This is a genomic window from Streptomyces sp. NPDC059255 (genome assembly GCF_042752355.1).
In the GTDB taxonomy this organism is placed as follows: Bacteria; Actinomycetota; Actinomycetes; order Streptomycetales; family Streptomycetaceae; genus Streptomyces.
Genome location: NZ_JBHYZP010000005.1, coordinates 113939 through 171609 on the forward strand (window position 1 = coordinate 113939; position 57671 = coordinate 171609).

Sequence of the window (57671 nt, forward strand, 5' to 3'; positions counted from 1 at the left end):
TTCTTCCAACTGTTCCTTACTGCGGAGCGTCCGGCCGACACGCAGCACCGCCCGTGCGTACGGCGGTCTGCAACAGACCCGGCACCAGATGTCCCGCGTACTCACGAATGACGACCGCCCGCTCCGAGTACTCCATGAACTTCCGCGACCAGTCCGGAAACGCCTCCCGGTACACGTACGGCCACAGTTCCACCAGCAGCTCGTCCGCGCCGAGCGCCCCGTCCAGCGCCCGCGCCAGCTCCCGGGTGGGCTTCGCCCCGGACGCCCGCTCGATCTGGGTGATCCGGGTGCTCACCACATGCGTTCTGTCGCCCAGTTCGGCCTGGGTCAGTCCGGCCGCCGTACGGAGCCTGCGGACCCGCGCACCGAACAGCGCGGCCATCGATGTACTGGGATCAATTGCGTTGGCCAAAGCGTCACTTCCGTTCCTTACGGGGTGAAAAGTAAGGCCGAGTCACCTGTTGATCGTAGGCCGACCGGACGACTCTTGAGTGCGGAAAGTGATGAATTGTGCACACCGTGCGACATCTCCCCGCTCGACAGAGAAGGACGGAACACCCCCGTGCTGACAGAAACGACCGTCCCGGCGGATGAGCCCGGGCGCGATGCCGCGCCCCCAGTGGCGGAGGCACTTGCCCTCGCCGACGGACAGGGCGCACCGCCGCCGCTTGTCGCGCAGTTCGCCTCCTCGCCGCAGAGCGCGCGACTGGCCCGGCGGCTCGCCGTACGGCACCTGGGCGAGTGGGGGTATCCGCCGGCGTCGGACGTGTCGTGCGCGGTCGCCCTCGTCGTCGCCGAACTCGCCGCGAACGCCGTGCGGCACGGCCGCGTGCCCGGACGCGACTTCGGCCTCCGGCTCGCCCTCGACACGGCGGCGGGCCTGGTGCGCGTCGAGGTCGCGGACGCGGCGTCGGCGAAACGGATTCCCCCGACCGCGCCTTCGTCGGCTCCCGAGGGCGAGTCGGGCCGAGGGCTGCTCCTGGTGGACGTCCTGGCCGTGCGCTGGGGTTCGGCGCCACGTCACCCGCTGGGCAAGACGGTCTGGGCGGAGCTGGCCATCACCTCGCCAACTACCGTATGAAATAGCTGAGTCGGAGGGGGCAGCGCAGTGAGTCGTCTCGCTGCCTGAGGCCCGTATGTAGGCAGGTTCTGCCTGACCACGGACATGGCAGTGGAGACGAGCCGCTGCCCCGCTCACAGGTCGAACAGGGCGTCACCCGTGTCCGATGTCGCTTTCAGCGCCTTGGTCGCCTCTGCGGGCACAGGAAGGATGCCCGCTGTGGCCGGCTCCGTCACCGTGATCAGTGGACCCGGGCACACCTCATCGAAGAGGGCAGGCTGCGCCGGCTCCTCCCGCACGAGCAGGCCGAGGACATTCAGCAGTTCCAGCTGTTCCGTGGTCCATGCGGGAAGCCGGCGCGGAGCTACCACGTGGTCCAGTTCGAGGCGTCGCTTGCCGGCGGGTTTTCTCCGGCGGTAGCCGAACCACTTGTTGAGAATGTTCATTCCGGACACTTCGTACTTCCGGACCGCGAGGGGCACCGGACTGATCCGTCCAGCGCCGACCCACAGGTCCGGTGCCACAGGGTCGTACGCCGGCTTCTCCGGCATGGTTTCCGCGTCGTCCGGGATCTCCTCCACGCACCGGGGGCGGTCGTATGGCAGCAACACCCTGCCGTACGGCCTCCCGGCGCTCTCGTCGGCGTACCGCTCGCCGTAGGTGTGCAGCCACAGGACAAGCTGACCGATGGCAACGCTCCGCTCCCACAGACGGGGGTCCCCGGCGAGGGGGATCCGCGTACCCGGGACTTCGAGGTCTTCCCGGAACCGGGTCGTGTACTCCGGGTGGGACGCGACCGCGGCGATGTTGGCGAGCAGATCTTCGGCGACGACCGGCACGTCGAGCCGCCTGGAGAGCAGGGGGAGCAGACCGGGCGTGACGCTGGGCATCGTGCCGGCGGCGTTGCGGTAGAGGGGGCGGGCACAACCGCTGCGGTTGTTGAAGTAGTCCATGTCAGTAAGGGGGAATCTCATCTTCGGCAGAGAATCTGGCCCTATGGATCTTCGACCTCTGGGCCGGTCGATTTCCGGAGCTGACCGCAGTCAGAGTCTCCGAGACGCCCAAGACGTGGGCCGAGTACCGGCCGGAGTGATGGCGACCGGCGGTTGACGTCCTGGGGCGGTCCGGCTGGCCCTCCGTGACGGATCCATCACGAACAGCGTCCCGCGCAGGCGAATCCACCCGATCAGACCATACGCGCGCAGCGGCTGCCCACCGCCCGCCGCACTCGGGAGGGAAGCCCCGTGCGGTCCCGCTGTCGTAGCTTCCCGGTAGACCCGCGGCAGCACCCCCACCACCGCACCCGCCGAGAACTCCGTGACCTGCGGACTCCCACCCCGGACCTTCGCCTCACCGGTCACCGTCGGAGCCACCACCACAATGCGGTCGGTCCGGGGAGCCCGGATCATAGCTACGAGCGAATCGAATGGACGACTACCCGTTCGGGCGCCGGCACGGGCCCGATCCGCAACGGATGAGGGGTCTGCGATGAAAGATTTCGCTGGGGCCAAGTGGGGCTATGTGACGCGCAGAATCGACGACCGGGACGCGACCGTGCCCGGTGGGTCGGTTCGCGAACCGCAGCTCGGGGATCTTGTGGTTGCCACCGTGGCCCACTTGGGCGAGCTTGACCATCTGGAGGATGTCCACGGTCGGCGCGTCCGTCTCTACTGGGGCGACATTGTGGTGGGTGCGTACGGCAACCGGTATGCCACGGACTTCTACGAGGGTTACCTGCCGACCGGGCCCAATGTTCATCTGCTGACGGCGGGCGGCCTTGTGGGAACGGTCGCCTCGGCGCATACGCGACGGCTGCCACCGACCGAGTTGAAGGTGATCGGCACGCTGAACGACCGGTCCGGGACGCCACTGTCGCTGGAACACTATGCGCGGACGCCTTCGCCGCACACGGCGCCGGAGTGGGGCACTCTGGTCGTGCTCGGCTCGTCGATGAACGCGGGCAAGACCACGACGGCGTCGGCCATGGTGAGTGGCTGGACGCGAGCCGGACTGGCTGCCGGTGCGGGCAAGGTCACCGGTTCCGGCAGTGGCAAGGACCGCTGGACGTACATCGACGCGGGCGCCAGCACCGTGGCCGAATTCCTCGACTTCGGTATGTCTTCCACGTTCGGCTATCCGGTCGAGCGGCTGCGGACCACGATGATCGCCATCCGCGATGCCCTGGTCGACGACGGTGCGGACGCAGTCGTCCTGGAGATCGCCGACGGGCTGCTGCAGTCCGAGACACGGGCGCTTGTCGAGGGCCTGCCCGGATTCGCCCACGGTGTCGTACTGGCGGCGGCCAACGCGCTGGACGCAGTCGCCGGGGTGACGATCCTGCAGGGACTGGGGGTCCCGGTCCGCATGGTGAGTGGCCTGGTCACCGCCAGCCCCCTCGCCTCGCAGGAAGCACACGCGGCCACCGGACTGCCGGTCCTGTCCCCGCCACAGCTGGCCAACGGCGCGGCCGTGGACCTGGTGCGCGCACCGGTCCGGCAGACCGTCGCCCCGGCGGGACCCATTGCCGACGCTGTTGTCCGGGGATGATGCCCCGTGATCCCGGCGATCGTCTACATACCTGACGGACGTCCCTGGCCCGGGCAGTTGCGTGAAGCCGCCCTGGACGTCATCGAGCTGCGGCCGGCCGAAGTGGTGCTGCCCGAGGCCACGGTCCGTGACGAGCGCGGCGGGCGGCTGTTCGACGGCTCCACGTTGATGTTCGACCCCGCGGCCGGTGGCGGCCCCCTGGCTGACGCCGTCGCAGACCGGCAGGCCCGAGCTTTCGGCGTGACCAATACGGCCTTCCACGTCCAGCGTGCCCTGCGGTTCGCTTCAGCCCTGCTCGGTCACCCTCTCCCTCGCCTGCTGGTCAGAATCGGGATGCACAACCAGCCCCGCCGCTGGCACGGAGGGCATTACCGGCTTCCCAGATCGTCACTTACGGACGAGCCCGCCACTCTCAGCTGTGCCGGTGAGGTCCATCTGGGGGGCGGCGCCGGATTCCTTCCGACACCAGATGGCAGCCGGTATTTCCACGCCCCCGCACACAACACCGCGATCATCTGTCACGAGGTCGGCCATCATCTGTGCCGGCACACCGCGGACTTCCGGCTCAACCGACTGCGTCCCCCGGCGCAGCAGACCAACCGGAAGATCGCTCTGGACGAGGGCACCGCAGATGTCCTCACGGCCATTCTGCTGGGCACCTCGGACATCTACGGCTGGCACCGCGGGACCATCGCCGAGTGGGACCCGCGGCGCCGCAAACTGCAGCCCCGGTGGACAATGGCGCACTTCTTGGGCGGGCGGGACCAGGACCCGCACGCCGACGGCACCGTGTGGGCATCGGCATGCTGGTCCGCGCGTGAGCGGGTTGTCGCCACGGGTGCCGACGCGGCACGCTTCGATGCGGCGCTGCTGCGCGGCATGGACTCGGCCGGAGCCGATGCCGCCCGGCTGACCAAGGAGGCCCTGAGCCAACGCCGCCAGTTCTCCCGGCTGCTGTCCGCGATCACGCGTGCCGACCCCGGACTCGCGCCGGTGGTGCTGACCGCCATGGCCGAGCACGGCATACGCCCCGGCGCGAGCAACGCAGCTCTCGAAGGCGCCGCCCGCGCGGACCTGACCGGGGAGGTGAGCAGATGAAGGCCCGCCGAGCCGATGTGGGAATGATGCGATACCTGTGGCGATTCCGTTCCTACGGCCGCCCGCACCTGGGCACGCTCGTGCTCGGCGTAGGACTGCGCATCGGAGAGCTGATCGCCGACCTGGCGGCACCCTGGCCACTGGCGCTGGTCATCGACAACGTACTCAAGGGCCGGACCAGCGGCCCACTGTCCTGGCTCACGGGCATCGTGGGCTCGTCACCGCTGGCCATGCTCAGCGTAGCCGCCGCCGCACTGCTGCTGATCACTCTCGCCTCGGGGACGTTCGACTACCTCGGTGACCGTGTGATGAACAGCGCCGGAGAGCGGATCACCGCGGAGATCCGCACGGACGTCTTCGCCCACATGCAACGGCTCCCCATGAGCTACCACGACCGGCAGGCCGTCGGGGAACTGACCAGCCGCATCGCGATCGACACCAGCCGGATCCAGGACGCTCTGGTCGACCTGTTCTCCAAACTTCTGCCCGGACTGCTGGCCTTCGCGGGCTACGCCACCGTCATCCTCTCCGTCGACTGGCGCCTGGGGTTGATCGCGATCGGGGGCGCCCCGCTGATATTCTTCACGGCCGCGCGCTACACCCGGTTGACCCGCCAGACGGAACGGCGGCAGCGCGCCGCCGAAGGACACCTCGCCACCTTTGTCACCGAATCCCTTCAAGGCATCCGTACCATCCACGCCTTCGGCCGCCAGGACCTGCACGACGCACATTTCGCCAGCAGCAACAGCACCACCCTCGACGCCGGCCTGCGCAGCGTCGAACTGCGGGCCCGATTCACCCCACTGCTCGAAGCCGCCGCCGCGGTGGCCACCGCGACACTGCTGTGGGCGGGCGGCCTCGGTGTCGTGAACCACTGGTGGAGCGTCGGGCTGCTGGTCGTGGTGACCAGCTACCTCAAGGACATGATCAAACCCATGCGATCGATGTCCCGCCTTTCGATCACCTTCCCCCAGGGCGCGGCCTCAGCGGAACGCGTTGCCGCCATCCTCGACCAGCCACCCCCGCCCCCGACACCACACCGGCGCCTGCCCGACCGCGCCACCGGCCGGATCGACCTGCGCGACATCACCCTCGACTACGGCCGCGGCCCCGTCCTGAACCACTTCGACCTCACCGTCCACCCCGGCGAACACCTCGCGCTGCTCGGACCCAACGGCTCCGGCAAATCCACCGTGCTCTCCCTCATCGCCGGGCTCTACCCGCCCACCCGCGGCCGCCTGCTCCTCGACGGACTCCCCCTCGCCGACATCCCCGCCATCTGGCGGCACCGCCAGATCGCAGTCGTGCTGCAGGACACGTTCCTGTTCTCCGGCACCATCGCCGACAACATCCGCTACGCCCGACCCGACGCCGGCCCGCACGAGGTCGCCTGGGCGGCGGAGGCAGCCCTGGTCACCGAGTTCACCGAACGCCTGCCTGATGGCCTGGGCACCCGGCTCGCCGACCGAGGCGCCGGACTCTCCGGCGGCCAGCGCCAACGCGTCGGCATCGCCCGCGCCCTGCTTGCCGACGCCCCCGTTGTGCTGCTCGACGAACCCACCACGGGACTGGACAACGCCGCCGAAGAAATCGTCGTCCGCGCGCTCGGCCGCCTGGTCGAGAGCCGAACAGCGGTCATGACCACCCACCGACCGGCCCTCACCCGCCTCGCCACCCGCACCATCCATCTCGACGACGGCACCCTGCGCACGTGCCCCGGTCCGGCCTCGGTGTCGGCCCGGCGGGAGGCTGCGCGGGCGCCCCGGCGAGCCGCCTGACGCGTCCAGTCCCTGAGGGACACTGCGATTGCTGTACGCTTTCTGCCGGCAAACGCGTCAGAGGGCCTATCGGATCTCTCCGATAGGCCCTCTGGCCAGCGTCGGGGTGGCGGGATTTGAACCCACGACCTCTTCGTCCCGAATGAGGTTCGGGTGGGAGTGGCACCGGCTGTGTTGCTGTTTTGCCTGTTCAGGACCTTGGCGTGCGGTGGTCTCGGACAGTCTGGGAAGGTTCTCGGGAGGGATCCGGCTCCCAGTTGGCTCCCAAGGGGAGTCATCACTCGGACGCGTCGCTTAGATGCCAAGGCTATGCCGGTGGTGTGGTCGACGGCGGTGCCCCGAACCGTGTGGCATGAGATCAGTCTTGGCACTCGCCTCGCCTGTAAGCCGGACCGCCGGAGCGAGTGTCACGTAAAGTTCGGAGCTGTCGCACGCTGGCCTATCCGTGAATCAGGGAACACTGATGACCCAGCAGCTCTGGACCAGTCAGAGACATAACACCGTCATCGGTCGTGTCGGCCTGTCGCTCCTCGCTCGTCGTGCCGTTGGCGACCTTCAGCTGGAGCCAGGCACGGGGGCACTCGATTACGGGTGTGGACGTGGCGGCGATGTACGAGCATTGCTGCACCTCGGCCTCGATGCTGTGGGCTGGGACCCGGTGCACTTTCCTAACGGGCGGCGTGAGCCGGCCGAGGTGGTCCCTCTCACCTATGTCCTGAAAGTGATTGAGAATCCCGCCGAACGGCGCGAGACGCTCCTTCGGGTCTGGGACCTCGCCAAGTCGGGCTAGTGGTGTCCCGCGAGGTTGAGGTGGGAGCGCAACCAGATCAAAGGCACCGAGTACGGCGACGGCATCCTCACCCAACGCCGTACCTTCCAGCACCTCTACGCCGCCGGCGAGCTTCGCGACTACGTCGAGGAAGCCACCGGTGTCCACTGCGTGTCGGCTGCGCCTGGCATCGTTTACGCGTTCAAGGACGATGCGGCGCAACTGAGTTATCTCGCCCGACAGGTCGCTCCTGACGGGGAGTGGCTGGCGTCCGAGGACACCGCCTCGGCGATCACCTCGGTCGTCGATCATCTCGAACAGCGCGGCAGGATGCCTCAGCTGGAGGAAATGCCGCAGCCCATCATCAGCCTCCTTGGCCATCTGCGCCCCGCTGAACTCAAGCGCCTTGCCGAGCAGGAAGCCGACCCCGCGAAGGTAGAACGAAGCGCCGAGCGCGGAGCCCTCGACACACTGCAGTTCCTCGCGCTGGAGCTGTTTCACGGCCGAGGCCCGGTTAGCAGTCTGCCCCTGCCGGTTCAACTGGACATCCGTGCCTTCTTCCCGTCGTATACCGAGGCGTGCCACCGAGCGGATCGGCTGCTGTTCAAACTGCGCGACGACACCTACGTCCGCCGGGCGATGAACGGATCAATCGCCGGCAAATTCACCGCGACCGCCCTGTACGTTCACCGCCGCGCACTCCATCGGATCCCAGCCGTGCTGCGCCTGTACGAGCAGTGCGCGAGCATTGCTGCCGGCCGTCCTGGCGAGTGGTCTGTCGTCAAGCTCCGCCATCAGGGCCGCGGGGTCAGCTGGCTCGACTATCCCGAGTTCGACGCGGATCCCCACCCGCGAATCGCGGCCTCGTATGCCGTCGACCTGAAGACCCTCAAGTCCTCCTTCACCTCGTACGCGGACTCCAACAACCGTCCCCTGCTGCACCGCAAGCACGAGTTCCTTGCCGAGGATGATCCCGACGCACCCAAGTACCGGAGGCTCACGGACGCCGAGGTCCGCGCCGGTCTTTACGAGAACCCGCACCTGATTGGCACGGAAGAGGGATGGGGGCGCGAACTCGGCCGCAACGAGCGGGAGTTGCGAGGCCATAGGCTCGTACGGCGCACCACCAGCACCTGAGCCTCGCTCCGGTTCTCGGCGCCGCAGTGATTGTCAGTGCCGTGTGCCACGCTCCACCCATGACCACCACCTGGATGGAGGGCTCCTGCCTGCCCTCATACCGAACGCTGTCCACCCTCGCGCTGTCCGAGCCCGAGGACCATGTCCGCGAACTCACAGACTGGGTGGAGCATGCCTCCGCCGTCACAGGAGTCCCCGGGGCGCAGAACGGCTGGGACACGGCCTACAAGTGGCTGCGTCTCGCCCAGGGCCTGCGTACGGTGACGTTCGACATGTCCTACGACGACGGCGGCATGTGTTCAGCGGGCCTCGACTTCGACGCCGTCTGGACCGAGATGATGGAGGAGTGGCAGCAGCACCAGGTCCGTCTCGGCTACCTGCGCGCAGCACTCGAAGGATTCGTCCGGCTGCTGCACTCGGACACCACGGAGCCTGGGCTCGCCGTCGAGGCCGCTGAGCAGCGGCTGCAACAACACCCCGACACATGGCCTGTGCACTCGCATGCGGTCGCCAACCATCTGCGGACGCATGCCCGGGACGGCGTGCCGGGCGCTGGCACGCCGGTGGCGGCAGCGGTGACTCAGGCGATTGCCCAGCACGAGATGGCGGTCCGGGGCCATGCGCCCATCCCCGAGCCGGGCAGCGACGTGGACGGGAAGGTCTTTCCCACGGGGCACACCGAGGTCTGCACGGTCAAGGAAGCCTCCACGGTCCTGCTGTTGGGGATGCAGCTGCTGATGGCGGCAGCGGTGAAGGAAGACCGTGTCGCCGTCTTCGACGACAAGTACCTTCTCGACGGCATGTGGATTCCCGACTCCGCAGGCGGCAGCCGATGGGTGGACGAAGAAATGCCCTACGGCGAATACCTCGCCGTCCTCCACCTTCAGCCCGGCGAGCCGCCCGAACTCTGATTCCGGCACCTGCAGTGCCCTGTGGCGGCCATGTCGGCATCCCAGGGGCAAACGATGGGTGGGGCCCGAAGCCATGGCTTCGGGCCCCACCCATCGTGGCTTGCTCGGTACGTATCAGGTCATGCACCAGCCGGAGTCACACGCTCCCTCATCTTCATCGCCGTCACCTTCCCCCGGGCTCTCGTCGGGGATGGCCTGTGTGAGCGGGACGCCGTACCTCGTGAGGTAGACGTCATCCCGGCCGAGCGCGGCCCGTCGGCGGTTGATTGTCTCCTCGAGCCGGACCGACCGAGCGAACAGCTCGGGCTCGTGCCTGCGCTGGTGACGCCAGGCGTCGACGGTTCGGAAGGGGCAGAAGAAGCAGGAGCTCTTGGGCGGTACCGGCAGGCCAGCCTCGGTGATGATGCGCTCGCAGTCGTCTCGGCGCAGCCCGAGGTCGAGGAGAGGGTACTCGATGACCTCGTGGGCTTCCCTCCGCCGACGGTTGGCGCGATGGATTTCGTCGAGCGAAATGCCGATGCCGACCGCCGCCGGTGCCTTCGTAGTGGCGCCATGCTGCCGGAGCCACCGGCCGACCACCTTGATCTTGAAGTCGGCGGTGCAGTTGCGGCGGCCAGGAGCGCCGTTGGCCATGCGGACCGGAATGGGGATAGACCGAGTGTCCGGCCGGTTCAGCCGCTGCATGAGCGTTTCCGTGGCTCCGTCGCGTCGGTGTCGCTTGAGCTCGTGGACATCCAGTCCTGCGCGCGCGGCGTACGGGATGGCGATCTCACGCACATACGCGAGGGTCGCCGGATGCTCGCTGTCGTCCCCGACGTTGGCGAACAGGAAGGTGCGGAAGTCGATCTCTCGCTGAGCGGCCAGCACGAGCAGGGCTGTGCTCTGGACACCGCCTCCGTAGGAAACAACCTTCATGGGGCGGCGGTTCGGCTTGCTGGCAGTAGTTCGAGGGACGGAGGCAGTGGGATCGGCGTGATGGGCTCCGGTGGTCTGCTGCGAGATCGACATATGAGAGACAGTATGGATATAGCCCGACGGCATCAAGTGTTCCTCTCACAGCTGGTAGCGAACAACTGCAATGGCCGTCCGTGAGTGTTGGTGATCGCGTGTTATGAACGGCGCTCTAGCGCTGCCGTTTCGCCTCGGGTGGCTGGGCTGGACTGATCGCGTTGGAGCGGTGATACCGGTTGCTGGCCTGCCAGTGTGCATGGCCGGGCTCGGCGGTGGGCGGGGTCCTCCGGGGCCTTCGAGTCGTGGCCGGACTCTCGTGATGGCGCCTCGGCCCGCCCTCAACCGAATCGGCGGGAGGCGCCTTCAGCGCAGCAACGGGTTGGGGCTGCGGTGCTGCTCCGGAATTCCGGAGCAGCACCGTGATTGAGCGGCCCTCGCGGCAACGCGGCCAGCTCGTTGCTCCCGAATCCATAGGTGGAGTCCGCAGTGACCCGGGTATCCATGAGCGCTCGATGAGCTACTCCTGGTGATAGGGCCATCGTTCGACGAGGTCGAAGCCACGGTCAACTGTTTCTGGGACAAAACTGAGATGATCGCTCCGTCGTACGCACGCTGACCTGCGGTGGAGCCCTCCAGGTTTTTTGTCCCCAGATCGGGACGTCGGTGCAACAAAACGGGCTGGGTGAGGCCAGCGATTGGCCTCCGCGCTTGGGTGCCTGTCACTATCGATCTCTGCGTACGGGTGGCGTCGGCAACCGCTGCCGAGACGCGTGCAGTTGGAGTCCGCAGCAGACAATGAGAAGGGATATCCCTTGAGTCGCAAGCCGCAGCGCGCACACTGCGCCGAGCCCCAGATTCGCCCACTGACGTTCCCAGAAGTGACCCTCATCATCGTGGTCATCGTCGTGGCGGTAGCTCTTTCGCTGTCCGGGATGCCTACGTTGGGGGTGCTCGTTCTACTGGGAGAGGCGTGTTCCTTGGGTGTCCGTCTCGTGCGTCGCATGAGGAGTACCTCACTGCTTCTTCCGGGTATCGCCCGTAACTAGCGATGGGGCGTCGAGAGAACCCGATCGACACGCCCAACAAGCCCCTGGCACTTCTGGCGTCGTGGCTTCGGGCTACGCGCCGGGAGGCTGGCGTCACCTACGGGCAGTTGGCCCGACGCACCCTATTTAGCGCGGCAACGCTGGCTCGGGCTGCCTCCGGACAATCTGTGCCGAAACTAGAGGTAGTGGTTGCCTTTGCTGAGGGGTGTGGGGGTGATGTCCGTGCAGCCAAGTACATGTGGAAACGGGCTTTCCGCGATCGGGTTCAGGCGAATGGTGGTCGTCGTCGAGCCCGTACCGTACACATATCTTTCGTACGGGACTTTTCAGAGCTTCACGAGGCAATGCTTGACCTGTATCGAGGGGAAGGTGCGCCTTCTTATAGGGAATTGGATAGTCGTGCACGCGGCCGCGGTGATCGTATTCCTCGTTCAACACTTGGCAGGTTCTTGAACCGTACCAATGTTCCGAGTCGGGGGTTCGTTATCGCGTTCTCCCGAGCGTGCGGCGTTCCGGACTTTGAGGTCGAGATGTGGGGGCAGGCATGGGATCGTGCCAAACTTCCACGGCGAGCGAGAAGACCCCTCGACGTGGACGGCGGTGGGTAATCATGTTCTGTCGTCCAGTATGCTGTCGCCCGCTCTGATAGGTGTTCCCCGTCGACGGTCAGCCAATACTTGACCGCTGACACTCCCGGGCCTGTAGCGTTTAGCCCGGTTTTTTGAAGGTCTGCCAGACGCTTGACGAACCGTTTGATGGAACCCCGCCGGTCGGAGGTCACTGGCCTGAACATGGCCAGCTCCGCTCGCAGCATGTCCACGTCCGCCAGGCGGTTCCTGCGCAGCGCGCCAGCGAGGATGACCATTTCCCGCGCCTGGGGACGGCCTGCGGCTTGCGCACCGGGCGAATGCGGCGTACATCGCCTTATCAGGCTGGTCTTGCGGATCGCCTCCACCAACAGCGTGGGCTCGGCTTAGAAAGTCACCTCGCGCCCGCCTACCTCGTCACGGAAATGTGGGTGCGACCCGATAAGCTTCTTCGCCTGGAAAGTGCTTCTTTCCTCGCAGCCAACAGGGCCCCTCAGCGAGTCCTATAGTGACAGGTCAAGAGCGCCTCCCGATTTTCTGATCAAGCCTCGGGCAGCCCACCTTATGAAAGCCCAAGGCTAGCGTTGAGGCTTAATAACGACAGAGTAACCCTGGGCCAGCGCGGATGAGAGGAATTCAGCGGCGGCGGCCTGGTTGGCAACGGTGAACGTCTGGGCTGCGGGCAGCGGTTCGTGATGCGGGGGCACGGCGGGGGTGCCACGTCTGCGTCCGCGAGGTTTCTGAGGGGCACGCTGTCCTGCGCGGAGCTTGGCAACCTCGGCGGGGAGGATGGCCCGCTGCCGTTCATGTGCGTCGGCCAGGATGGTTTCCAGCAGCCAGAGCGGGGAGCCGGAGAGGATCAGGTCGGCCTCGACGATCTGCCGCCGGTTGCGCCATCGGGAGATCGCCTGCGCGTCTCGCGCGAGGACGTGGGCGACCTCCTGGATGCCGAGGATGACGGGCAAGTCCTGCTTGTTCTGGACGTCGTAGCCACGGGGGATGCTGGCCTTGTAGGACGTCAGCCGGTCCTGCGCCACGTGGCGGTTACCGACGCCGTGGAGCCGCATTACCGTCGCCAGCAGCCAGTACGGGTTGCCGGACGCGACCAGGTCAGGTGGGGCGAGGGCGCCCTCTGTCCGCCATTTCTGCGATGTCTGGCGCTCCACTTGATAGAGGGAGGCGATTTCGGCATGGCCCAGCAGGAACGGGACCCGCACCTGTGCCATGAGGGGGCCTTCCCATCACCTTCGTCTCCGTGGGGTGGCGATGAGCGGGGGAGTTACTCCGCCGCTCTACGCCGTGCACGCAGATCTTAGGTGTGCTCCCGTCCTGGCCGCAGCTCCCACGAGCCCACCTCGGTGTAATAGCGGCCGAAGTGCTGCAGCCAGGCCGCGAGGGTCTCCGTCGTCCTCCGCGCCTGGTCTTCCGGGTCCCCTGTCCGTTCCACGATGGCCTTCTGGAGCTCGATGTTGCTGAGGCGCTCGCCGACGAGCAGCTTGTGGAGTTCTGGGATGGCGTGCAGCTGAGCCTCGACCGCCGTGTTGAAGTCGTGCTCCGCCAAACCTGCCGGGACGTCGAGCATGGCAAGGTCCTGGATGATGCCGGCCTCAACGGGGGAGGTGAATCGTGTTCGCCCGCTGTAGAGCGCGAACACGTTCTCCGGGCGTCTCGTTTCCGGGTACCAGAGAGAGGCGGGTTCGCCCTCGGCCGGGGGCGTGATGCGTTCTTCCTTCAGTAGTTCTGCCTGCTGCCGAACAAGGGCGGCCACCAAGGGCGTGGCCGCTGTCGAGCGGGCGTCGATCTGACTGAGGACGCGCTGCACTTCAGGATGCGTGACGGGTGCATCCAGCAAGAGCTCCACGTTGGCGTTGGGGACTCGGCCGGTGGCCTTGCCGGTCAGGTTTGCGGATCCGACCAGGCATCGGTCGTCGGCGACGTAGATCTTGGCATGCAGCGACGGGCAGAGAGAGATCTGCACGCGTTCGTCCCGCTCCGCCGCCTCGATGATCTCGGGATCGGAGACTCCGGCGGCTACCTCCGCGGGAGTCCAGCGTGTGGTGCATTCGATCTTCTCCACCGAGGCCGGCACCGAGGCGAGGGTCTCCTCGAAGACGGCCTTCTTGATGAAGGGCGCAACGAGGAGCACTTGCGTGGTGGCGCCCTTCATCAGGTCGGCTATCTGCTGCCAGACGTGGTCCGGCTGCGTCACTCGTCATCGCTCCCGTCTTCGATGAAGTCACGGGCGTACCGGCCCCAGTCGCGCCGCGCGTCCGAGATCCTGGTGCGGTCCCGCTTGTTGGGGATCTCGTCCTCCATACGGGCCCAGGAGAAGACGAGCAGTTTGAAGGTGTCGGAGGCGCGGGCCAGGCGTTGGCGGAGTTCGGCCTCGCTCGCGCCTTCGGGCACGTCTTCAAGGACGGTCATCAGCTCGCTGTAAAGGGGGTGTTCGGTGTTGAAGATCACCTGCAGCATGCCGGCCATGAGGTCGATGTTGAAGAACGCCGTGGAGTCCTGTGGGCTGGAGATCCAGCGGACACGCCAGTCTTTCTCCATCGCCTCGTCGACCATGGACTGGGCGGTGTCCTCGTCGAGGTGATGCCGCTCGGTGAGCGCCGCGAACTGCTCCTGGCGCTTGTCCTTCTCGGTGGCCTCCTCTGCCAGGCGGTCGGTCGTTCCCGTGTGACCGTCCTCCTGCCGGCGCTTCACCGCGTCGGTCGCCTTTGACGTGACGACGTCGTCGTGGCGCTTCTTGCCTCCCCGGTTACCCAGCGTTTGCTGCCTCAGCTTCCGCCGCATTGCGGGCAGGAGGTTCTTCTCCAGGTAGACCGCGAGATCGATCAGAGGAAGGCGCGGGTCGCCGAACTCGGCGATGCGGTCCTTGAACGCTTTGGGCGTTTCGTCCCCCTCGGCCTCGGCCGTCCAGTCGAAGTGAGCGAGAGACGAGAAGACCGTTGCGGTCTGCTTGTTGTTCGTGACGCCGAAGATGTCGTCGAGCTCCGGAGGGAATTCCACCTCGATGCCCCACCAGCGCTCGACGGGGTCGTACCCGATGGCCCACTTGGAATCGAGGTCAAGCTCGCGCCCCTGCCGGACCAGGGAAATCCCGATGTTCCGACGAGCGTGCTGCCCCCACGGGTGATGACCGGGATTCCCGTGGGGGCTCGCGTTGTCGGGCCACGGGTGGCCTTCGACGTCGGCGCGGCGGGCCTCGGGCCGGGCGATGGATGCCCGCACCTTCACATTGTGCTTCGTCCCGTCGACCGTGATCGGGAAGTAGGCGACTCCGGGTTCCTTCTCGTTGCCCATGTCGAAGGGCTCGAACATGGGCTTGTTCCCGAACGGCGGCGGCGTCCCGGTTGCGTCCATGAGGTACAGGGGATCGTTGGGCTCGGCGAAGTAGGCCCCGTTGTCCCCTTCGAGGACCTTTCCTTCGCGGACCGGCGCCATCTTGATTTCCACCCTGCCGTCGTGGAGGTAGTGCCGGTACACACGGCCGATCAGCTCGGCTGTGTTCCGCAGGGTGGCGCCGGCGCCATGCCATTTGACCCGGTCAAGGTCCGACCAGACCACGAGCGTGCCGGTGGTGCCTAGGGGTGCCTCGCTGAGGTCGCTCCAGTACTCCGGCACGGGGCGGTGTACGGGAGGGGGGACGTCGTCGAGTCCGCCGTTGATCTCCTCAAGATCGAGGTAGGTGTACATGGCGTTCGGGGACCCATTGGTCCAGGACCAGACCTCGACCTTGGTGCACTGGGACATGCTTGAGTTGGGCAGTCCCATGCCGAAGCGTCCGATGCGATTGCGGTCGCCCCCGAGGCCGTCGCCGTACTTCAGGGCGCGCCGCAGGAGTTCGGCGTCCATGCCCTTGCCGTTGTCGAGGACAGCTATGGCGTCCACCCGGTGCCTCGTCTGGGTGGCGCCCTGCACCGGGCTCTCACAGGCGAAGACCTGAACCAGTGTGGCTTCCGCGTCGATGCTGTTGTCGATCAGCTCGGCGAGCGCGTAGGCGGTGTTCTTGTAGCCGCTGTCGCGCATGGCCTTGACGGTCAGCGAAGGGCTGACGATCCGGTATTTGCTTCCCTCGCCGGTCACGCGGTCTCCCATACGTCTTCCCAGTTGGTGAATGCCTCGGCCACGTCTCCGAACCCGGGAAGCTCCGGGTCGACGACGGTGACGATCTCGCAGGTGGCGGTTCCGCCGGCCTTGGGGCCGCGGATGACCCGGCCGACCATCTGGCTGTACAGGACCAGCGACTTGGTCGGTCGGGCGATGATGGCAGCACTGGCCGCCGGGGCATCGAAGCCTGTGGTCAGGACCCCGAAGTTGCATAGAATCATGGGGCGTCGGCCAGCGCCCTTGAAGCGTCTGATGGCGTCGTTTCGGTGCCGGGGAGAGGACTCGCCGGTGACGAAGTCGGCATCGAGGCCGAGCGCCGACAGGACGGCGGCGATCAGGCGGCAATGGTCAACGGAGGCCGCGAATACCAGGATCCTGCGGTGCTGGCGTTCCAGTAGTTCCAGCACGGTCTGGACGACCTTGAGGTTCCACTGCTCGTCGCTGGCCAGCGACGCGATGATGTCCGACGGGATGTCGAAGGACTTCGCCAGCAGTTGCTGATCGCGTGCGGACAGATGCAGGCCGGCTTCGGAGGCGACGGTCTTCATGATGGGCTTGGCCAGGTAGCCCTGTTCGATGAGGGCGGTTACCGGGTTGCTGTATCCGTCGATCTGCAGCATGACCTTCTGGCGGGCGAAGAAGTCCGACAGTCGCTCATCTTGCGTGACGTCCGCCCAGGTCCGGCCGGGGGTGGCCGTCAGGCCCAGCAAGCTGGCATCGGGGCGGATGGTGAGGGCGTCCACCACTCGCTGGTAGGTCGGCGCGATGATCTGATGAGCCTCGTCGAAGACTGTGAGAGTGCTGCGCGACGCGAGTTTGCGGAGAAGCTCCGGATCGCTCTTGTCCGCGGAGACGGCCTTCTCCAGCCCCAGGATGACAAGGCCGTCTGTCAGCGCCTCCACATCGGTGGGCGCCTCGCCCCACATCCGGACGACCGCAATCGGACGGTCGCCGAGCTTGGACCACGCGCGCTCGAACTCCGCAGCCGCCTGCTCCAGCAGTTCCTGCCCACGCGCCAGCCAGACCACGAGGGTGGGCTCGTGCTGCCGCAGATGGTCGGCGATCAGGTTCATTCCGGTCCGGGTCTTGCCAACGCCTGTCGGCAGGTGAAGGACAACCCGCCGCGGTCCGTCGTACAGCAACTCCTTCACGCGTGCGGCTGCGCGCCGTTGGTGGGGGAACAACCCATACTCGGGTTCGGAGTCTTGCCGAAAGAGCGGAGGCAGCGCAGGCGCCCTGTCGACGCTGAAGCCGAAGAACTCCAGCAGCTCCCGCTGTTGCTCACTCGCCCACTTCAGACCGTCCAGGTAGACCAGGGCATCGGTGCCCGCGCCGTCCGCCCCAAGACGTTGGGCAAGCTCTATCTGCTTGTCGGCGGGCAGGAGCCGCAGCAGCTCCTCGCGGTCCGTCTGATCGGACACGAGCTTCTCGGCGTCCACCGCCACGGCAGCGACTGCTCGGAGCTGCTCATCGCCGGCGCTTCCGCCGTCGATGAGGTCGAGCAGAGCGCACATGTGCTTGCCGAGGCGCTCGCGGATGTACGGCATGGGAGCGCTGTCCAGCACGGCTTGGAAGGACAGGCCGGGCGACCACGCTGTCATCGATTCACCACCCTTGCGGAACAGGGGAGATTTTCCCCAATGTCTGAATGACCATCAACTTGCGGAGCGCCCGCCTCAGTTCTCTGCATGCAGAGCTGCCCGCAACTCTGAGTCGCCCCAGAGTTACAGTGCCCGATCACCATAAACCCACGCACTGACACTCGGATCTAAGCGATTGATATTCGCAGCTCAGGGGCGCTGATGAGGTGCGGTTGGCCCCATCGGGGATCCCGTGCTGCCTCTGCGCCGATGCCCTTTCCCGATATCGGTTGCAGGCACCCAAGCAATAGGGAACATTAGTTCGAGTTACAGTTTGCGCTCTGGCTGAGTATCGGTTTCGCGGACTGATCGATCTCGATCGCTACGATCACGACTCACTCCTGGTGCCGCCCCCGGTGCGCACGTCCGGGTTCCACCAGGAGTAGATTGTGTGCGGTGCTGAGCGAGACTGAGGTGGGGCATGAGGGATGAGTCTGATGGGCCGGTTTCGGCGTATCTCGACTACAACGCGACGGCGCCAATTCGGCCCGAGGCGTTGGCGGCCGTTGTGGACGCCCTGCAGGCCGTCGGTAACGCGTCGAGTGTGCATCACCCCGGCCGGGACGCCGCCTATCGCGTAGAGGTCGCTCGTCGGCACCTTGCTGACCTGCTGACCTGCTCGCCCGGGGAGATCATCTTCACGTCGGGGGCAACCGAAGCGAACAATCTCGCGCTGCGCGCGGCTCATCGCTGCGGTGCCCGGATTGTGACGGGTAGTGCAGAGCACCCTGCGGTGCTGGAGACAGCCCGGGATCTGGCCCAAAACGAGCCGGGATCGCTGACCATCTTGCCGATGCGGGCGGACGGGCTGGTGGAAACCGTGGCCCTGGAGGAAGAGCTCGGCCGGGGCGACGTCGGTCTCGTCTCCCTGATGGCGGCCAATAATGAAACCGGGGTTCTCACCGACCTCGCGCCGGTCGTCAAGGCGGCGCATGCCGCAGGCGCGCTGGTCCACACGGACGCCACACAGATGATCGGCCGGCTGCCCCTGGACCTTTCCGAAGTGGACGTCGATCTTCTGTCCCTGTCGGCCCACAAGTTCGGCGGCCCCCAAGGCATTGGCGCACTGTTCGTGCGACGCGGTACTCCCCTGCCGTTCAGGCCGCTGATCACCGGTGGCGGGCAGGAGAAGGGGTGGAGGGCCGGCACCCTCAACGTGCCCGGGATCGCCGGTGCCGGAGCTGCCGCTACGGCCGTCAGCCGTGACCTTGCCGACGACATCGCCCGCGTGACCCAACTGCGCGATCAGCTCGAACACATGGTGACCACGGCTGTGTACGGATGCCGTATCAACGGGCAACAAGCCCCCCGCCTGCCCGGTGTGGCGAGCATCACCTTTGCGGGTGCCCAGGCTGACGCAGTCATGGCCGCCATGCCGCGCATAGCCGCATCCGACGGAAGCGCCTGCGCCTCGGGAGCCCCAACTCCCAGCCATGTCCTGCTCGCTATGGGGCTGAGCCGGGAGGAATCGGAGTGCACTGTGCGCTTCTCGCTCGGCTACGCCACAACCGAGGAAGAGATCGCCGCAGCCGCCGAGGCGGTGGTGCATGCGGTCCACCAGGTGCGCGCCGCCATGGCAGCGACAGCCGGCGCGGCTGCTCACTGACTTGAGCATTTCCCTTTATCTCTTCGTGCTTTGAGAGGCCCTCGTATGGCAGACAGCAGGCTCGCGGAAGCCGCACATTCCAGCTTCGCGCGCCATGAGACCTTCGCTCCCCGCTTCGGATGGCTGCATAAGGCGTACATGCAGGTCAAGGAGAATCCGGCAGCTTTCCTTGCTGAAGATGCCCCGGTCCTGCTCGGTGTGGGTAAGAACATGGTCCATGCCATGCGGTACTGGTCAAAGGCGTTCAAGCTCACCCGTGAGCATGCCGACCCGTTGGGTAAGACGAAGGCCCAGTACGCCTCACCTACTTGGGAAGCGCGATGGCTGCTCGACGAGGATGGCGCCGATCCCTACCTTGAGGAACCCGGCAGCCTGTGGCTGTTGCACTGGTGGCTCGTGTCGTCGCGGCCGGGCGCCAAATGCTGGGCCCCCGCGTGGTACACGGCGTTTCACCTTGCTCCGTTCTCTCGCTTCACCATCGCGGATATGACGCAGGTCGTCACGCGGCATGTCAACTTCTCCTTCAGCGATGGACCGGTGGAGGCGTCGATCACCCGGGATGTCGAGTGCCTGACCAAGATGTATGCGCGCACGCCTGTCGAACAGAGCGGTTCCCGCGCCACCTATGAAGACCTCTTGGCCTGCCCTTTCCGTGAGCTGGACTTGCTGACCTCCGTGGGCACCCGGGGCAAGCAGGAGTGGCAGTTCACCACTGGCACGCGCACCTCTCTCCCGGCCCACGTCCTGATCTATGCGTGCCTCGACTACGCCGCCCGCGACACCCAGGGTTCCGGCTCCATCTCCCTGGCGCGGCTTGCCAACGAGCCCGGAGCGCCCGGCCGGGCCTTCCGGGTCCGCGAGCCTGAGATCGTCGCCGCCCTGGACAAGGTCGCCGTGGGTCGCCCGGAACTCAACAGGGTGGACGCCGTCGGCCAGCGGACCATGTCCTTCGCCAGCGATCCGAGGGCACTCGCCTGGGACATCCTCGACGAGCAGTACGACCACGTCACCCTGCGCCCCGGCTTTCCCTCCCGGGACGAATGGAGCGCTCAGTACCCGCAGTTGGCCGAAGCAGAGAAGGCCGAGAAGGCTGAGAAGGTCGAACGTAAGCCCCAGGACCACCAGCTCACGACTCAGGAGATCGCGTGACCACCGCAGCTCCCACGCGGACCTCCCGCACCCCGCAGGACGAGGCAACCCCTCAGTTCCCGTCCGGAATCGAACTGGTTGGCTCCCAGATGCGGTCGACCAACCTCGAACGCGACGTCGAGGACGAACTGCACGGACCGTATGTCGGCGCGAAGGCAGTTGACGTACTGGAGCGCATCGCCAACGCAGTCAGCGACCTGCGACGTCCCCGCGCGTGGTCCTTCACCGGCCCCTACGGCTCCGGGAAGTCCACGCTGGCTAACCTGATCGAAGCGCTTCTCGGCCGCGACGAGGACCGCCGCGACGAGGCTCACCGGATCCTTGCGGGCACTAGCCCAGCCCTCGCCGAGCGTCTCGCCACGGCTCGGGCTGAGCGGACGGGAACCGGGTTCCTCGGAGCCGTGGCCACCGCGCGACGTGAACCGCTGGTCGCCACTGTGACCCGTGCGCTGGAGACCGCGGCAAAGCGCCGCTGGGGCAAGCGCATTCCGAAGAACATCGCCGCAGCACTCGCGGCCTGCGAAGACCCGACGACGACCGGGCCGAAGACGAAGCAGGTCATGGCCGCTATCAAGGCCCTGACCGACAATCAGCAGCCGCTCTTGCTGATCATCGACGAGTTCGGCAAGACCCTGGAACACCTTGCCGGACACAACGAATTCTCCGGTGCCGAGCACGATCTCTTCCTCCTGCAGGAGCTCGCCGAGCACAGCGCCGGGCCCAACGGCCTGCCCGTCTTCCTGGTCACCCTGCAGCACCTGTCGTTCATGGACTACGCGTCACGGTCCAGTGAGCTCAAGGTCCGTGAATGGGCAAAGATCCAGGGCCGCTTCGAGGACGTCACCTTCGTCCCGCACCACGGCGACTCCCTGCAGCTCCTGCGCCGGCGTCTCGACCACTCCGCGGTCGACGCAGCGGGCCAGGACTTCATCCGCGCGTCGGCCCAGGCATCAGCCCTCGCGTGGAAGAACCATGGTCTGAACGTCCTTACCGAGCTGGCCAGCGATGACTTCGCCGGCCTCTACCCGTTGCACCCACTGACGGCGATCGCTGCGCCGATCCTGGCGGCGCAAATCGGCCAGCACGATCGCAGCCTGTCGGGCTTCCTCAACAGCGGAGAGCCCAACACTGTCCGCGACTCGCTGGCCGCACACTCCCGGCCGGATGCCGAACTCGCCAGCACAGTGCAGCTACCACAGCTGTACGACTACTTCCTCAACTCCGGCCGGACCTCGCTGCTCGCGGCCTCCAACGCCGGCCGCTGGATCGAGGTCGACGCGCGCATCAAGGAAGCCAACGGACTGCCCGACGCCGACCAGGCGCTGCTGAAGACCATCGGCGTTCTGAACCTCATTGACGCCGACGGAGCGCTCAGCGCCACCAGCGAGATGATCCACCTCGCGCTCCACGACCCCACCGATCTGACCGACGCGGGCGCTTTCGCCCGCCTTGAGGAGCAGCTCGCCGACCTCGTCCGCCGCGGCTTCCTTGTCCACCGGGAGTTCAGCGGTGAGTATCGCGTCTGGCAGGGCACAGACTTCGACATCGACGCCCGCCTGAAGGAGATCATCAGTCACCTCGACGATGCCTCCGTCGTCCAACGCCTTGGCGCACACCTCCCCAGCGCCGTGGTCGCCGGCCGCCACAGCCAGGTCACCGGGATGATGCGGGTGTTCCTCACCGCCGTCAGCGGTCGAGAGACCCGCGAAATCCAGGCGCCGGACGAGCTGAAGGACCCGGCCGACGGCCTCCTCGTTTTCCACCTCGGCCCCCGGGAGCAGCTGCCCACCGTCAACTCGACGCTGCCGGTGATCCTCGGAACAACCACCCACTCCGACGTGGTGCTCAGCTCCGCCACGCACCTCATTGCCCTGAAAGAGCTACTCGAAGACAAGGAACTTGATCACGTCGCCCGGCGGGAGGTCACCGACCGCGCCGTCCAGGCGGAGGCCGAGCTGCGGGAGGTCATCCAGGCGGCCTTCTACCCGCCGACCCAGGACGCCACCTGGGACCTGTGGAACGCCGGACTCGCCCCGGGGACGGACCCCGACAGCTCGAGCCTGCCAGCCCGCAGCCTCAGCGGCCTGGTCTCCCTTGCCTGCGAGAGCGTCTACCCGCACACCCCGCACATTCGCAACGAGATGCTCGGACGGCACTCACTCACCAGCAACGCCGCCCGTGCCCGCAGCGATGTGCTGGACGCGATGCTCACCCGCTCCGGCGAGCAGTACCTGGGCTTCGACGCGACGGCCGGAAGATACGGTCCCGAGCGAGCCATCTACAGCGGCGCGCTGGCCTACCTCGGCCTGCACCGGGCCAACGGCACAATCCAGGCTGAGAATTCCCCCAACAGCTTGCTGCCGTACGGTTTCTCCGCTCCAGGCGAGGGCCACGAGCATGCTCAGCCCGTCTGGGAGGCGCTGCAGGAGGCGCTGGACGCAGCAACCCGGCGTACCAGCCTCGACCACATCATCCGGGTCCTGATGAGCCCGCCCTACGGGGTGAAGGCCGGTGTCTGGCCGCTGCTAGTCGTCACCGCCCTGGTGATCCGCCGACACGATGTCGCCCTCTTCGAAGAAGGCTCCTACCTGCCCCGGCTGACGCCGGACGTCGTCGACCGCATCCTCGCCGCCCCCGCTCGTTTCGACGTGAAATACACGCCAGTCGGGCAGGGCCAGCGCGCCAGCGTGATCAAGAAGCTCCTGGTGTCCCTGAAGGTCGAACCACCACGGTCACAGGCACTGCGCAACCCCGATCTGCTCTCCGTAGCCAGGGCGCTGCTCGAACGCGTCATGGTCTTGAACAGCTACGCTCGCAAGACCAAGCGCATCTCTCCGGATGCACTCGCCGTGCGCAACGCCCTGGCAAACTCCCAGGATCCGGACGACCTACTCTTCCGGGCTCTGCCCAAGGCGCTGAGCCTCGCCCCCATTGAAGCCGGCACCCGCGCCAACGCGGCAGCCGCCACGGAGTACGCCGACGGGCTGACCGCAGCGGCAGACGAGATCACCGGAATCGAACGCACGCTGCGTGAAGAAGTGGTCGCGGTTCTCGCCGAAGAGTTCCGTCTGCCCACGACTCTTCGCGAGCTGCGGTCGACACTCGCCGCGCGGCTGAATGGCTTCGCCACGGTGTCACTGAACCCGGAGCTGCGGGGCTTCGTCGACTTCGTGCTCAGCGAAAGCCTCGCTGACGAGGACTGGCTCGACCCGATCGTCGTCCGCCTCACCAACAAGGCACTCGGAGACTGGGACGACCGAGACGCAGGCATGTTCCCTCGCCTTGCACGCGAGATGTCCGCATCCCTCGACCGCGTCGCCCACCTCTACCAGGACAGCAGCGAGACCCGCGAGCAGGAAGTAAATCTGGAGGCGCGGCTGTTGACCTTGACGGACAAGACAGGAGCGGAACGACGGACGCTGATCTACGTGCCAGAACAGTCCCGAGGCCAGGCTGACCAGCTTGCGGCCGACGTGCTGCAGCAGGCTGAGCAGGCCCTCGGACCCGACGGCGCACGGATCCTGCTCGCCGCTCTCGCACAACGCGTTGCCGACGGGCCGTCTGTCACAGCAACTGAAACGAAGGAGGGGGCATGACGGATCCAGTCACCCAGGAGAAGGTTCGCCACGTCCTGGGTATCTCAGGCGGCAAGGACTCGTCGGCGCTTGCCATCTACATGCGCGATCGCGTGCCGGAGATGGAGTACTTCTTCTGCGACACCGGTGCTGAACTCCCAGAGACGTACGAGTACCTCAACCGGCTGGAAGCGGCACTCGGTAAGCCCATCGAGCGACTCAACGCCGACCGGGACTTCGATCACTGGATGGAGGTCTACCAGGGCACCCTGCCCAGCCCGCAGATGCGCTGGTGCACGAAGAATCTGAAGATCAAGCCGCTGGAGGAGTGGGTCGGCGACGACAAGGTCATCTCCTATGTGGCCATCCGTGCCGACGAGAACCGCCTCGGCTACGTCAGCACCAAGCCGAACATCGATGCCGTCTTCCCCTTCCGCGAGGATGGCGTCGACAAGGACGGCGTGATGCGCATCCTCGACGAGGCTGGCATTGGACTCCCCGGCTACTACGAGTGGCGCACGCGTTCGGGCTGCTACTTCTGCTTCTTCCAGCGCAAGCACGAGTGGGTTGGCCTCAAGGAGCGCCACCCCGACCTGTACGACAAGGCCGTGGAGTACGAGGACAAGGTCCGGTTCCGCCACACCGCCATGAAGGGCCGCAACTACACGTGGTCACAGGGCGAGTCGCTCCCGGAACTCATAGAGCGCAAGGACGAGATCGAAGCCAAGCACCAGGCAGCACTTGACCGCGCGGCCAAGCGCATCAAGCCCAACCGTCCTCTCCTGGAAGTCCTCTCAGACGCACTGGACTCAGATGACGACGAGGCCGGCTGCTCCGTCTGCCACCTCTGACGCGCAACCACACACAGCGGCCCCAGCAGCTCGAGCTGGGGCCGCTGTTGCTTTCCCGACTTCCAATCAGTCTTGTCCCGCTTGCGGATGTCACCTCGCCCAGATTCCCTGGCCCTCTCGAAGGAACGCAGCGCACTCGCCTACGACAAGTCGAGTTACTCTGCGATGGAGTGACGCATCGTCACATGTGGGGCATGATGGGCGCATGGCGCCCCTGCTACCACTGACGACCACTCATATGCCACCATGAGTGACGGATCACTCACACAGGTGTGGAAGGGTGCTGGAGAGAGAACGGATATGGAAACTCGCGGGTTTTTGATGCGGCACGGATGTCAACTTCTCAGTTCCTCAGTGAGCCCATTCAGGGGCTCTATGTCCGCTCCTGCCAGTGCTCATGCGGCTGGAGCTGCCCGAGATCAGGCGATTTCTCGGTGACGTCGCGCATGGTCTTGACAGCTTGCTGAGTTCGAGGGGCTCGAACTGTTTCTTCGGTACTGTCATCGCGCTTCGCGACATCAACTACGCGATCGTTGATCCGAAATGCAGATTGCAGGTCCATTCCAAGGTCACGCCAAATCTGATCTGATCGAACCTGCTGAACGAAAAGGGGCTAGGCATGCCTACGCAGGCCAAGGAAATATTCGAGGCGCAGAGTAAGAGTGTCCGCGAGCTGCTGTCTGACAATGGCCTGGGCCTCTACCTGCCGCCCTACCAGCGTCCGTACGGCTGGGGCAAAGACAAGGTCGAGAAATTGCTCGACGACACACTGCATGGCCTCAAGAATCTAAGCAAGGCCCCGGACAGCTTCACCTTCTTGGGGACCGTTATCACCATCCATGATGTCAACCATGTCACGGTGAAGCCAATCGTCAAGTCCGAGGTCCCGGCCAAGGTCCTAACCGTGATCGATGGGCAACAGCGTTTGTCGAGCCTTCTTATCCTGCTGGTGGGCCTGCACAACCTCATTCGTCAGCGTGCTTGGAAGGTCTTCAAGGGCAACACGCCGGATTCGACCGACAGTGCTCGAACTCACCTTTACTCGGAAACGAGTGACATGCTGCAGATGCTGGCGGCAGCGTTCTACGAGCGAAAAAACTACGGAATCAAGCCGCCGATCTACCCGCGCCTCATTCGAGCCTTCGTGGATCAGTGGGCCAGGGACGAGAAGCTCAAGCAGTATGAGTCGCCGATCGCCAACCTTATCTACCAGTACTCATTGCTAGTCGATAATGAGCTGGCATCTAGGCCGACCGACTTCAGGCCGGCGGCGCGACAGAATGCGGGCGAGGGCGAAGGCGACCTCATCAAGAGGTACAACGAGATCCGTACGGGGTTGGCCAAGCTGTCGCAGCGAAAGTCCGTCGAGGAGCTGGAGGATCTGCCGCCGCTAGCAACCCTTGCCACCAACATCGAGTTCCAGCGTGCGCTCTTCAACCACGAACTCGACCCCGAGCTCTGCACTTGGTTGGGGGAGCTGCAAGATGGGCCCGAGGCCGAGCTCATGAGACTCGTCATGTTTGCCGCCTATGGCTTGAACCGCATCGCTCTGACGGTTGTGCAGGGCAAGGACGAGGACTACGCCTTCACGATCTTCGAGTCGTTGAATACTACGGGCGAACCTCTGACCGCCTTCGAGACCTTCCTCCCTCGGGTGGTGATGGCAGAGAAGATTCAGGATTACCAGGACTCAGACGCACACGCGTACATGAAGGCAGTTCAGGGCTACCTGGACCGTTTCGACGTCGGAGACAAGCTTCAGAACGCAACTCGAGACCTGCTGGTCACTTTCGCGTTGGCGGAGACCGGAGAGAAGCTCTCCAAGCGCCTTCCGGATCAGCGGGTCTACATGCGCGATACCTTTGAGGGCCACAAGGACTCAGCAGATGAACGCAGCGCTTACTTGCGCCACCTATGCGACACTGCGGCCTTTATTGGGAATACCTGGGAGCCCGCGAACAACTCTCCTCGCGCGCTACCCGGGCTAGAAGCGACCGCCATGACGGACACCGTGAAGTTGTGTCTGGCCTTCCTCAATTCGCTCAATCACACCATTGCCATCGCGCCGCTCGTGCGCTTCTACTCCGAGGCTGTACACGCAGACGAAGGGGAGGCGAGGGAGAAGCGCATCGCCGAGTTCGAGAAGGCAATCAAGGCCATCACTGCCTTTACGGTCTTCTGGCGAGCAACCCGACGCGGCACGGGCAACATTGACAGCCAGTACCGGGCGGTCATGGCCGGTCCCTCGCTGACGGGAATGGTTCCGCTCGCTCGCCAGTCGGCAGTGCCCAGTGCATCGAGTTCTGATCCGGTCGTCGATGCCGAGGCGCTCAAGAAGGAACTTGTGGCGCGCTTGTCGCACCCTAAGCACGGCGCCATCCCAAACCTGCCTTCGTTCCTGGCAGATGCTTCCGCGCTGCCGCTCTATAAAATGGCCCGCCCGCTAACGCGTTTTCTTCTTCTGGCTGCGTATCACGACACAATTGAAGATCCGGGGAATCCGGGACTGATCATCCAAGGCAAGGCGGGGGTCGCCTCGTGCTTCACTGCAGACGGTTGGGCGGACGAGACGCACCTCACGGTCGAACACATCGCACCGCAGCAGGCCACGAGCGGGTGGGACAAGGATTTCTACGGCGATAAGGAGACCGTCCACAAGCTGGGCAATCTGGTCCTGGCACCAAACGCTGCCAATGCGTCACTCAGTTCGCGGCCTTGGAACGAGAAGAAGGTCCTGTATGCGGCACTTGGTGCCCCGACGGCCGACGACGCCAAGTCGATCCTCACCAGTTCCGGCTTGACTTTCGCGCAGTCGACCGAAGATCTCACGGCCCTGTCGCGCTACCTCCCGCACCTGCGTGCACTGGGCCAGCGTGAGGATGAGTTGAATCCGGCGTTCATGGATCAGCGTGCTGTTGTCCTCCTACGTCTGGCCTATACCCGACTCAAGGGGTGGCTCGGCCTGGAGCTGTCTGACTCCAGCAGTGATCTGGTGGTCAAGGTCGAGATCGAGAACGGTGAGCTCGACGAGAATGAGGACGCCACGGGCGCGGTTGGAACGGCGTGACATCACGGGCCAACTGGGCGGCGGAATGAGATTTGATCGGTGATGTCGGATTGCGCCAGGAGGCGATGGCTTAGAGGGTGAGTCTGAGGGCCATGAGGTCGGCCAAGACGAGGTGGATGATGGCTTCGGAGCTGACGGAAGCGCCTCGTAGTTGCGGTTGAGTCAGCAGTAGAGCATGCTCCATCCGTTTTGCTGAGCTGATACTGCTGACGCTGCAAATCGAAGACCGCGAATACTTGGCTACCAGCCGGGAGAATTCGATCTACCTCGCCATGCTCCTGCTGTATCGGACAGTAAAGGACCTGCCCTGAAACAGGGTTCAGTTACGGCAGTGACCTTCGTACTGCATTTACCAGCGATGTCGCACGCGCATCGTCGCCACCGATGATGCAGTTCATGACGTAACCGAAAGCGACGCCATGTTCCGGATCGGCGAAGCCGAGTGAGCACCCTCGGCCTGTGTGACCGAAGGCATTCTGGCCAGTCATGAGGTTGGTCTCAGTGGGCAGCATGTATCCGGTGCTGAAACGGCTAGGACTTGTCCGGTCGATCACGTTCGGAGCCAGATGGTGAGGGCTGCGGCGGTTGCGGTGCCGAGGTAGACGTAACGACGCTTGTCGTAGCGCGTGGCCACCGCCCGGTGCTGCTTCAGGCGGTTGATGGCCCGTTCGACGGTGTTGCGTTTCTTGTACCGCTCTTCGTCGAAGCCGGGTGGCCTTCCGCCGCGTGAGCCTTTGCGCAGGCGGACGGTCTGGCTGTCGGTCTTCTCCGGGATCGTGTGCCGGATGCCCCGGCGCCGCAGGTACTCGCGGCAGGGGCCGTTGCTGTATGCCTTGTCAGCCGCGACGCTGTTCGGCTTCCTGCGGGGCCTGCCCGGGCCGGACTTCGGGACGCGGATCTTCTCGAGTACCGATTTGAACTGAGTGCAGTCCGCCCGCTGACCTGGGGTGACGATCAGGGACAGCGGGCGGCAGCGACCGTCCGCGCTCAGGTGGATCTTGGTGGTGAACCCGCCGCGCGAGCGGCCCAGGCCCTCACCTCCCGCACCACCTCCACCAGGCGGGCGACGAGGCTCTGCCACGCGGTTTCGCCCTGGTGTTCTGGAACTTCGTCCCCCTTTGAAGCGGGTGCCGGCGGCGGGTCGGTGCGGGCGCCGGCCGCGTGCTGGTGCGCCCGCACGATGGTGGAGTCGACCGAGATGTCCCAGTCAATCTCACCCGCCGCGTCGGCGGCGGCCTGGACCTGCTGGAGCAGACGCTCCCATGTCCCGTCGCCCGACCACAGTCGGTGCCGTTCATAGACGGTCTTCCACGGGCCGAACCGTTCGGGCAGGTCACGCCACTGAACACCGGTCCGGACCCGGTGCAGAATCCCGTCGATCACCTGCCGGTGGTCCCGCCACCTGCCGCAACGCCTGTTGCTGACCGGCAGGAACGGCCGTAGCCGTTCCCACTCACCGTCTGTCAGATCACCCCGCCCCATGTCCACATCAACGACCCAGACACGAAGTAGTCACATGATCGACCGGACAAGTCCTAGGTATCAGCATCACTTGGTCCTCCCCGCGGGTCTGCTCCTTGGTCGCAGACTCTGGAATTTCCGGCGTGAGTAGGCGCACGCCGTCCACCTCGCCTATGAGCGCGGCGTACATGCGTGCCAGTGCTTGTGCGGTGCCGATGCCGTTAGAGGCCGGGAGTTCCGCAGCCTGCACCTCGGGCGAGTCGAAGTCGATCTCAGCAGGGACGGTGACTGCGTACGCCCTGTTGCTGAACGACTTCGGATCCCGCCAAGCGGCGACGAGTTCGCGGAGTTCTCCGGGAACCGACTCGGCGGGCACGGTGGTGAGATCGACGGCCGGTCGCTGGTACACCATGCGGCTGGCCCGGTCGCGTTCACACGTCGGCAGTCCAATGAAGAAGTCCAGTCCGAGGGGGTGGCGATCTCGTCGGCGAAGAAGCGGCCCGGCGTCTGGCCGGATAGCCGGCGGATCACTTCCCCGACGAGCCAGCCCCAGGTCCGACCGTGATATCCGTGCGCCGTCCCCGGAACCCACTGGGGACGCTGAGCGGCCAGTGTGGCCGCCATCGGGTGCCAGGCCAACGCCTCGTTCAGCGGGACGGGTTGGTCCAGTGTGATCAAGCCGGCCTGGTGGGACAGCAGCCAGCGCACCGGGATGTCCGCCTTGCCGTTCGCGGCGAACTCCGGCCAGTACTCGGCCGCGGGCGCGTCCAGGTCCAGCGCACCGCGCTCGGCCAGCATGTGTGCCGCGGTTGTAGTTGCCCCCTTGGTCGCCGAGTAGACGAGCTGCAGCGTGTCTCGCGTCCACGGACGATCGGTCTCGGGGTCTGCGACGCCTCCCCATAGGTCCACCACTGGGCGGCCGTACTGGTACACGCACACCGCGCCGCCGACAGCGATAACGCCACTACAGGGGACATGGCCTCGACGAACTACCGGTACCCCTAATCGTGTCGCTTCAATCAGCCTCGCGGAGCATGCTCAGGTGATCTGTGCTGAGAATGGGACGAGACATAGGGGGGTGATATTGGCCCGACTCGGTTCTAGGCCGAAGCGCCCGCCCGTGCAGCCCAGGGTGCATGCTGTGGATCGTGGCCGAGTGCGACGCCGCGACCAAGAACGAGAAGGGCGCCGTCCTGCCCGCGAGCGCTTGTACCACTTACACGTCAAGGCATGGCTGGACGCATGGGACGCAGGAGCTCTTGGCGTAAGAAGGACGGCCCATTAACTCTTAGTGACGGGCCTTCTGGGAGCAGGGGCACAGTCCGTACTCTGGCCGTATTGCTCCAATCAGCGAGGGGATCTCGACATGGGTGAGAGCTTGATGCTGGGGGACCGGCTCCGGGTGGCACGTAAGACGCGGGGGTTGTCCGCCGCGCAGCTTGCCCAGCGGGTCGCGGTCTCCGCCAGCCTGATCCAGAAGCTGGAGTCTGGCGCACGAAAGGCGACGCCGAGCCTGATATTGGCTCTGGCGCGGGCACTGCACTTCGGCCCGGATGTGCTGACCGGTCAGCCGTACTACGGGGCCCCGGAAGCCGAGGACGGTGTCCACGCCGTTATTCCGGAGCTGCGGCGCATCATGCTGTGCTTCGATACGCCCGATGAGTTGGAGACCCGCCCGCGAGCCTTGCCGGTCCTGGCCTCCGAGGTTGACCAGATCGCGGCTCTCCGGCGTGACGCACGGTACGTGCCGATGGGCCCGCTGCTGCCCGCGGTGATCACGGAGCTGTCCCACGTGGCTCTCGGCTCGCGTGGCGACGAACAGCAGAAGGCTTTCTGGCACCTGGCCCGCGCCTACCGCGCGGTCAACAGCCTCGCCCACAAGATGGGGCACCACGACCTCGGCAACACGGCGTTGGAGCGGGTGCGGTGGGCCGCTGACCGAAGCGGTGATCCCCTCATGCAGGTCACGGCCGCCTTCCTGGTGGCAGGGGCGATGCTGCGTCAGGGCGCGACCGAGTCGGCCCGCCGTAAGCTCAAGGGGCTGCGCGGGGAGCTGGAGCGGCTCCAGTCGGAGCGTTCGTACACCGACGACGCGCTGTCGGTCGACGGAGCGCTTCTGCTGAAGCTCGCGGTGGTCGATTCGCGGGAGAACAACCCGGAGGGAGCGGAGGAGCTTCTGAGGGAGGCGACGCAGGTCGCGCGCATGGCGGGTAACCGGGACAGCCTCGCCTACGAGATGAGCTTCGGACCGACGAACATCAGGATTCACACGGTGCACGCGCTGATCGACACCGGCGACAGCGAGCAGGCGCTGGCTCGGCTCGCCGAATGGGGCCAAGGCGGAGCCGAGTGGGCGCCGCCGACCGCGACGGTTGGCGAGCGATCCAGCCACCACCACATCGATGTGGCGTCCGCGCGTCTCGCGGAAGGCGACCGCGGCGGCGCGTTCGTCGAGCTGAAGCAGGCACGGAGGATTGCTCCGAACCACACCCGATTCCACCCATCAGTACGCGAAACCGCTGGTTCCTTGCTGCGTATGGACGCGCACCCGTCCGCCGAGTTGTCGGCGTTCGGTGCCTGGGCAGGTGTCGCATAGCACAACCCACGCTTGCAAGAGTGAAGTTGGCTCGATTCGGGTGCGGACAGTTTGTCCGCGCACACCTGCCTTGAGACTGGAATGGTCCTCTCACACCCAGTTGTGAGGGGGCCTTTCCTATGCCGGACGCGATCCCGGCCGCACGGATGCCGAGGTGGATGCCCGCAGGCAGGGAGCCGGAGCTGTGTCCCGCCGGCAGGTGGTGGGATGCCATTCGTGCGCCTGAACATGTAGGGCGCCGGGCCGTAACGCTCATCGAGGAGCAAGGGCGGCCCGTCGGCCCGGTCATTCTCGATGACGGCGGCCGTGAGCCGCGGATGTACTTCCTGACGCCACTCGGCACCGCGGCGCGGTGGGACGAACCGGGAACGGTGGCGCTGGGGCTGAGCTGCCACGTAGTTGTTCCGCAGGCAGATCGCACCGCAGGCCCCGGACTGTACTGGTACCGGCTGCCGGCCGGGCCTCGCGCCCTCAACCCGCCCGATGGGCTGAACCGTGCCCTGGTCAATGCGCGCAGAGAGCGCGAAGGCCCCCTCTAGAACTTGCTCTGCGGCCCGGGGCCCACCGATCCCGGTGCCGGATCACCGTGCTCGGTTGCCGCAGGGCAGTCAAGTGCCGCTTCGCCCGGAACTCCCCGAGCGGAGCGGTCCCCGCCGGCCCCCGGCGGACGCAAGGGGGCGTTCCAGTACATCCAGCACACAGAGAGGATCAGCCATGCCTCAAGCCAGGCGAGAGAAGAACGACCACTTGATCTACGCGGACGTCGTGGACTCCAAGTCCAAGGCGGGCGTGTGGATGGGCGAGCGCGCCTCCTTCCAGGAAAACCAGGGCCGCATCATCGAAGCACTCAAGGAGGGGACCGACTGGGTCGAACTGAAGGACGCGATCATGGTCATAGGCAGCGACCCGGCCGGGATCACGGTCATCGTGCCGAACCCCACGCTGCCCGGCGTGATCGTCCTCTCCGACGGCGGATCGCCGGCCACGTCCGCGAAGCTGCAGGCCGCCGCCGAGGAGAAGGTCCGGACGGTCATGGGCGAACTCGGTATCGCCGAAGAGGAAACGGCGGCCTGACCACCATGGCCGTCCCCCGGATGCTGTGGGGGAAGTACTTCCAGTACGAGCGGGACGGGGAAGCGGTTCTCCTCGACCCGGTCGCACTGGACAGTGTGTTCATCGACCCCGGCGAGGTCCACGACCTCGCCGGGGTCCCCCCGACCGCGACTCATGAAGCCCTCGCAGGGCTCGGCTTCACCCCCGAAGGCCCCGTGGCCGACCGGCGCGAAGCGCTCCGTAACCGTCTTCGATTCCTCGGTCTCGACCGAGCCCCCAGCCGCATCAGCGGTCTGCGCGTGGTCCTCACCAACCGCTGCAACATGGCCTGCACCTACTGCTTCGTCAATACGAACACCGGCGAGCCAGACATGACTGAGGAAGAGCTCAATGAAGGGCTGGAGTTCCTGTTCGAGCAGAACGCGGGGCAGGAGGAGGTGTCCATACAGTGGTTCGGTGGTGAGCCGACCATTCGGTTTGACCTCATGCGGTACGGCGACCAGCTCGCCGACAGCCTTGCCGACCGCTATGACGTGGCGAGGGTGCGGCGCACGGTGGTCACCAACGGCGCCCGCCTGACGGACGAGGCTCTCGACCACTTTGTCGCGTACGAGTACGGCGTCGGTATCTCCATCGACGGCCCGCCGGGCATCAACTCCGCCCACCGCCTTTTGCTCGGCGGACAGCCCGCGGACGACCGGATTCGCCGAAACGTCGTCCGGTTCACCGAAGCCGAGGGCCTGCATGTGGGCTGCAATCTCACGCCGACGGCCGCGAACATCGGCCGCCTGGCCGAGACCGTCCGATGGATCATCGATGATCTCGGTCTGGGGTTCATCTATGTCAACACGCCCATACCGACCTCGGGCCGCTGGCAGGTCAAGGGCGTTGACCTGGCCCGTGAGCTGTACGAGGCCCGTATGGCCGCTCTGGGACGGGGCGGGATGCTGTTCTCCGTGCTGGACCGCGCCTACCAGGCTCTGGATACCCGGCGTCCGATGCTGTTCGACCACATGCAAGGCGATCGCAGTCTGAACGCCGCCCTGCTCCCTGGCAACCGGGTAAGCCTGTGCGACATCAACTTCATCGAGCCGTCGTTCTTGCACACTCTCGACGAGCTACGAGCCGACCCCGGCCTGCTGGTCGGCGTGGCGAAGAAAGTCGCGCCCATCCCCGAGTGCGGGGACTGCCCGGCCCTCGCCGTCTGCGGCGGACCGGCGCGCAACGAGCAGGCCCTCATCGGTGGCAGCACCCCGGACCCTGAGATGTGCGCCTTCTACACGAGCACCGTGGAGATCGCGGTGTGGGACCACACGGGGGTGCAATGAGCACCGATGTCCGTACGGCGCTGATCTCCACGGCCGGCCACTGCAAGGTGGCCTGTGGGTTCTGTTTCCGGGCTGACCGCGCTCATGGCTTCCTCAGCACAGCGACCTACACCCGTACCCTGTCCCGGCTGAAGGAGACGGGCGTGGAGGGGATCTGTCTGACCGGCGGGGAACCGACCCACCACCCGCAGCTCAGGCAGCTCGTTCGGCTGGCCCATCAGTTCGGCATGTTGGTGTCGATGGTGACATCGGCTCGCACAGTGACCGAGGTCATCAACCTCTTCGAGGTGTCGCCTTTGCTGGCGAATGTAAGCGTCTCCGCCGATTCACAGGGCGCGATGCTGCTGGGGCGCACCAACCGTACGGCGGCATCGGGCATCGCGACCTTGCGCGCCATCAGCACCGAGACCAAGATCCTTCACGTCACCTGCTGGCGTCTGGGAGACGACGAGTGCCGGGACCTGGCCGACCTCGTGTCTGAGTCGGGGGTGGAGATCCAGTTCAGCCCCGTCGTCCTCGATGAGCGTGCCCTACGCAGGGACAGTAGGTCGGTGAAGGACTATCTGGCGCAGCAGCACCTCGACGCCAACGTTCTGGGCCGCTACTTCACTCTGTCCGACCGGTACCGGACGTATCTCGGGGAGCTGCGGGATCTGCAGCTCCCCGCCGCCGGAGCCGAGCGGTGGCCGTGCCGCTCGGCGACCGCGTATGTATCCGCCGACGGTCAGATACGGCGCTGCCCCTACGGCCAGGCATCAGTCAGCGTTGATGGGCCCCGTGCCGCGATCAAACAGTTCTTGACCGCTCCGCCGCAGGACCGGGTGACCCCGGACTGCACGGCCATCTGCCGCTCCCCGGCCACGTGCGACGACCAGAGTGCGTCGTCCTCGGCGCCGGGGCGAGGGCGGCACGACCACACAACCCAATGGACCGCTCCATGACGATCAGCACACCCGACGACTTCACCCAGCGGTGGCGGCAGCCGCCGAACTTTCCGATCGACATCCTCTTCGACTACACGTTCCTGCCCGCCGTCGATGTCCTCGACCTCCTCCGGAAAGACCCGGAGGTCCGGTTCACGATCCTGGGCGACGAAGACTGGCAGGTGCGTATGGACCGCACCGCCGCGTTTCGTACCGCGCCGATGGAGGAGATCGTCACCTGGCCGTTCCGGCTGGTGCACTTCAACCTCAGCCGCTTCTACGCCGATCTCCTGGACGGCTTCCAGGAAGAGGTCGTGATCCCCTGGCGCGTCCATCTGTCCGCCCGAGGATTCACCTGGCAGCGCCTGGCGCCCATCTTGTTCCTGTCCACAGAGGGCGCGGCCTCGACGTACCACAACGACAACTCCCACGGCCTGGTCTGGCAGGTCCATGGCATCAAGACTTTCCATAGCTACCAGGACCCGGACAAGCATCTTCCGGCCGAAGCGGCGGTTATCGGCGAGACCACCGGCGAGGACCCGCCCGATCACGATGCGGCCGACCGTCAGTCCGTCACCATGCGGCCCGGAGACCAGCTCTGGAGCCACGTGCTGACACCGCACTGGGTCACCACCGAGTCGGCGCTCGCGATGAGCGTCACCCTGTCTCACGGCGGGCTGTGCCACCAGGGCCGCTTCTCCGAGAGGGAGCTGGCGCTGCGGGCCTACTGGGACAAGAACCCGAGCGAGGCGTGGACGCATGACCTGCGCAATGTCCGCTACTGAGACCGCCTCCCACGACACAAGGCGCTGGCCCGTGTCGTGGGACGCACCCCACAGCCGGCTACGGGGTCAGCCGGTTAGGTCCGCGGAAGAGGAAGGTGGCCTCGCGGATGGAGTCCAGGCCGAGCAGCACCATCAACACCCGTCCGAGGCCCATGCCGAGCCCGCCGTGCGGCGGGCATCCGTACCGGAACGCGTTGAAGTAGTCCTGCATCGGCTCGGGGCTCATGCCCTTCTCAGCGGCCTGCTTCAGCAGCACGTCGTAGCGGTGCTCACGCTGGGCGCCGGTGGTGACCTCCAGTCCCTTCCACAGCAGGTCGAAACTCAGGGTCACGCCCGGGTCGGCGGCCGACCGCATGTGGTAGAAGGGCCGAATGCCGACCGGGTAGTGCGTGATGAACACGAAGTCATGCCCGGTGGCCTTCTTGATGTGAGCGGAGATGTTCCGCTCGCCCTCCGGGTCCAGGTCCTCCTTGGCCTCCTGAGGGTCCCAGCCGCCCTTGCGCAGGATCTCGTGCGCCTCGGCCATGGTGATGCGCGGGAAGGGTGTGGTGGGGACGGTGACCTCGACGCCGAAGAGCTCGTGGATTGCCTGCCCGTGCGCGTCGGCGACCTGGGTGATCGCGTGGGCGAGCATCTGTTCCTCGAACGCCATGACCTCCTCGACGTCGTCGATCCAGGCCAGCTCCACGTCGACTCCCGTGAACTCGGTGGCGTGCCGGGAGGTGAACGACGGCTCGGCGCGGAAGACCGGTCCGATCTCGAAGACCTTGTCGATCCCGGACGAGATCGCCATCTGCTTGTAGAACTGGGGCGATTGAGCCAGGTAGGCGCTACGGGCGAAGTAGCCGAGTTCGAAGACCTCCGCGCCGGACTCCGAGGCGGTGCCCATGAGCTTGGGGGTGTGCATCTCCGTGGCGCCTTGCGCGTAGGCGTACTCGCGCATCCCCTGCTCCAGGGTGGTCTGCACGGCGAACATCAGCTGGGTGGCGGGACGTCGGCGCACGTCCAGGAACCGCCAGTCCAACCGTTGCTCCAGGCCGGTGTGCTCGTCGATCGGCAGCGGGGCGGCGGCCAGGTTCAGGATCTCGACCGCTTCGGGGACGATCTCCAGGCCGCCCAGGTTGACCTGTGCGGCGTCGACGACGCGGCCGGTGATACGGACGGCGGACTCGGCGGTGAGGGATTCGAGCTGGGCTTCCAGCGGCCCGTCGTCGCGCTTGTGGGTCACCTGCACCAGGCCGGTGCCGTCCCGCACGATGACGAACTGCATCTTGCGCTGCAGGCGCAGGGTGTTCACCCACCCGCAGACGGAGACGGTACGGCCCACGTGTTCTCGCAGGTCGGAGACGTGTACGCGGCTGTGGATCATTTCGGTCCTCCGGAGGACGTCGTCATGATCCCTTGGGAGTGCGGGCGAGAAGGGCAACTCGCGGTACCACCGCACTTTCGCCGCCACAGAGTGACGGCCTCATTCGAGCCCGGTGACGGGGGCCGGCCGGCGGGGCATTGGACCACCAGATGGGGTCGTTCCTCCCCGCGCTCGGGAGGGTCTTCACCTCGGGGCGCGAGACCGCCTTCCCAGCTTCCGGCGGTTCTCTCGGCTCGCGTGATCCCTGGCTACTCATCTCCGTCAGCGCGTTGCCCGGAAGGATACGGACACCGCGACCCCGTCCGCAATCGGGAAACGCGCGACGACCGTAGCGCGCTTGCCTTCCGAGGCCGCGAGCCAGCCGGTCCGTACGAATGCGAATTGCGGGGCCAGGAAGGCAGGAGCACGACGCCCGGCGGCACGGCGGTCAAGCGGCCGAGAACGGACAAGGCGGTGAGAAAGGATGAGAGCGCCGCAACTTCTTGACACTCACCCGGCGAGGGGCGACGAGCCCTTGCGGCGGGCGCTCGATGACGCCGCTATGGGTCGGTGGGAGGGGCCGCGCGATCTGCTGACCTCGACCGGGCCGGACTGGGATCGCCGGATCTTCCGGCTCCAGGTTCTCGCCGAAGCCGGGGCGCGGCTCAGGTGCGCCGACACCTGGGCGAAAGCTGAGCCGCGCTCCCCGCACGCCCTCGCGCTGCTCGCGAACGTGCAGGCCCTGCGCGCGATGATCGCCGGACGCGACAGCGGCCGGACGCTGATGGAGGACGCCTGGGCTACATGCCGCGCCGCGCTGAACGTATGGCCGCAGGATGTCGCTCCACTGGTCGTCATGCTCGCGTTGCTGCGTACGCACGCCCCCAATCGGAACACGCTCGGCCGCGTGTGGGAGGAGATCAAGCAGCGTGACCCCTGGAACCGGGAGGCACATCATGAGGTGGTCACCTACCTGCTCTCCGGCCACCACGGCGCGCAGGGCGAGGCGGCGTGGTGGGCTGACGAGCAGGCATCCATCGCCCCCAGAGGGCTGCCCATCGCGGTCCTGCCCCTCGTGGTCCTCGCGGAAGCGCACCGGTCCCGCCAGGAACAGGACCCGAAAGCCTACGGGCTGACAATCCACCCCTGGATCGAGTGTCCGCAGGTCAACCCGGTGCTGGAGCGTTGGTGGCGTTACCGCGCACCGCGTCCGCATGCCTGTTTCGCCGATGACGCCAACTATCTCGCCCACGCACTGTCGTTCGCGAACCGCCACCAGGAGGCACTGGAGGTCTTCGACGCGATCGGTTCCTACGCCACGCGGGTTCCCTGGTCCTACTGCGGCCAGGCCAACGAACTGTTTCTGCGGCACCGCGCCTGGGCCTACAGCCCGCCGCGGCGCCGGCATAGCTGAGCACTGACACACCCTCCGACTGTACGAAGGACGGCACCCCTATGCCTCTTGACGTCTCCCGCGTCTCCGACGAGGAACGCCTCAAGCAACTCGGCTACCAGCAGACGCTCTCCCGCTCGATGTCCGGCCGTGCCAACTTCGGCGTCAGCTTCACGATCATCTCCATCCTGTCCGGCTGCATGACCCTGTACGGCTATGGCATGAACACCGGCGGGCCTGCGGTGATCATGTGGGGCTGGCTGTTCGTCGGCCTGATGACGCTGTTCGTGGGCCTGTCGATGGCCGAGGTCTGCTCTTCCTACCCGACCAGCGCGGGCCTGTACTTCTGGGCGCACCGCATGGCCCCCCAGCGCACGGCGGCGGCCTGGGCGTGGTTCACCGGGTGGTTCAACACGCTCGGGCAGATAGCGGTCACCGCGGGCATCGACTTCGGTGCCGCGAACTTCCTCAACGCCCTTCTCGAACTCCAGTTCGGCTTTGCCGTCACGCCCGGTCACACGATCACGCTGTTCGGGATCATCCTCGTCCTGCACGGCGTCCTGAACACCTTCGGCGTGCACATCGTCGCCTTCCTCAACGAGGTGTCCATCTGGTGGCACATCCTGGGCGTCGTCGTGATCTGCGGCGCCCTGGTCCTCGTCCCGGATCACCACCAGTCGACGCGCTTCGTGTTCGGCGAGTTCGTCAACAACACCGGCTTCTCGTCCAGCGTCTACGTGGTGCTGATCGGGCTGTTGATGGCTCAGTACACCTTCACTGGCTACGACGCCTCGGCCCACATGACGGAAGAGACCATCGACGCCTCCACCGCCGGCCCCCAGGGCATCGTCCGCTCGATCCTCGTCTCCCTCGTAGCCGGGTTCGTCCTCCTCTTCGGATTCACGTACGCCATCCAGTCCTACGAGGGAGCCCTCGAATCAGACACCGGCGTGCCCCCGGCACAGATCCTCATGGACACCCTCGGCACAGTGGCCGGCAAGTGGCTGCTGCTCGTGATTATCGTTGCCCAGCTCTTCTGCGGGATGGCGTCCGTGACCGCCAACTCCCGCATGATCTACGCGTTCTCTCGTGACGGCGCTCTGCCCTTCTCCTCGACGTGGCACAAGCTCAACCCCGCCACGCGTACCCCCACCAACGCCGTCTGGCTCGCCACGGGCGGCGCCTTCGCCCTCGGCCTGCCCTACCTGTGGAACAGCACCGCCTACGCGGCTGTCACCTCGATCGCGACCATCGGCCTCTACATCGCCTACGTGATTCCCACGTTCCTCCGGTTGCGTCAAGGGGATCGGTTCGAGCGCGGCCCCTGGCACCTCGGCTCCTGGTCCACCATCGTCGGCACGATCGCCGTCATGTGGGTCTTGGTGATCACGGTGCTGTTCATGCTGCCGCAGAGCGCACCGGTCACGGCGAAGACCTTCAACTACGCCCCGATCGCGGTCGGCGTCGTGGTCGCCTTCTGCGGAATCTGGTGGCTTGCCTCAGCCCGCAAGTGGTTCCTCAACCCCACCCGTCCCCGCAATTCTCGGCCAGACCGCGAACGTACACGCAGGCGGGAAGCCGCTCGCCCATAGGGCGCGGCGCCGTCGAGTTCTCGACGAGGCACGGCTGGGGCTGCGGCCCCAGCCGCGCACGTGGCACGGGGCCTGGCTCACGTCGTGAGACAGGAGGTCCTGGAGCGGCTCACGCCCAGCTTGTCTGTGCTGTCAGATCGCCATTGACCGACTCGACGCCGTGCGCTCGCCTCGCAGCGCTACCCTGTTTCGCCAACTCGCCAGCGACCTGCGCCGCCGACAGCGCAACTCCCGTGTGCGCGACTTCCTGCCGGCCCGGGAGCACGTCCTCGCCGAGCACGCCCCGTCGTTGCCGCCGGCCGTTAGGGTCGGGACCATGACGGCAGGGGAGCGCGTTGCCGTTGTCGGGGCCGGGGTGGCGGGGCTCACCACCGCCGTCGTTCTCGCCGAGGCGGGGGCGTCCGTGCACGTGATCGCCGAGCAGGTGCCGGGCGTCACGTCACTGGCGGCCGGGGCGATGTGGGGGCCATACCTGGTCGAGCCGAAGGACAAGGTCGACCAGTGGGGGCAGCGTTCCCTGGAGATCTTCCGCGAGCTGTCCGAGGACCCCACTACGGGCGTCCGCCTCACCAGCGGCGTCGAGGCGTCCCGCACCGCCGAGGCGCCACCGGACTGGGCCGCCGATCTGCCCGGTTTCCGGCCGTGCGGCCCGGCCGAACTGCCGCCCGGCTTCACATCGGGCTACCGGTTCATGGTGCCGCTGATCGACATGCCCGCCTACCTTGGCTACCTTTCGCGCCGACTGGATGCCGCCGGCGGAACGGTCGAGCGGCGACGCCTGGCCTCACTCGCCGATGCCGGCTCGGCATCTGTGATCGTCAACTGCTCCGGCTTGGGTGCCCAGGAGCTGGTGCCGGACCCGGCTCTTCGGCCCATCCGCGGCCAGCACGTCGTCGTCACCAACCCAGGGCTCACCGAGTTCTTCTCCGAGGACACCGGCCTCTCGCCGGACCTGCTGTGCATCTACCCTCACGGCGACACCGTCGTCCTGGGCGGCACCGCCATCGACGGCGAGGGAGACCTAGCCTCCGACGACAACATGGCGGCCGGCATCGTCGCACGCTGCGCCGAGGTCGAACCCCGCCTCATGAAGGCCCGCGTCCTGGAGCACCGGATCGGTGCCCGGCCGACCCGCTCCACGGTTCGTGTGGAGGGTCAGCTGTGGGAGGACGGCACCATGGTGCTGCACAACTACGGGCATGGAGGCGCCGGCGTCACGCTGTCGTGGGGGTGCGCCGAGGAGACTCGGGCATTGCTCTCCGCCAAGTGATCCGAACCTGGAGGAACAGGCGTTGGGGCAGAGTGCGGGGACGCAGGCGGGTGTAGCCGCGGCCATCATCGTTCACGAGAGTCGTGTCCTGATGGTGCGTCGCCGTGTCAGCGAGGGTTCGCTCTCCTGGCAGTTCCCGGTCGGCAAGATCGAACCCGGTGAGACGCGCGAAGAAGCCGCCGTCCGTGAGACGTGGGAGGAGACAGGTTTGGCCGTGGCGGCTCTGCAGCGGCTCGGTGAGCGTGTCCACCCAGCAACGGGTCGGCTGATCTCGTACACCGCCTGCGAGGTACTGAGTGGCAAGGCCCATGTCGCGGCCCCCGACGAACTGGCCGATCTTGCCTGGGTGACGCGGGGCGAGATCCCTCACTACGTTCCACATGGGCTGTTCGAGCCTGTGCAGGCGTACCTCGATGAGGTTCTGCCTCCTGAGAGTCGGCTCGGCGAAGGGCAGACCTGGGTTTGCTGCCGACCTGACGCAGAGTCGCCCATGCGGGCCCGAGGCAGCGAGGCTTGGCGGGGGCCGTCGGTCCCGTGCGGAGCGAGATCGTTCAGGGAGTTCCGGCGCGCTTGTAGCCGACCCACAACCGGCCACCGGCCTGTCCGAGCACCTCCTCCACGATGGCCACAAGGGGCTCGACTCTCCCGCTCAGTACCTCTTGCAGGCCGTGACGGAGGCGCGTGCTGAGCCCTGGCGCGGTCGTCTCAAGACGGCGTGCCAGCCACTTCCCCCCACCACCCCACGAACCGCCGACGGCCAACGCCAGCTCACCGGTCCGTCGGACCAGTTCGGTCGCGACGAAGAGACGCTCGCTCTGGTCGGTGCTTCCCGCGAGGTCGTCCAAGAGGTCGGTGATCGCGTAGCGGCGGTCGTCGATCTCTTCCGCCGACTCCGGGGCCGGTCCCGAGGCGGTCAGCCTCCGGGCTTCCGCGGCGATGCGTGCTCCAAGTCCGTCGGTGTCGAAGAGCAGCAGCCCGTCGGCACACATCCACAGCAGCGGTGACCGGCGCCTGCGCAGTTCCCGCTCGACGTAGGCGTGCCACGTCGCTTCGGTGTGCACGAACATCTCCACCGGCCAGTCGGCGTACTGGACACTCGCGCGGTACGGGGCCGGGGCTCCGTGAAGCAGCACCACGATGTCGAGGTCAGACGTGGCTGTGCGGCGGCCTGTCACCACGCTGCCTCCCAGGAGGGCGGCTCGCGCGTCAGGGTGATGTTCATCTACGACGGCGCGTGCGGACTCGATCGCATCCATGGAGCAAATATCAGCATTGGCCGCGTCGCACGCACATCATTTCTTGGTTCGACCGTGATGTCTCGGGCCCCATATCGCAGTTCGCCGGGGGCAGACAGAAAAGAGCCACGAATGAGTGGCCAAGGTTGCAGCGGCATGTCAAGGTGGACGACCTTGCTCCATAGCACCAGGTCAAAGAGGTGATTGCCGGTGACTGCGGCGCCCCCTGGAGTCCGGATTCCCCACCGCCGTCGAGGTCCTTCGGTTGCGTGCCTGGCTGTTCGCCCCGGGCCAGGACGTGCTCGTGATGGATCGGTTCTCCGTCGACGATGTGCACCTGGTCGTTGACGACCGCGCGGACGTGCACGTCCGTTCGAAGAACCGTAAAAGACTTCCAGCCTTTGGAGGCGTACCTGCATTCCGACATTCCGTTCGGCCCGCCTGCCCCGGCCGGAGCCCCACCCGCGTACTGGGTCGGTCCTCGACATTTGGCCGGTGATGACGGGCGTCTGTACGAGGCTGTGGCCGATACGCTCGCGGATCTGGACTGGACGAGTCTGACGATCGTCCGCGGGCGCCAGGAGCCGGACGAGGCGGCGGAGGCCCCTCAGGTCCTACGCAGCACCGTCCTTCACATCAGTCCCGACTCGCTGCGGTGGGCGCAGTGGGTCTTGCCGGACGAGCCGTTCCACCTTGGGAATCTGCCGATTGCCTGGCAGGTGTCCGCTCGCGCGGAGCCGAGCAGCCCGCTCGCGCGGTGGTCGGCCTACTTCACTCCTGATGTGCCCGGCGAGGTCCTCTCCACCTTCCTCGCCGCACTCGACGCCCGCGACCAGCCCACTGTGCCGCTCGGTGGCCCCGAGCTGGTCCTCGACGCGGTGGCGGCGCACGGTTGGCCGCGTGACACCGGTCAGCCCGGTGCGGGTGCGGTGGATCCGACGTTCGCCTCGCACGTCCGCCTCGGTGAAGTGCCGCCCCTCATTCAGGATGGTGACCCACTGGCGCTTGTGGCCGAGGCGGACGACGCGGTCCTGGCTGGTTGGCAGGCGTGGTCTGAGCCGATGCTCGGCGCTGGATACCTGTGGGCGGCTTCGTTCAGCCCGAGCGTGCCGCACGACCTCGTCGCCGCCTTCGCCGGCGGCCTCTGTTCCCGCGCACCGGTCCTGCGCCGGGTGCTGCCGGAGAGCGCACGCGATCGGCTCCTGCGCGCTCCAGCCGGCTGAAGGCCATCCAACGCATAAGCCGGGCCTCCCGAGGGGAGGCCCGGCTTTGCGATGTGTCCTGTCCGGAGGTGCATCCCGGGCCGCTCAGCCCAATCGGCGATCGTCGGTGTGTTGCGTGGGCTTCCGGTCAGCGTCGCCGGTTGGGATCGTTCACAGTACCCAGCGACGGCAGGGCGCTGGACACCGAGGAATCTTGGCGCCGGTTGCCTCGGGCGGGTGTGTCGTGGCGGGTTTCGGTCAGGGCGGGCAGATGGGCGCCGCGCCGCAGGCGCCAGACGAGGACGTCACTGATGGAGGTGACGGTGCTCAGCTCGCGCCGCCGAGCAGCTTCGATCAGCAGAGCCGCCGGATCGTGACCGGCTCTGCGGGCTTCATCGAGGGTGGTGGCCAGGGCGGGCCAACCGGCTTCGGCCTGGACCCTTGTGGCCAGGGTCGGCAGCACCTGGTGGAGAAGGTCGGCTTGCCGCTGCCGGACTCGCGGGGCCAGATGTTGGCCCCGATAGCGGAGGGCGGCCATGGGTTCGCCCGCAGCGGCTTGGTAGGCCACGCGCAGGTGTCCGGCGGCTTTTCGGGCGGCGGCGGCCTGCTGGCCGTGGTGCCTTTTGGCATGCCAGGTCGCTGCGGCGATGGCGAGGAAGAAGGCCATGTCGATGAGCATGGCGGTGGTGGCGCCGTCTTCCCCGCGACCGAGGGCAGGACCGCTGTGGATGAGATCGCGGGCCGCTTGGCGCAGGGCGCGGTCGTGCCCGCGTACGGCCTTCACGTGGGAACGGCTGGCCCGCTCGAACCCGAGCGCCGCCTTCCGGAGTTCGGCGCGGGTGTGGGCGGCGGAGGTCTTGGCGAGCGCGTCCAGGATCTCCCCCGCCGCAGCGATCTGGGCCGCTGCCGCACCGTCGTCGCCCTGGTCGATGATCAGGAGGGCCTGCCAGGTGGCGGCGGAGGCCCGGCGCCGCGCGAACGCGGGACCAGTCACATCCGGCAGGGCGGGTTGTTCCGGCCGGGCGCTGTTCTCCGACGTGGCAGCCTCCGCGGAACGGGCCCAGCGTTCGCGGACGCGGGGCAGGGACAGATCGGGAGCGAGCGTGGAACCGGCGTAGAAGACCGGCTCATCGTCCTTGTTGCGGTCGTCGGGAAGAGCGACCTTGTAGCCGAGTAGGTCGCCGGAGGGCGCGACGCGCTTGCGAATCAGCAGCCCGGCTGCGGCCAACCGGTCGAAGAACTCCTTCTCGCTCGTCGCGCCGGCCACCGCGCGCCGTACCGTCTCCCGCAGCTCCTCGCGAGCCGGTCGTGGCCTGCCCTCGCGTTCGGCCTTGTGCCGTTCCGCGCTGGTGGACCGCTTGGCCGCGGTGCCGTCCCCGGGTGCGACCTGGTGCAGGCCGAGTTCCTTCTCGATCAGCCGGCACTCGGCTTGGGCGCGCTTGCCGGAGCGATGGTGGTCCGGGCGGCGGCCGTCCTCGCGGACCAGGGTGGCGATAATGTGGATGTGGTCGTCGGCGTGCCGGACAGCGACCCATCGGCAGCCGGCGCCGTCGCCGGGATCGATGCCGGTGGCGGCGACCGTACGGCGGGCGATGTCGCCCCACTGCTCGTCGGACAGGATCGGGTCGTCGGGGGCGGCGCGTACGGAGCAGTGCCAGACGTGTTGGTCGGGACGATGGCCCGCGTCGAGCAGCGACAGAGGCTGGTCGAGGAGGTGCTGGAGGTCCTTCTTCGTCACCGAAGGGTCGCGACCGGGATCGGGGGCCATGCCGTCGAAGGAAGCGACCAGGTGCGGGTCGATGTGCTCCTCGTGGGTGCCCTTGCCGTACAGGTAGTGCAGGAGCCCGAGCGTACGGCTGCCCTGCTGGTGGATCCGGGGGATCAAGCCGCTTGCTCCTCCTGTCGGTCGGTAATCCTGTCGGCCGCTCGTTGCACGGCCCGTGCGGCGCGTTGCAGGTCGGTGAGGGCGGTGGCGAAATGCGGCGCGTCGGCGCCGGAGTTGAGAGCCTTGACGGCCTGGTTGACGTTGCTGCCGGCCCAGCCGAGCTGACGGCGCACGCCGAACAGGGCGGTCAGGATGTCCCGTTCAGTCGCGATCATCGCAGCGGTGCGGGACTGGTCACGGGCGGCGGCCAGGGCGGAGTGGGCCAGGAAGCCTGCCACGCTCATGCCGACGTGGTCGGCTCCGGACTGGATGATGTCGAGTTCTTGCCCGTTGAGGCGGACGCTGTGCGCGGGGCGCTGCTTCTTGTCGCGCGGACGCGACTTCCCCTTCCCGGCCTTGCCCGGGCGGGTGATCTTGCCAGGCTGCGATCCGCCCTCGGTCGCAGCCTCCCCGCCCGACGCCCCCTGGCGCCGGACGGGTCCCGCCACCCCTGGGGCGGGTTCGGGCGCTCCCCCAGCGGGGGAGTGTCCGAACCTCCAACTTGCTCTCGTTGTGGTGGGGTTGGTGATCTCCGCCTGGGCGTAGTGCAGTTCATGGTGCGAGTCGTGCATCGAGCGGCCTTCCTTGAGGGCTGGAGGTATGAGTGGTCTCAGTACGGCTGGCCGACGGGCCTGGTCCCCAGGTCGGCTTTGACGCTGCGGACGACTTCTCCGGCGATGTCGCTGCCAACGCTGTGGCCGTCCGCGCGCACGGCCTCCTCCAACAGGTCACGGGAGAGGCGCCCGGTCTCGTGGTAGAGGCGCTTTGCGTACTTGGTGAGCAGGTCCGGTGTCGCCCGTGGCTTTCGGCCAGGGCGATTCGACTTCGCCCGTGCGGCCTTGCCAGGATCGACGTGCGGCGCTTCCTCGCCCGGTTCCGGTTCCGGGCCGACAGCGATGTGGGCGGGCTGTAGCGGGCGGTCTCCGGGCAGAGGGCGGGCTGCCCGGTCGAGGGCGTTACCGCCCGTGACCTTGAAGAGCGGGCCGCCCGGAACTTCCGCCCGCGTCGCCACTGCGGCTCGCTGGCGGGCAGTCGCGGCGCTGCCCGCCGGGCCCGCGTCCGGACTGGGCCAACGGGCAGGCAGGGAGACGGAGGCCAGGGTGAGAGCCTGCTGGCGGGTGGCGAGCTTGCGCAGCAGCAGCTCGTCCTGGCGCTCGTCACGGTCGACGTCGGCCCGCTCCAGTGCCTGGTGCAGACGGCGGGTGAGGCGCCGCCCGCGCCTTTTGGCGCGCCGTTCCGGCGTCATGGCCTCCGCCTGGAGTATCAGGGTGACGGCCCGGTCGAGAGCGCGCTCGCGGATGATCCGGGCAGCGTCCGCGTCCCGGTCGGCGATCGAGAGCCGGGCCAGCAGCCGTTCGCGTGATTGCCGGGCGAGGACGGCGGCGAAGCCGCGGGAGTCGGCGTGCGGGCTGCGGTGGCGTAGTTCGATGCCCATGGCCAGGTGCCACAGCATCGCCGCCAGGACCGGGCCGACGAAAGCCCGCACGGTTCCGCCCACTGGCCCGGACTCGGCATAGGCGGGCAGGATCTGCACGGCGGTGATCACCCAGGTGAGGGTGCCAGGTAGGCCGGGCGCCTGCTTCGGGCCGTTGAGGTTCTGCCGGGCGAGCAGGGCGGTGGCGAACAGGGCGAGCTCGGCGGCGGCGAACATCGCCGCGCGCTCGACGGTCCCGCCCATGTCCAGGTAGTCGGCGGCGAACCGCCAGCTGGTGTCCGCGCTGTAGGCGGTGCAGCCGATCGCGGCGACGGCGGCGACCCGGACCGCGGCGGTGCCATGGCGCGGCCCTCCGGTGTCGCGCTTACGGGCGCGCTGCCACAGCCATCCAGCGGTCAAGGCGAGGGCGACGAGCACGATTACCGCTGCCGAGGTCGGGGTGATCCAGTGAGCGAGGGACGCCGCGGTTGTCTCTGCGGCACTTGTGGGCACGATGTCGCCGGAAGTCATGCAGGGGCTCTCCAAAGGCTCGCGCGAGCGGGGCATGCCGGTGCGCGGGGCCGGGATGCGGTGAGGGTGGGAAGGGGGACGCGCGGCTGATGTCAGGAGGCGGGCGCGTTACGGCGTCGATCGGGGCCGGTGAGGACGACGCGCTCGGTCATCTCGGCCAGGCGTGAGGCGACGCGGTCGCCGAGCGCGGTGCGCAGCTCGGCTGTGGGGAGGTTGGTGGTGATGAGGGTGGGGAGCATGTGCTCGTACCGGTGGTTGATCAGCCGGTAGGTCAGCTCCTCGGTCCACTCACTGGTCTTGGCCGCGCCGAGGTCGTCCAGGATCAGCAGTGGGCAGCGGGCCAGCGTCCGCAGGTCCCGTTCGCCGTCGTGGCCGGCGCGGGGGCGAAGCCGCGCGTGCAGGTCGGCGGAGGTGGTGGCCTCCCATCGCAGGCGGACGCCCCGGGTGAGGAGGGCGCGGACGGCGCCGTACGCCTGATGGGTCTTGCCCGTGCCGGTGGGACCGGCGATCAGCAGCGACGGACCCTCGGCGATTCCGGGTCCGCTGGGACCGGGGCGTCCAGCTTGGGCGATTTGGTCGGCCCAAGTGGTGATCCGCGGGTGATCGGCCAAGGCGCGACGGTAGCGGGCGGGGATACGAGCGTCCGCGAGTTCCAGGGCTGTGACGGGCTCAGCCGGTGGCTCCTCCGCCATGACACCGGGGGCGATGCCCCGGTCGGCCAGGATCGTGGTGAGCCGGTCGGTAAGCGGACCGACTTGGCGGGGTTCTCGTGCGAGGGTGACGGTCAGAGCTCATCTCCGTACGCGGCGACGACATCGGTGGGGTTCGTCCACGCCCGATGGGTGGCGGGCGCGGCCGCGGAGGCGGCGTTCATGACCTCGTGGACGAGGCTGGGCAGGACGCTCGGGGACAGCCCCTTGGCGCGATGGCGTTCGAGGGCGCCTCGTAGGTGTGCGGGTGCGATGCCCTCGTCGAGCAGCTTGCGCACCTGTCCGCCCAGTTGGTTGAGGAAGGCGTCCGGCGGGCGGTGGTTGCACGCCGCGACGTACTCGCGAAGGAGCTGCTTGGCCGAGACGGTGTCGGGCGCGGGGGTGCTTGCGCCCCCCGAAGGGGTACTTCCTAGATCCATGGTCCTAGGTCCTAGATCCGGGCGGTGAGGTTTCACCGACGGCTCCGGGTGTTCTGCGTGAGCCCTCACGGAGGACTCCATGAAACTGTCCTGACCTGTGGATTCTCCATTGACGCGCGGATTCGGCGCAGTCTCACGCGCAGCCTGTGCGCCCTCACGGAATCCTCCGTGAGGCGGCAGGGAGGGCTCCGTGACGCTGACCCTCGGGGTGTTCGGAGGGCCTCCGGCCGAGGCGCCGTGATGAGGGCAGGCAGGGAGGCGGCTCTTGCTCGGCCGGTTGATCTTCTGATGCAGGTGCCAGGTCACGATATGCAAGTAGCGCTTCTCGTCCGGGCTCTTGTAGCGGCAGATCAGTCCGGCGTCAGCCAGCTGGGCGAGGTCCGTCTCGACATCGGACGGGGTGTGCTCCGGCCGCAGGACCCACAGTTGGCCCGCGATGATCGCGGCGTGGTCGCGGTGTCGGCCCTGGTCGTCGGCCTGGGTGAGCAGGCCGAGGAAGGTCCGCTCCGCGGTCAGGGAGACGGCGGCCAGGGACTCGGAGACGAAGGCTTCGGGCTTGATGGTGCGGATTCGTGCCAAGAGGGGCGGTTCCTCACTCGGTTGCAGGTGGGCGGGCGCCCACGGGATCACCGTCGATCGTGGCGGTACGGGCGTCAGGGGGACCGGTCGACGGCTCGGGGGCGCGCTGGTAGCCGCTCGCGCTCCCTGGGGGGTGTCGTCAACACAGCCATACTCAGGCCGCGCAAGTCCAGCCCAATCCCGCGAAATCTCTCACGGCAGAAGGCTGCCGAAAAGGCAGGCGGTAAAAGGCGGTCTCAAAATTGTAGGGCACGATCGGCGGCTGACGAAATAGTTGCCCCGGACGCCGAGCCAGAAGCATCACAGTGGGAAGCCGTTGACGTGTCGCCGACGGGGAAGCTACAACACAACTCCCCACGTCAGAGCATCCTTGGAGCGTCTTCGATGGCCCGTCCCGACCTTCTCGAACCGCTGTGCAGGGAGCCACGGGAGCGCAATATAGACCACGATCGCCGGTTACCCAAACCGGCGAACCGGCGCTTCAATTGAAGTTATGCCCAAACGTTCATGGGAAATCGGTCCTGCAGAAATGCAGGCCGCCCGATCCATCGAAATCCTGCGCAGCGAAATCGGCCTTTCGCAACGTCGGCCGGCCTGTCGCGTGACCGCTCCCGGCCACCTGATGTCCAACATCACGTTGTCCGGCGTCGAACGCCTCCAACGACGCTGCGACGTCAACGACCTCATCGTGATCGCCGAAACCCTCCTCGTCTTGCCTCTCGTGCTCCCGCAGAGGCCGACCGCCACGTGACGATTGCCGCCCAGCGACACCGACCGAGCAATCCCCCAACCGAGTGAGGACCCGCCCTTCTTGAGCCATTCCGAGATACCGCCCGCCCTCGTGCGCCACCTTCCTGCCAACGAGGGCGGCGCCCCCTTGCCCCGCCTCTACCGCCCCGAGGAAATCGCCGAAGCCCTCGGCTGCTCCGCCTGGTGGGTCAAGGACCGTGCCCGGCGCCGACTCATCCCGCACACCCGCGTCGGTCGCTCCTACCGCTTCACCGCCCCACACCTCGCCGAGATCATCCGCCTCCACGAAGAGCGTCCGAAACGATTCCTCAGCAACGCGCCGACCGACCCAACGGTAACAAGTCCTCCCGCTGCCCGAACTCGTTCCACCCAGGCTTCTCGGCCGACTACGGCCGCGATGACGGCACGTCTGCGGGCCCGGCCACCACGCCGCACCCAGTACGAGACCGTCGTGTAGCGCGCCCGCGCCCATCCACAGACCAAGAGCGAACAGAGTGAGGGAAGTTGGGCTTCGCGGAGAAGCGTGGGAACTACTGGCGCGGCCGGTACAAGACGGCGCCCGGCAAGCACCTCACGGTCGTCGACGACAACGGCAAGGCCATCCGCTTCGCCACCAAAGGCGAGGCCCAGCGCGCCGCGAGCGAGGCGGAGAACAAATACCGGCGAGGTGACTGGCGCGACCCGGCACTCGGGCAGGAGACCTTCGGCGAGTACGCGAACCGCTGGTACGCGGCCCAGGACCTCGCCGCCTCGACCATGCAGAACTACAAGCGCCACATCGAGGAGCACCTGCTCCCCGACTTCGAGGACAAGGCGCTCGCCGGCATCCTGCGCACGGATGTCGACCTCTGGGAGAAGAAGGAGAGGGCCGTCTACGCGACCTCCAGCGTCAAGACCTGGCGCTCGACGCTCCACCTGATCTTCGAGGACGCGATCGACGAGGGTCTGATCACGTCCAACCCGGCCACCAGGCGACGCGGACGCGGCAAGCGCGCCGGCCGCTCCCGTGACCGCGGCCCGGAGAAGGTCGTCACTGATCCGCTCGGCATCCTGCTGACCGCCGAGCGCGCCGCCCTGCTCTCCGGCCGCGACGACGAGTTCGTCGCCGTGGTCCTCAAGGGGTACACGGGCATGCGCTGGGGCGAGATCGTCGGCTTGGAGACCGCGTTCGTCCGCCCTGGAGCCGTCCGGGTCGAGTGGCAGCTGTACGAGCTCGACACGGGGGAGCTGGTGCGCTGCCCGCCGAAGGACGACAGCTACCGCACCATCGACTCGATGGACTGGCTGTCGGCGCTGGTTGCCGACCACATCGCCCGTACGAAGCCCAAGCCGTGCCCCTGCCACGAGAAGACCTACGTCTTCCGAGGGCAAGGTGCGGCGCGCACGGGCGGTCACCAGGGCGCGAAGCTCGTCGACGTCGCGCGTCGTGCCAGCGTTTCGACCGGCACGGTGTCCAACGTCCTCAACCACCCCGAACGCGTCGCCGAGGCCACGCGAGAGAAGGTCGAGCAGGCCATCGCGGACCTCCGGTTCGTCCGGGGCGGCGTCGTGCCGGAGCATGCCGCCCACTGGCGCAGGAACGGTTTCGCGACCTGGCTGTTCACGCCGGCGGTCTCCGGCTGGTACCCGAAGAAGGCACCGCAGGAGCCACGACCCGTGCCGGTGCTCGGCGAGCCCTGGCCTGGCATTCCGGCAAGAGGCCGAGGCGCCAGCGAGCGCGCCGACGCCTGCTGGCTCCCCGTCGCTAAGGGCCTCACGCCTCACGGCCTTCGCCACACCCACCGGACACTGATGGAGGAACTCGGCACCGAGAAGGTCCTTATGGATGAGCGGATGGGCCACATCGACGGCTCGGTCTCGGCGCGGTACGCCCATGTCACCCACGGTATGCGTGGACGGCTCATGGCTGGCCTGACCGAGCAGTGGGAAGCGGCCCTCAACGCCCGTACGACCATGGGTCCTACGTCGCCGGTGCGGGTCCTTAACGATCTCCTGAGGGCGCGTCTGGCTGTGGAACAGCAAGCAAGGGCGCAGTGAGGACCCCGGCTCCGCGCAGGCGTCGGAGCGCAGGCGAGCTCGGATTCTGGCCTACCGGTCGAGGATGCCCCGTTTAGTTGTATGGAGGCGGCAGGCTGCTACGGCGATGACTGGTGGCCCTCCCGCAGCAGCACGGACAGGATCCGCTCGGCCTCGGCAGCGTCCGCGATGTCCAGAGCCCGACGCGCGCCGCCCACACTGAGCTCCAGTCGCCGCACCAGGCCCTGCCTTTGCAGGGTGGCCAGAACGGCCGCAACTCGACCCGCCTGAAGCCCCGGCAGCGCCACCGCGACTGCGTCGCGGCCTGGCACGAGAGACACTCCAGTGGTCACCCCTTCGTCAAGGAGCCTGCGGGCCAGCCGCCAGAGCACCATTGGGTCCTCATCCTCGATGATGAGCCACTCGCGGTCCTCCTCAGGCGCGATGGCCATCAGGCGAGGCTCGCGGGGCAGCGCGCTCTCGTCGGCAGCGAGTCCGTAGTGCCTGCCGTGCACTGGCGCGCTGCTCAGCACACGCCACTGAATCTGCAAGGCGCTCGCGTCCGCTTCCACGTGGAAGGGCAGAGAGTTGCCGGGGGGTGCTTTTTTAGGGGCCCGGGGCTCCGGCCTTTCCGGGTGAGCGGCGGTGAAAGAGGAGAGCGACGACGGCACCGATGCGCGCAGGTAAGGGGACAGAACGCGGTGCAGCGCCTCACCCGGATGCGGTGCCCGCGGTTCCAACGGCGGGCGGGTCAGCTCTGCAGCGAGCAGGTCCAGTCCCTCGGCCACCAGTGGGGTTCCTCCCATCTCGGCGAGCTGGGCTAGGGTCGAGGCGAGGTCCCGCCACTCACCTCGGCGCCGGGCGAGCCATGCGTCGATGGTTAGGACGTCGATCCGGGCTGGGCCGTCCTCATGGCGGTTCCCGGTCACTTGCCGCCACTGACCGGCCTGTTCTAGATTGCCGCGCCGACATGCGAGATAGGCCACCGCGAGATCGAGGAGCGGAGTACCTCGGACGGCGGGTTCATCCCACCAAACCCGCTCCACGACGGCGGCCCAGCTCCACTCTCCGAGCCGCAGTGCCTCAAGCAAGGTGAAACCCGAGTCCGCTACAGGGCGGACCTCCACCGGGCCCTGCGGCCGACGCTCGGCGGGCTGCAGGGCGAACAGAGCCCCCTCCGGTACCAGCGTGCACACCGGCCGCCGACGGCCGCCGCCGATCTGCAGGACGGCGGGGCCGCCCTGCGGGATGGCCACCGTCGCGGCCCTGCCCGTCGCCATGTCCGCTGGGTCCTGCACTGTCCAGCGGCCGTCCGGCTCCCGTCCCCAGAGCCGGATCCAGCCGCTCGCGGCCCGGCCAGGCTTCTTGGCGTCTGTGCTCTTGCCGGTTGCGCGCCGTGCGGAGAGCACGGCCTGCTGGGTGCGGCCACCGGTTACCACGACGGGCTGGACAGATAGGTAGGGTGACCAGCCGTGTACCAGGCACCGTTCCTCGTGTGGGATATCCACCGGGGTCGGTATCCCCGCGCGCAGCGGGACGCGCGCCAGCCGGCGGTTGACGCGATCGAGGACCTCGGCTGCGCCGACGACCGTGCCCAGTGCGGCACCAGGCACCACGGGAGCCACGATGTCGACGTGTGCCGTAGCAACGCTCATAGCTCCTGTACCTCCACTGTCCGCGCACGGCAGGGCGCCTGCATCCAGACGTCGTCGCCACGGCCCCGGAAGCGACCGTCGGCGAACGACACCTCAACTCGCGCCGGGCCGATGGGGCCGTGCCCGATCCAGGGTTCTGGCTTCGGCGGGCGGGACGCGTACACCTTCCGGTGCTCTTGGTCCATGAGCGTCCACTCAGCGTCGGACAGCGACTCCCCGGGCGAGGTGTCGAAGTGGAAGGGCACCGAGGGAGCCTTATCGAACGAGAAGAGAACGCCGCCCGCGCTCGTGCTCAATGAGGAGAAGTCACAGTGCTGTTCCGGCATGTCGAGGTCATCAGGCTGCAGCCCCGGCCAGGCCATGAGCTCGCGCACGAACTTCCCGACGGTCTCTGTGGTCACCGCCCAGTTTTCGCCCGTGGAGTCCGAGTCGGGTGTCAGCAAGGCACGCAGGACCGCTTCGGTGAAACGAGTGACCCCTCCAAGCGGGCCGTGTGCCTTGGTGCCCGGGAGGGTGGAGTGGACGACGACTCTGTCGCGGGGGCGCGGCCGGCGTGGGGGCGTCAACAGATGTGTGGCACGCACGTCCCCCTCCTCGTACAGCTGCTCCGGAGCGAAACGGCAGGCGTCGACGAAGAAGCACTGGACTCGGGCGCTGTTTCTCTCCATGCCCTCCACTAGGACGCGAAGGTCCACCGCGGTGCGGAAGTAGTCCCGCACGTTCTCACCGGTGTCTTGGAGCAGCAGAATCTGCGAGCCTCTTCCGACCTGGATCCCGTGGCCGCAGAAAAAGAACAGCGCCACGTTGTCCGGGTGGCTGTCGCACCTGTCGTACCAGGCATCGAAGGCTTCTTCCACCCCCGCGAGAGTGGCTGACCTGAGCGTCACCTCACTGCCGTCGTCGCTCTTGAGGACCATCTCCTCGTCGGCCGAGGCGACTGCTTCGAGGCTGCCGAGTGACATTCCACCGGGCAGGTCCCGAAACCCTTCGAGTAGTCCCTCGCACAACGCACGCGCGGACGCCGGAGGAGAAGCCAGCTGAGTGAACTCCTTGGAAAGGCGGTCGCCCTTGCGGCCCTTCACGTACCGTGCTCCGCCGCGGAACCAGTCATACGCGCCGACACCGATCACCAGCGCATGTGCGGCAGGTCCCGCGAGGCCACTCTCCCAAACCGTGGTCATGTCGGCTGTCCCACCCTGCGCGCCAGCCGCGAGTGGAAGTCGCAGGATGTGAGATAGCCCGTGTGCGCCCACCAAGCGCCGGTTCGGAAGACCACGTCCTCCGCACCGGCGAAGACCGGCGCTGCCGCGAACGCCAGCGGGTCGGATCGGTCCAGGACGTTGAGCCAGCGGCCTACGTTCGGCGGCGCAGCGGCCTTGGGGCGATACGCGTTCGGCACCTTGTGGTCGCTGGACGCGAAGAGTTTGAGCTCCTCGAAGAGGCCAACCTGGGTGCCTACCGTCACCAGTAGATCTATTCGCACATCGGGCCGGAAAGCGGACAGCACGTCATGGACGATGTTCCCGCCCATGCTGTGGGCGAGTATCACCAGCGGTTCCCCACGTAGCGCGGCGTCCCGCGCCGCCTCGTCGATGGAGCCGGCAATTCGCTCCACGATCCGCCCGGGCGCATCGAGCGTGCCGCGCTCAGCGAAGTACCCCATGACGTCACCCATCAGCAGAGCCAACGGGCGGGCGGCCCAGCGACGGACGCCGGCGGCCAAGGGGCGCGTGCGGGTAGAGACGTGGAGGGCACGCAGCCGATGGACCGCGCGGATGGCGCGTGCGGGGGGGGCCACCTTCGAGAGCGAAGCTCTCCCACTGCCTCGGGCTGGCCACTGCAGTGCCGCAGTCCGTGCGCCGCTCCCAGTCGGCGACCTCGTCATGGAGGCGGTCGAGGAACTCGTCATCCTCCTTGACGTCTTTTAGCCAGGCGAAGAAGGCCACGCCGTCACCCCGGGCGCCCTCGCCGGTCTTCTCAGCCCAGTACGCGGTGGCCCGCGCACAGAAGGCCACCAAATCCGCGAGGGCGCCCGGCTCGGATCCTTCGTCGTCGCTGCCCGCCAACGCGAGTAGATCGATCGCCCGCTGCAACGATAGGTGGGCGGTCGCCGTCAGGACCTGCTCGGTGTCTCGCTCTTCCGGCCCCGTGGCGGCGTCCGCCAGAGCTTCGGTGATGGCCTCCTCCAGCGGCTCCTCGCTGCCCAACGACTCCACCTCGTCCGGGGCCAGCGAGGCCCACCCCCAGGCCGGGTCTGCGACGAGCTCGCCCCACCGGGGACTGGACAACAGAGCACCCGGAGAGTGGCCGGTCGCGGGGAGGAGATGTCGGCGCAGCAGTTCATCGCGCAGAGCAGCAGAGCGCCCCGCAACATCGGCCTTCCGGTTTCCGATGCCATGTACGTGTACCAGTGCCACCGTGCCCCCCGACTCCCACTCATCGACACTTCATTGTGCGACATGGGCGGTTCCTGAGTGACCTGTCCACAGATTCGTCCACCACTCTGGCGCGACAGTTAGTGCAGCATCAAGTTCCGCCTCGGTTTGTGGGCCGAGTGGGGACTGGGCGCGGGACACGCTCTCTCGTGGGGTGCACGCTCATCTGGTCAGCGAGATGCTCCCGCGCTGCCTCACAGGGTGGTGGTGGAGGCATCGGAGCGAGCTCTGCGTGGCCACTCGGCAGAAGGCGAGGTAGCGAGTGTCCTGGTCGGGACCGCGCTGAGGGATGAAGGCAGCGAGTTCGTTGAGCACTCATCCGTGCCGGTCGTCTCTGGCGCGGACGGCGTCCAGGGTGATCGCTTCGCTCTGGAAGCACGTGTCTGCTTCGAAGAGCCGACTGGGAGCAGACTCTCCTACTCGGCTCCCAAACGGCTCCCAGACTGGCCCCCCGGAACCACTCAGGGGCCCGACCCGCTAAGCGGATCAGGCCCCTGACCTGGTACTTCAGCGTCGGGGTGGCGGGATTTGAACCCACGACCTCTTCGTCCCGAACGAAGCGCGCTGCCAAGCTGCGCTACACCCCGATGTCGCTGTTGTTCCGGCGACATCGATTACTTTAGCCCACCGCTGGCCGGAGACGAAATCCGGTTTAGGGGCCCCGGGGCGTCCACCCGGGCCTGCTGGGCCCGGTCAGGCACGGCCGGTCAGCTGCGGGCGGCGGTCAAGGTCAGCAAGGTCGCTTCCGGGGGGCAGGCGAAGCGGACGGGGGTGTAGCGGCTGGTGCCGCAGCCCGCGGAGACGTGGAGGTACGCCGTGTGGTCCGGCGTGTGGTGGGTGGAGACGCCCTTGACGCGGTCCGTGTCCAGGTCGCAGTTGGTGACCAGCGCGCCGTAGAAGGGGATGCAGACCTGGCCGCCGTGGGTGTGGCCCGCCAGGATCAGGGGGTAGCCGTCGGCCGTGAAGGCGTCCAGGGCGCGCAGGTACGGGGCGTGGACCACGCCGATCGAGAGGTCCGCGTCCGGGGCGGGGCCGCCCGCGACGCGCTCGTACCTGTCCCGCTTGATGTGCGGGTCGTCGACGCCGGTGAAGGCGATCTCGTGGCCGTCGATCTTCAGCCGGCCGCGGGCGTTGTTCAGGCCCACCCAGCCCGCCTCGTCGAAGGCG

The 57671-nt window shown here is 67.1% G+C and carries 45 protein-coding genes, 1 tRNA gene and 4 pseudogenes (2 of these 50 running past the window's edge); 27 read left to right on the forward strand and 23 right to left on the reverse strand.

The window, feature by feature from the left end; all coding sequences use genetic code 11:
* A pseudogene (locus ACFXKG_RS09335) lies at positions 1 to 382 on the reverse strand (helix-turn-helix domain-containing protein) (it extends 534 nt beyond the left edge of the window).
* 180 nt (positions 383 to 562) lie between these two features.
* Between ACFXKG_RS09335 and ACFXKG_RS09340 the strand changes: the two are divergent.
* Positions 563 to 1081 carry an ATP-binding protein gene (locus ACFXKG_RS09340; RefSeq protein ID WP_384834797.1) on the forward strand — a complete coding sequence of 173 codons (519 nt, stop codon included), beginning with the start codon at positions 563 to 565 and terminating at the stop codon, positions 1079 to 1081.
* Positions 1082 to 1194: 113 nt separating this feature from the next.
* On the opposite strand, the gene ACFXKG_RS09345 is transcribed toward ACFXKG_RS09340, so the two are convergent.
* Positions 1195 to 2034 carry a type ISP restriction/modification enzyme gene (locus tag ACFXKG_RS09345; RefSeq protein WP_384834800.1) on the reverse strand — a complete coding sequence of 280 codons (840 nt, stop codon included), beginning with the start codon at positions 2032 to 2034 and terminating at the stop codon, positions 1195 to 1197.
* Here ACFXKG_RS09345 and ACFXKG_RS09350 point away from each other — a divergent pair.
* The 7 genes and pseudogenes from ACFXKG_RS09350 to ACFXKG_RS09380 all read left to right on the forward strand — a co-directional run.
* Positions 2028 to 2153, forward strand: a pseudogene (locus tag ACFXKG_RS09350) (6-pyruvoyl tetrahydropterin synthase family protein); the annotation flags it as partial. The gene ACFXKG_RS09345 and the pseudogene ACFXKG_RS09350 overlap by 7 nt on opposite strands.
* Positions 2154 to 2548: 395 nt before the next feature.
* Positions 2549 to 3607: a DUF1611 domain-containing protein gene (locus tag ACFXKG_RS09355; RefSeq protein WP_384834803.1), complete on the forward strand. Its 1059-nt coding sequence runs from the start codon at positions 2549 to 2551 to the stop codon at positions 3605 to 3607.
* Positions 3608 to 3613: 6 nt separating this feature from the next.
* Positions 3614 to 4705, forward strand: coding sequence for a hypothetical protein (locus ACFXKG_RS09360; RefSeq protein ID WP_384834806.1), 1092 nt, complete (start codon positions 3614 to 3616; stop codon positions 4703 to 4705).
* Positions 4702 to 6483 carry an ABC transporter ATP-binding protein gene (locus ACFXKG_RS09365; RefSeq protein ID WP_384834809.1) on the forward strand — a complete coding sequence of 594 codons (1782 nt, stop codon included), beginning with the start codon at positions 4702 to 4704 and terminating at the stop codon, positions 6481 to 6483. The genes ACFXKG_RS09360 and ACFXKG_RS09365 overlap by 4 nt, the downstream gene beginning before the upstream one ends.
* 463 nt (positions 6484 to 6946) lie before the next feature.
* Positions 6947 to 7273 carry a hypothetical protein gene (locus ACFXKG_RS09370; protein WP_384834812.1) on the forward strand — a complete coding sequence of 109 codons (327 nt, stop codon included), beginning with the start codon at positions 6947 to 6949 and terminating at the stop codon, positions 7271 to 7273.
* 15 nt (positions 7274 to 7288) lie between these two features.
* On the forward strand, positions 7289 to 8389 hold the full coding sequence (locus tag ACFXKG_RS09375) for a DNA phosphorothioation-associated putative methyltransferase (RefSeq protein WP_384834815.1): 1101 nt from the start codon (positions 7289 to 7291) through the stop codon (positions 8387 to 8389).
* Positions 8390 to 8448: 59 nt separating this feature from the next.
* Positions 8449 to 9300, forward strand: a complete 852-nt coding sequence (locus tag ACFXKG_RS09380; protein WP_384834818.1) for a hypothetical protein — start codon at positions 8449 to 8451, stop codon at positions 9298 to 9300.
* Positions 9301 to 9414: 114 nt separating this feature from the next.
* Here the strand turns inward: ACFXKG_RS09380 and ACFXKG_RS09385 are convergent, their stop codons facing one another.
* Complete coding sequence (locus ACFXKG_RS09385) at positions 9415 to 10215, reverse strand: phosphoadenosine phosphosulfate reductase (RefSeq protein ID WP_384835273.1); 801 nt, start codon at positions 10213 to 10215, stop codon at positions 9415 to 9417.
* 1084 nt (positions 10216 to 11299) lie between these two features.
* Here ACFXKG_RS09385 and ACFXKG_RS09390 point away from each other — a divergent pair.
* The gene (locus ACFXKG_RS09390) at positions 11300 to 11905 is read left to right on the forward strand and encodes a helix-turn-helix domain-containing protein (RefSeq protein ID WP_384834821.1); all 606 of its coding nucleotides are present in this window, start codon (positions 11300 to 11302) and stop codon (positions 11903 to 11905) included.
* Positions 11906 to 12462: 557 nt separating this feature from the next.
* Here the strand turns inward: ACFXKG_RS09390 and ACFXKG_RS09395 are convergent.
* The 4 genes from ACFXKG_RS09395 to ACFXKG_RS09410 all read right to left on the reverse strand — a co-directional run bounded on the left by ACFXKG_RS09395 (position 12463) and on the right by ACFXKG_RS09410 (position 17598).
* Positions 12463 to 13110, reverse strand: coding sequence for a hypothetical protein (locus ACFXKG_RS09395; RefSeq protein ID WP_384834824.1), 648 nt, complete (start codon positions 13108 to 13110; stop codon positions 12463 to 12465).
* Between the two features lie 86 nt (positions 13111 to 13196).
* Complete coding sequence (locus tag ACFXKG_RS09400) at positions 13197 to 14093, reverse strand: phospholipase D family protein (RefSeq protein WP_384834827.1); 897 nt, start codon at positions 14091 to 14093, stop codon at positions 13197 to 13199.
* Positions 14090 to 15973, reverse strand: coding sequence for an ATP-binding protein (locus ACFXKG_RS09405; RefSeq protein ID WP_384834829.1), 1884 nt, complete (start codon positions 15971 to 15973; stop codon positions 14090 to 14092). The genes ACFXKG_RS09400 and ACFXKG_RS09405 overlap by 4 nt, the downstream gene beginning before the upstream one ends.
* Complete coding sequence (locus ACFXKG_RS09410) at positions 15970 to 17598, reverse strand: DEAD/DEAH box helicase family protein (RefSeq protein WP_384834832.1); 1629 nt, start codon at positions 17596 to 17598, stop codon at positions 15970 to 15972. Before ACFXKG_RS09410 ends, ACFXKG_RS09405 begins: the two co-directional genes overlap by 4 nt.
* 460 nt (positions 17599 to 18058) lie before the next feature.
* Here ACFXKG_RS09410 and ACFXKG_RS09415 point away from each other — a divergent pair, with 460 nt between their 5' ends.
* The 5 genes from ACFXKG_RS09415 to ACFXKG_RS09435 all read left to right on the forward strand — a co-directional run bounded on the left by ACFXKG_RS09415 (position 18059) and on the right by ACFXKG_RS09435 (position 27885).
* Positions 18059 to 19243 carry a cysteine desulfurase family protein gene (locus ACFXKG_RS09415; RefSeq protein ID WP_384834835.1) on the forward strand — a complete coding sequence of 395 codons (1185 nt, stop codon included), beginning with the start codon at positions 18059 to 18061 and terminating at the stop codon, positions 19241 to 19243.
* A 45-nt stretch (positions 19244 to 19288) separates the two neighbouring features.
* A complete protein-coding gene (locus ACFXKG_RS09420; RefSeq protein WP_384834837.1) occupies positions 19289 to 20392 on the forward strand; it encodes a DUF4007 family protein in 1104 nt (367 codons plus the stop codon).
* A complete protein-coding gene (locus tag ACFXKG_RS09425) occupies positions 20389 to 23988 on the forward strand; it encodes an ATP-binding protein (protein ID WP_384834840.1) in 3600 nt (1199 codons plus the stop codon). Before ACFXKG_RS09420 ends, ACFXKG_RS09425 begins: the two co-directional genes overlap by 4 nt.
* Positions 23985 to 24818 carry a phosphoadenosine phosphosulfate reductase family protein gene (locus ACFXKG_RS09430; RefSeq protein ID WP_384834843.1) on the forward strand — a complete coding sequence of 278 codons (834 nt, stop codon included), beginning with the start codon at positions 23985 to 23987 and terminating at the stop codon, positions 24816 to 24818. Before ACFXKG_RS09425 ends, ACFXKG_RS09430 begins: the two co-directional genes overlap by 4 nt.
* A gap of 619 nt (positions 24819 to 25437) precedes the next feature.
* Positions 25438 to 27885, forward strand: a complete 2448-nt coding sequence (locus tag ACFXKG_RS09435; protein WP_384834846.1) for a DUF262 domain-containing protein — start codon at positions 25438 to 25440, stop codon at positions 27883 to 27885.
* A gap of 323 nt (positions 27886 to 28208) precedes the next feature.
* On the opposite strand, the pseudogene ACFXKG_RS09440 reads toward ACFXKG_RS09435, so the two are convergent.
* The 3 genes and pseudogenes from ACFXKG_RS09440 to ACFXKG_RS09450 all read right to left on the reverse strand — a co-directional run.
* A pseudogene (locus tag ACFXKG_RS09440) lies at positions 28209 to 28421 on the reverse strand (esterase); the annotation flags it as partial.
* A 14-nt stretch (positions 28422 to 28435) separates the two neighbouring features.
* Positions 28436 to 29367, reverse strand: a protein-coding gene (locus tag ACFXKG_RS09445) for an IS5 family transposase (RefSeq protein ID WP_384834849.1) whose coding sequence is annotated in 2 segments (ribosomal slippage) — positions 28436 to 28987 and positions 28990 to 29367 — 930 coding nt in all. Because the reading frame shifts where the segments join, the coding sequence is not laid out codon by codon here.
* Between the two features lie 150 nt (positions 29368 to 29517).
* Positions 29518 to 30285 (reverse strand): serine hydrolase domain-containing protein, encoded by a 768-nt coding sequence (locus ACFXKG_RS09450; RefSeq protein WP_384834852.1) that lies wholly within the window; start codon positions 30283 to 30285, stop codon positions 29518 to 29520.
* Between the two features lie 427 nt (positions 30286 to 30712).
* Between ACFXKG_RS09450 and ACFXKG_RS09455 the strand changes: the two genes are divergently transcribed.
* The 5 genes from ACFXKG_RS09455 to ACFXKG_RS09475 all read left to right on the forward strand — a co-directional run bounded on the left by ACFXKG_RS09455 (position 30713) and on the right by ACFXKG_RS09475 (position 36031).
* A complete protein-coding gene (locus tag ACFXKG_RS09455) occupies positions 30713 to 31942 on the forward strand; it encodes a helix-turn-helix domain-containing protein (protein WP_384834855.1) in 1230 nt (409 codons plus the stop codon).
* Positions 31943 to 32656: 714 nt separating this feature from the next.
* The gene (locus ACFXKG_RS09460; RefSeq protein WP_365806336.1) at positions 32657 to 33016 is read left to right on the forward strand and encodes a hypothetical protein; all 360 of its coding nucleotides are present in this window, start codon (positions 32657 to 32659) and stop codon (positions 33014 to 33016) included.
* A gap of 5 nt (positions 33017 to 33021) precedes the next feature.
* The gene (locus ACFXKG_RS09465) at positions 33022 to 34323 is read left to right on the forward strand and encodes a radical SAM protein (RefSeq protein WP_384834858.1); all 1302 of its coding nucleotides are present in this window, start codon (positions 33022 to 33024) and stop codon (positions 34321 to 34323) included.
* Positions 34320 to 35264: a radical SAM protein gene (locus tag ACFXKG_RS09470; protein WP_384834861.1), complete on the forward strand. Its 945-nt coding sequence runs from the start codon at positions 34320 to 34322 to the stop codon at positions 35262 to 35264. The genes ACFXKG_RS09465 and ACFXKG_RS09470 overlap by 4 nt, the downstream gene beginning before the upstream one ends.
* Positions 35261 to 36031, forward strand: coding sequence for a hypothetical protein (locus tag ACFXKG_RS09475; protein ID WP_384834864.1), 771 nt, complete (start codon positions 35261 to 35263; stop codon positions 36029 to 36031). The genes ACFXKG_RS09470 and ACFXKG_RS09475 overlap by 4 nt, the downstream gene beginning before the upstream one ends.
* Before the next feature lie 58 nt (positions 36032 to 36089).
* Here the strand turns inward: ACFXKG_RS09475 and aspS are convergent, their stop codons facing one another.
* Positions 36090 to 37400 (reverse strand): aspartate--tRNA(Asn) ligase, encoded by a 1311-nt coding sequence (gene aspS / locus ACFXKG_RS09480; RefSeq protein ID WP_384834867.1) that lies wholly within the window; start codon positions 37398 to 37400, stop codon positions 36090 to 36092.
* Positions 37401 to 37941: 541 nt separating this feature from the next.
* On the opposite strand from aspS, the gene ACFXKG_RS09485 reads away from it, so the two are divergent.
* The 4 genes and pseudogenes from ACFXKG_RS09485 to ACFXKG_RS09500 all read left to right on the forward strand — a co-directional run.
* On the forward strand, positions 37942 to 38793 hold the full coding sequence (locus ACFXKG_RS09485; protein ID WP_384834870.1) for a hypothetical protein: 852 nt from the start codon (positions 37942 to 37944) through the stop codon (positions 38791 to 38793).
* A gap of 41 nt (positions 38794 to 38834) precedes the next feature.
* Positions 38835 to 40364, forward strand: a complete 1530-nt coding sequence (locus ACFXKG_RS09490) for an amino acid permease (RefSeq protein WP_384834873.1) — start codon at positions 38835 to 38837, stop codon at positions 40362 to 40364.
* Positions 40365 to 40680: 316 nt separating this feature from the next.
* Positions 40681 to 41634, forward strand: a complete 954-nt coding sequence (locus ACFXKG_RS09495; RefSeq protein WP_384834876.1) for an FAD-dependent oxidoreductase — start codon at positions 40681 to 40683, stop codon at positions 41632 to 41634.
* 22 nt (positions 41635 to 41656) lie between these two features.
* A pseudogene (locus ACFXKG_RS09500) lies at positions 41657 to 42058 on the forward strand (NUDIX hydrolase); the annotation flags it as partial.
* 127 nt (positions 42059 to 42185) lie between these two features.
* Here ACFXKG_RS09500 and ACFXKG_RS09505 read toward each other — a convergent pair.
* Positions 42186 to 42890 (reverse strand): nucleotidyltransferase domain-containing protein, encoded by a 705-nt coding sequence (locus tag ACFXKG_RS09505; protein WP_384834877.1) that lies wholly within the window; start codon positions 42888 to 42890, stop codon positions 42186 to 42188.
* A gap of 380 nt (positions 42891 to 43270) precedes the next feature.
* Here ACFXKG_RS09505 and ACFXKG_RS09510 point away from each other — a divergent pair, with 380 nt between their 5' ends.
* Positions 43271 to 44092, forward strand: a complete 822-nt coding sequence (locus tag ACFXKG_RS09510) for a DUF317 domain-containing protein (protein ID WP_384834880.1) — start codon at positions 43271 to 43273, stop codon at positions 44090 to 44092.
* A 127-nt stretch (positions 44093 to 44219) separates the two neighbouring features.
* Here the strand turns inward: ACFXKG_RS09510 and ACFXKG_RS09515 are convergent, their stop codons facing one another.
* From ACFXKG_RS09515 to ACFXKG_RS09535, 5 genes are all read right to left on the reverse strand, one after another.
* Positions 44220 to 45956, reverse strand: coding sequence for a relaxase/mobilization nuclease domain-containing protein (locus ACFXKG_RS09515; protein WP_384834883.1), 1737 nt, complete (start codon positions 45954 to 45956; stop codon positions 44220 to 44222).
* Positions 45953 to 46567 carry a mobilization protein gene (locus tag ACFXKG_RS09520; RefSeq protein WP_384834886.1) on the reverse strand — a complete coding sequence of 205 codons (615 nt, stop codon included), beginning with the start codon at positions 46565 to 46567 and terminating at the stop codon, positions 45953 to 45955. Before ACFXKG_RS09520 ends, ACFXKG_RS09515 begins: the two co-directional genes overlap by 4 nt.
* A 38-nt stretch (positions 46568 to 46605) precedes the next feature.
* Positions 46606 to 47940, reverse strand: a complete 1335-nt coding sequence (locus tag ACFXKG_RS09525; RefSeq protein ID WP_384834889.1) for a hypothetical protein — start codon at positions 47938 to 47940, stop codon at positions 46606 to 46608.
* A 92-nt stretch (positions 47941 to 48032) separates the two neighbouring features.
* Entirely contained in the window at positions 48033 to 48632 is a 600-nt protein-coding gene (locus tag ACFXKG_RS09530) for an ATP-binding protein (RefSeq protein ID WP_384834892.1), read from the reverse strand.
* A gap of 92 nt (positions 48633 to 48724) precedes the next feature.
* Positions 48725 to 49648 (reverse strand): hypothetical protein, encoded by a 924-nt coding sequence (locus ACFXKG_RS09535; protein ID WP_384834895.1) that lies wholly within the window; start codon positions 49646 to 49648, stop codon positions 48725 to 48727.
* 493 nt (positions 49649 to 50141) lie between these two features.
* Here ACFXKG_RS09535 and ACFXKG_RS09540 point away from each other — a divergent pair, with 493 nt between their 5' ends.
* The 3 genes from ACFXKG_RS09540 to ACFXKG_RS09550 all read left to right on the forward strand — a co-directional run bounded on the left by ACFXKG_RS09540 (position 50142) and on the right by ACFXKG_RS09550 (position 52435).
* A complete protein-coding gene (locus tag ACFXKG_RS09540) occupies positions 50142 to 50399 on the forward strand; it encodes an XRE family transcriptional regulator (protein ID WP_384834898.1) in 258 nt (85 codons plus the stop codon).
* 75 nt (positions 50400 to 50474) lie between these two features.
* Positions 50475 to 50855 (forward strand): helix-turn-helix domain-containing protein, encoded by a 381-nt coding sequence (locus tag ACFXKG_RS09545; protein ID WP_384835276.1) that lies wholly within the window; start codon positions 50475 to 50477, stop codon positions 50853 to 50855.
* Positions 50856 to 50902: 47 nt separating this feature from the next.
* Positions 50903 to 52435, forward strand: coding sequence for a LacI family DNA-binding transcriptional regulator (locus ACFXKG_RS09550; RefSeq protein ID WP_384834901.1), 1533 nt, complete (start codon positions 50903 to 50905; stop codon positions 52433 to 52435).
* Between the two features lie 98 nt (positions 52436 to 52533).
* Here the strand turns inward: ACFXKG_RS09550 and ACFXKG_RS09555 are convergent, their stop codons facing one another.
* From ACFXKG_RS09555 to ACFXKG_RS09580, 6 genes are all read right to left on the reverse strand, one after another.
* On the reverse strand, positions 52534 to 54069 hold the full coding sequence (locus ACFXKG_RS09555; RefSeq protein WP_384834904.1) for a hypothetical protein: 1536 nt from the start codon (positions 54067 to 54069) through the stop codon (positions 52534 to 52536).
* A complete protein-coding gene (locus ACFXKG_RS09560; protein WP_384834907.1) occupies positions 54066 to 55250 on the reverse strand; it encodes a caspase family protein in 1185 nt (394 codons plus the stop codon). The genes ACFXKG_RS09555 and ACFXKG_RS09560 overlap by 4 nt, the downstream gene beginning before the upstream one ends.
* On the reverse strand, positions 55247 to 55744 hold the full coding sequence (locus ACFXKG_RS09565; protein WP_384834910.1) for a hypothetical protein: 498 nt from the start codon (positions 55742 to 55744) through the stop codon (positions 55247 to 55249). Before ACFXKG_RS09565 ends, ACFXKG_RS09560 begins: the two co-directional genes overlap by 4 nt.
* Positions 55737 to 56276: a hypothetical protein gene (locus ACFXKG_RS09570; RefSeq protein ID WP_384834913.1), complete on the reverse strand. Its 540-nt coding sequence runs from the start codon at positions 56274 to 56276 to the stop codon at positions 55737 to 55739. The genes ACFXKG_RS09565 and ACFXKG_RS09570 overlap by 8 nt, the downstream gene beginning before the upstream one ends.
* Before the next feature lie 741 nt (positions 56277 to 57017).
* Positions 57018 to 57091: transfer RNA gene (locus tag ACFXKG_RS09575), tRNA-Pro, on the reverse strand.
* Positions 57092 to 57211: 120 nt separating this feature from the next.
* Positions 57212 to 57671, reverse strand: the final stretch of a protein-coding gene (locus tag ACFXKG_RS09580; protein ID WP_384834916.1) for a metallophosphoesterase. The gene runs 482 nt beyond the window's last position; 460 of the gene's 942 nt are visible here — the last part of the coding sequence; its start codon lies off the right edge, out of view — the gene reads right to left on this strand; the stop codon is at positions 57212 to 57214.

Coding starts and splice junctions, on each gene's coding strand:
- aspS (WP_384834867.1), bottom strand. CDS start 37,400: ATGATCCACAGCCGCGTACACGTCTCCGACCTGCGAGAACACGTGGGC.
- ACFXKG_RS09390 (WP_384834821.1), top strand. CDS start 11,300: ATGGGGCGTCGAGAGAACCCGATCGACACGCCCAACAAGCCCCTGGCA.
- ACFXKG_RS09355 (WP_384834803.1), top strand. CDS start 2,549: ATGAAAGATTTCGCTGGGGCCAAGTGGGGCTATGTGACGCGCAGAATC.
- ACFXKG_RS09530 (WP_384834892.1), bottom strand. CDS start 48,632: ATGGCGGAGGAGCCACCGGCTGAGCCCGTCACAGCCCTGGAACTCGCG.
- ACFXKG_RS09370 (WP_384834812.1), top strand. CDS start 6,947: ATGACCCAGCAGCTCTGGACCAGTCAGAGACATAACACCGTCATCGGT.
- ACFXKG_RS09460 (WP_365806336.1), top strand. CDS start 32,657: ATGCCTCAAGCCAGGCGAGAGAAGAACGACCACTTGATCTACGCGGAC.
- ACFXKG_RS09365 (WP_384834809.1), top strand. CDS start 4,702: ATGAAGGCCCGCCGAGCCGATGTGGGAATGATGCGATACCTGTGGCGA.
- ACFXKG_RS09430 (WP_384834843.1), top strand. CDS start 23,985: ATGACGGATCCAGTCACCCAGGAGAAGGTTCGCCACGTCCTGGGTATC.
- ACFXKG_RS09420 (WP_384834837.1), top strand. CDS start 19,289: ATGGCAGACAGCAGGCTCGCGGAAGCCGCACATTCCAGCTTCGCGCGC.
- ACFXKG_RS09490 (WP_384834873.1), top strand. CDS start 38,835: ATGCCTCTTGACGTCTCCCGCGTCTCCGACGAGGAACGCCTCAAGCAA.
- ACFXKG_RS09520 (WP_384834886.1), bottom strand. CDS start 46,567: ATGCACGACTCGCACCATGAACTGCACTACGCCCAGGCGGAGATCACC.
- ACFXKG_RS09540 (WP_384834898.1), top strand. CDS start 50,142: ATGCCCAAACGTTCATGGGAAATCGGTCCTGCAGAAATGCAGGCCGCC.
- ACFXKG_RS09345 (WP_384834800.1), bottom strand. CDS start 2,034: ATGAGATTCCCCCTTACTGACATGGACTACTTCAACAACCGCAGCGGT.
- ACFXKG_RS09385 (WP_384835273.1), bottom strand. CDS start 10,215: ATGAAGGTTGTTTCCTACGGAGGCGGTGTCCAGAGCACAGCCCTGCTC.
- ACFXKG_RS09435 (WP_384834846.1), top strand. CDS start 25,438: ATGCCTACGCAGGCCAAGGAAATATTCGAGGCGCAGAGTAAGAGTGTC.
- ACFXKG_RS09470 (WP_384834861.1), top strand. CDS start 34,320: ATGAGCACCGATGTCCGTACGGCGCTGATCTCCACGGCCGGCCACTGC.
- ACFXKG_RS09410 (WP_384834832.1), bottom strand. CDS start 17,598: ATGACAGCGTGGTCGCCCGGCCTGTCCTTCCAAGCCGTGCTGGACAGC.
- ACFXKG_RS09495 (WP_384834876.1), top strand. CDS start 40,681: ATGACGGCAGGGGAGCGCGTTGCCGTTGTCGGGGCCGGGGTGGCGGGG.
- ACFXKG_RS09505 (WP_384834877.1), bottom strand. CDS start 42,890: ATGGATGCGATCGAGTCCGCACGCGCCGTCGTAGATGAACATCACCCT.
- ACFXKG_RS09560 (WP_384834907.1), bottom strand. CDS start 55,250: ATGACCACGGTTTGGGAGAGTGGCCTCGCGGGACCTGCCGCACATGCG.
- ACFXKG_RS09555 (WP_384834904.1), bottom strand. CDS start 54,069: ATGAGCGTTGCTACGGCACACGTCGACATCGTGGCTCCCGTGGTGCCT.
- ACFXKG_RS09485 (WP_384834870.1), top strand. CDS start 37,942: ATGGGTCGGTGGGAGGGGCCGCGCGATCTGCTGACCTCGACCGGGCCG.
- ACFXKG_RS09525 (WP_384834889.1), bottom strand. CDS start 47,940: ATGACTTCCGGCGACATCGTGCCCACAAGTGCCGCAGAGACAACCGCG.
- ACFXKG_RS09380 (WP_384834818.1), top strand. CDS start 8,449: ATGACCACCACCTGGATGGAGGGCTCCTGCCTGCCCTCATACCGAACG.
- ACFXKG_RS09475 (WP_384834864.1), top strand. CDS start 35,261: ATGACGATCAGCACACCCGACGACTTCACCCAGCGGTGGCGGCAGCCG.
- ACFXKG_RS09455 (WP_384834855.1), top strand. CDS start 30,713: ATGGGTGAGAGCTTGATGCTGGGGGACCGGCTCCGGGTGGCACGTAAG.
- ACFXKG_RS09395 (WP_384834824.1), bottom strand. CDS start 13,110: ATGGCACAGGTGCGGGTCCCGTTCCTGCTGGGCCATGCCGAAATCGCC.
- ACFXKG_RS09565 (WP_384834910.1), bottom strand. CDS start 55,744: ATGGGTGACGTCATGGGGTACTTCGCTGAGCGCGGCACGCTCGATGCG.
- ACFXKG_RS09465 (WP_384834858.1), top strand. CDS start 33,022: ATGGCCGTCCCCCGGATGCTGTGGGGGAAGTACTTCCAGTACGAGCGG.
- ACFXKG_RS09415 (WP_384834835.1), top strand. CDS start 18,059: ATGAGGGATGAGTCTGATGGGCCGGTTTCGGCGTATCTCGACTACAAC.